Source organism: Micromonospora sp. S4605 (genome assembly GCF_003176715.1).
GTDB lineage: Bacteria > Actinomycetota > Actinomycetes > Mycobacteriales > Micromonosporaceae > Micromonospora > Micromonospora echinaurantiaca.
Window position 1 is genome coordinate 1 of record NZ_QGSW01000258.1, and the last position, 47750, is coordinate 47750.

A 47750-nucleotide genomic window follows, 5' to 3' on the forward strand; every position below is an offset into this window, starting at 1 on the left:
GGTGTACGGGGGTCGGCCCTGCCGCTGCGGCGCGCGGGGCTGCCTGGAGGCGTACGTCGGGGCCGAGGCGCTCATCGACCGGTACCGGGAGGCGCGGGGCGGCCGGGCGGTGCCGGGGGACGACGAGGAGTCCCAGCTGGCCGCCCTGGTCGAGGCGGCCGCCACGTCGGCCACCGCCCGCCAGGTGCTCGACGAGACCGCCGGCTACCTGGGCGCCGGGGTGGCCAACCTGATCAACCTGTTCAACCCGGAGCGGGTGGTGCTGGGCGGCTGGGCCGCGATGGCGTTGGGCGACCTGCTGCCGGCCGTACGCGAGGCCGCCGGCCGGCAGGCGCTGCGCCAGCCGTACGAGCAGGCGTCGATCGAGCTGTGCCGGCTCGGCGTCGACGCGGTGGCGCTGGGGGCGGCCACCCTGCCGATCGCCCGACTGCTCGCGGCCGGCGGCGTCCGGCCCTGACCGGTCATATCGAACCTTCGGGATATATAACAGCGTTATAGATCGATGTCTTGACGGCGTCGCAACCGCGCCGTAACACTTCCCCGAGAGCGCTCTCCGGTCGCGGTGCCCGTCCCGGTGGCACCACGTCCCGCACCGCGGCCGGCCTCCCGTCACCCCGTCATGCCCGGCGTCCGTACCCCCTATCGACAGGCGAAGTCATGACATCTCGCGCTACATCCGTACGCCCGGCACCGGGCCGGCGACCCCGCCGGCGTACCCTCATCGGCCTGGTGGTCGCGCTCGTCGCGGCGCTGGCGCCGACCGGCCTGACGCCCCCGGCACAGGCGGCGCCGGTGCTGCTCTCCCAGGGTCGCCCGGCCACCGCCTCCTCCACCGAGAACGCCGGCACCCCCGCCGCGGCCGCCGTCGACGGCAACACCGGCACCCGCTGGTCCAGCGCCTTCAGCGACCCGCAGTGGCTCCGGGTCGACCTCGGCGCCCGGGCCACCATCAGCCAGGTCACCCTGGTCTGGGAGGGCGCCTACGCCCGGGCCTTCCAACTCCAGACCTCCGACGACGGCAGCGCCTGGACCACCATCCACACCACCACCGCCGGCACCGGCGGTACGCAGACCCTGGCGGTCAGGGGCGCCGGCCGCTACGTCCGGATGTACGGCACCGCGCGCGCCACCGGCTACGGCTACTCGCTCTGGGAGTTCCAGGTCTACGGCGAGACCGGCGGCGGCACGCCCACCTGTGGCAGCGCCAACGCAGCCCAGGGCCGCCCCGCCACCGCCTCGTCCACCGAGAACGCCGGCCTGCCCGCCTCGGCCGCCGTGGACGGCGACACCGGGACCCGCTGGGCCAGCGCGGCCAGCGACCCCCAGTGGCTCCGGGTCGACCTGGGCAGCACCCAGACCATCTGCCGGGTGGTGCTGAACTGGGAGGCCGCGTATGCCAGGGCGTTCCAGCTCCAGACGTCCGCCGACGGCGCCGCCTGGACCACGATCTACAGCACCACCACCGGCGCCGGCGGCGTGCAGACCCTCGACGTGACCGGCAGCGGCCGCTACCTGCGGATGTACGGCACCGCGAGGGGGACCGGCTACGGCTACTCGCTCTGGGAGTTCCAGGTGAACACCACCGGAGGGACCACCGACCCGGGCATCCCGCCCACCGACCCACGCAACCCGAACTTCGGGCCGAACACGTTCGTCTTCGACCCGTCCACCCCGACCGCCACCATCCAGAGCCGGCTGAACACCCTGTTCACCCAGCAGGAGACCAACCAGTTCGGCCCGCAGCGGTACGCGGTGCTGTTCAAGCCCGGCAGCTACACCGCCGACGTCAACCTCGGCTTCTTCACCCAGGTCGCCGGCCTCGGCCTGAGCCCCGACGACGTGAACCTCAACGGCCACGTCCGGGTCGAGGCGTTCTGGATGGGCGGCAACGCCACCCAGAACTTCTGGCGGGCCGCGGAGAACCTGTCGGTGACCCTGCCGGCCGGGGTGACCGTGGAGCGGTGGGCGGTGTCCCAGGCCGCGCCGTACCGCCGGATGCACCTGCGCGGCGGGCAGAACCAGATCCAGCTCTGGAACGGCGGCGACGGCTGGTCCAGCGGCGGGCTGATGGCCGACACCCGCATCGACGGCCTGGTCGTCTCCGGCTCCCAGCAGCAGTGGTACTCGCGCAACAGCGAGTTCGGCAACGGCTGGACCGGGTCGGTGTGGAACATGGTCTTCCAGGGCGTCGTCGGGGCACCCGCCCCGCACTTCCCGAACCCGTCGCACACCGTCATCGCGCAGACCCCGCAGGTGCGGGAGAAGCCGTTCCTCTACGTCGACGGCACCGGCGAGTACCGGGTCTTCGTGCCGGCGCTGCGCACCAACTCCACCGGCACCAGCTGGTACGGCAAGGCCCCGGCCGGCTCGTCCATCTCGCTGTCGCAGTTCTACCTGGTCCAGCCGGGCACCAGCGCGGCCACCATCAACGCCGCCCTCGCCCAGGGTCGGCACCTGCTGTTCACCCCGGGCGTGCACCACGTCACCGAGCCGATCCGGGTGGACCGGCCGGACACGGTGATCCTCGGCCTCGGCCTGGCCACCATCCAGGCCGACAACGGCACCGTGGCGATGCGGGTGGCCGACGTGGACGGCGTGAAGGTGGCCGGCATCATGTTCGAGGCCGGCCAGGTCACCTCGCCGGTGCTGATGGAGGTCGGCCCGCCCGGCTCGGCGGCCAGCCACGCGGCCAACCCGACCTCGCTGCACGACGTCTTCTTCCGCATCGGCGGGCCGGGCGTCGGCCGGGCCACCACCACGCTGACCGTCAACAGCGACAACGTGATCGGCGACCACATGTGGCTGTGGCGGGCCGACCACGGCGACGGCGTCGGGTGGACGGTCAACACCGCCGACACCGGCCTGACCGTCAACGGCGACAACGTCACCATGTACGGCCTCTTCGTCGAGCACTACCAGAAGTACCAGACCGTCTGGAACGGCAACGGCGGCCGGACCTACTTCTACCAGAACGAGATGCCGTACGACCCGCCGAACCAGGCCGGCTGGATGAACGGCTCCACCCGGGGCTACGCCGCGTACAAGGTGGCCGACTCGGTGACCAGCCACCAGGCGTGGGGGCTGGGCAGCTACTGCTTCTTCAACGTCAACCCGGCGGTGGTCGCCGACCGGGCCTTCGAGGTGCCGACCAACCCGAACGTCCGGTTCACCAACATGGTGACCGTCTCGCTCGGCGGGGTCGGCACGATCAACCGGGTGATCAACAACACCGGTGACACCGCGAACGCCGCCCACCAGCAGTCCTACCTGACCAACTACCCGTAGGCGGTCCCGTGGCGGGCCCGGCCGGACGTCCGGCCGGGCCCGCGCGCTACGCCCGGCGGGCGTCGGTGTGCACGTTGCCGATGGCGTCGAGCCGGCCCCACCGCCCGGGGATGTCGAGCAGTTCCACCCGGCCGAACCGCTCGGACAGCTCCGGGTCGACCACCAGGTCCTCGCCGTACGGCTTCAATCCCAGCACCGTCCGCAGCAGCAGGAACGCGGCCCCGGTGGAGCCGGCGTACGGGCTGGAGGCGGTGGGGTACTGGACCGGGTGGCGGGTCAGCTCGCGGTCGTACCCGCCGAACGCCTCCGGCAGCCGGCCGTCGAAGAAGTCCCCGGCGTCGATGATGCCCTCGGCGATGCGGGCGGCCTCCCGGCCGTAGCCGTAGCGGCGCAGCCCCCAGGCGATGAACGAGTTGTCGGCCGGCCAGACGGTGCCCACGTGGTAGCCGAGCGGGTTGTAGCGGCCCTCGCCGGCGGCCAGCGTCCGCACACCCCAGCCGGAGAAGAGCCGGGGTCCGAGCAGGTGTTCGGCGATCTTCCCGGCCCGGGACTCGTCGACGATGCCGCTCCACAGCAGGTGGCCGATGTTCGACGACAGCGCGTCGACCTGCCGGCCGTCGGCGTCCAGGGCGAGGGCGTAGTACTCGCCGTCGGCGACCCAGAAGTCCCGGTTGAACCGCTGCTTCAGCTCGGCCGCCTCCCGCTCCAACCGGTCGGCGTACACCGGGTCGCCCCAGAACTCCCGGGCCAGTCGGGCGCCCCGGCGCTTCGCGTCGTAGGCGTAGCCCTGCAACTCGCACGTCGCCCGGGGCAGGCCCGGCAACGTGCCGTCCCGGTACGAGATCGAGTCCCACGACTCCTTCCAGCACTGGTTCTCCAGCCCGGTCCGCTCGTTGCGGCGCTGGTAGCGGACGTACCCGTCGCCCAGCAGGTCGCCGTACTCGTCGATCCAGCGCAGCGCCGCCCGCGCTTCGTCCTCGAACTCCCGCACCAGGCCCACGTCACCGGTCCAGCGCTCGTACTCGTCGAGCAGGACCACGTACAGCGGCGTCGCGTCGGCGCTACCGAAGTACGGCGATTGCGGCCGTTCCTCGAACGCGGCCCGCTCGCCGTAGCGGAACTCGCGCAGGATCTTGCCCGGCTCCTCGTCCCGGAAGTCGTCCAGCACGGAGCCCTGGTCGACGCCGAGCATGCGCAGGGTCGCGGCGGCGAGTTCCGGCGCGATGTGCAGCGACTGGAAGCTGGTGAGGATGCTGTCCCGACCGATGATGGTGGCGGCCCACGGCAGGCCGGCGGCGGGCATGGCCTGGTCCGGGAGGGTCAGCGGCGAGTACCGCAGCGCCGCGAGGTCGACCAGGCTGCGCCGGTAGATGCTGGTCAGGGCCGGCCAGTCGCAGGTCAGCTTCGGCGCCCGATCGAGCCACTGGTCGAGGTCGCGCTGGAGTTGCGGCTCGCTCCGCTGGCGGCGAGGTGGGCGGATGCGGTCCCGGACATCCGCGCCGTCGGGCCGCAGCACCGAGCCGCGGACGTGCAGGGTGGTGCTCCACGACCCGTGTGGCTCGACCCGGATCTGGTACGTCAGCCCGTGCTCGTCGATCCGGGCCGGCTGGCTGGTGATGATGGCGGTCTCGCGCCGGAACCGCTCCCGTTCGTAGCCGAGCCGCAGGCAACCGACCTCGACGCTGCGGTAGGTCCGGCCCGCCGGGTTCGGGGGTTGCGCGACCCCCAGCACCGGGATGAAGTCGCTGTCCGCCTCCAGGCGGACGGTGAAGTCGGCCGGTTCGTCGCTGTGGTTGAGGACCGTCAGCCGCTCCTGGAAGCTGCCCGCGACGGACCGCTCGCGTAGGACCGAAACCTTGGCGTCGAGGTAGTGGGTCGGCTCGCCCGGCACCAGGAAGAAGCGCACCGCGAAGTACTTCAGGTCGTCGGTGGCCAGGGCGTGCAGCCGTTCGCCGTCGACGGTCAGCACCCACTTGGAGAGGAACCGGGTGTCGAAGGAGAAGAACCCGCACGGAACGGCGGGCGACGACTCGATGTCGCCGCTGCCGTAGCTGACCACGAAGATGTTGCCGTCCAGGATCCTGACCAGGTCCGACCTCATCGCCGTCCCCCACGCTCCCGGACGAACTCGCGGGGATGGTGGGCCCCGGGCGGCTGCCGGAACAGGCGCTCGAGCAGCACGATCGGCCAGTACTCGCCCTCGGTGGTGATGTCGTTGCGCAGCCAGGCGGGCAGCGGTTTGATCTCGCCGAGAACCATCCGGTCGAAGAGGGCGTTCTCGGCGTGGATCACGCAGTCGGCGGCACGGTCCTCCCGGGACACCAGCACCTGACCGTTCCTGATGGTGACGAACCAGTGGTCGTTCCCGTGCTCGTGCGCCAGATCGAAGCGGATCGTGCCGGTGGTCTTGCGCAGCAGCCGCTCGGCGCCACGACGCGCGAGCCGGTCGAAGAACTCCTCGGTCGTGTCCGACATCAGCACCCCCCGCAGCGAGTCGGGCCGGCCGAGACAAAGCATCGCCCGCCGCCGCGGGCGGCCGCATCACCCGGCCAGGGTGAGATCGGCGCGGGACCCGCCGGCCGACGCGGTCCGGGGCCGGATCTCACCCGGTCCGGGTGATGACGGGGCGCTCGGGACCGCGCGAGGCTGACGTGTCAGTGCCGACCAGAGGGAGTCTGATGTCGGATCCTACGGCGGAGTTCTTCGACCGGCTCGACCGTCGCGGGCACGAACCCCTGTTCGAGGGAGCCTGCGGCACCCTCCGGGTCGACCTCGTGCACGAGCACGGCGTCGACCGTTGGTTCGTGACGATGACACCCGGGGACGTGCACGTCACCCGGGCCGACCGCGAGGTCGACGCCGTCCTCCGCGTCAACCGGGCGCTGTTCGACCGGTTCGTCACCGGGGAGGCGAACATCTACACGGCGTGGGTGCGCAACGAGCTGACCGCCGAGGGCGACGTGCGGCTGCCCTGGTTGCTGGAGCGGGTCATGCCGCAGCCGACGGACGCGCACCACCCGCGAGCCTTCGTGGCAGAACGGAGTCGGCCCGGATGAGCGAGGATCTCGTCCGGCTGCTGGACGGCAACACGTTCGTGGTCAGCGAGGAGAGCGGCGACGTCGACGCCTCCCCGACCATCCCGACCGGCCTGTTCTCGTTCGACACCCGGTTTCTGTCCAGGTGGATCCTGACCGTCGACGGGGTGCGGCTGAGCCCGCTCACGGTGGACGACATCGAGTACTTCGAGGCCCGCTTCTTCCTCGTGCCGGCCACCTCGACGCCGCTCACCGACCCCGCGGTGTCGGTGATCCGCCAGCGCTCGATCGACGGCGGGCTCACCGAACGGCTGATCGTGGTCAACCACCAGGCCGACCCGGTCGACCTGCGGGTCCGGGTCGATGTCGGCAGCGACTTCGCCGACCTGTTCGAGATCAAGGACGTGCGGCACAAGAAGGGGACCTACTACGCGCGGGTGGAGGACGGGTGCCTGCGGCTCGGCTACCAGCGGGCGGAGTTCCGGCGCGAGACGGTGGTCTCCAGCACGACGCCGGCGCAGGTCGACGAGAACGGGTTGAGCTACGAGGTCCACATCGGACCGCACGCCGAATGGGTCACCGAGTTGCGGGTCAGGGCGTTGGGCGTGCACGGGCGGGGCATCCGGGAAAGCCTCGAGGGCCGGCCCGTCCGCCCGCGCCGGGAACTGCGCCGGGACCTCGAACGGTGGCTCGCCGAGGCGCCCCGACTGACCTGCGACTGCGAGTCGCTCACCCGGACCTACCGGCGCAGCCTGGTGGATCTCGCCGCGCTGCGGTTCACGCCGCTGACGACGGGCGGGCGGAGCCTGCCCGCGGCCGGGTTGCCGTGGTTCATGGCGGTCTTCGGTCGGGACAGCATCCTCACCAGCCTCCAGGCGCTGCCGTTCGCCCCCGACCTCGCCGCCACCACGCTGCGCCTGCTGGCCCTGACCCAGGGCTCGGTGCTGGACGACTTTCGGGAGGAGGAGCCGGGCAAGATCCTGCACGAGCTGCGCTACGGCGAGAGCATCGGCTTCGAGGAACAGCCGCACTCGCCGTACTTCGGCAGCGCCGACGCGACGCCGCTGTACGTGGTCCTGCTCGACGAGTACGAGCGCTGGTCCGGCGACGCCGACACCGTCCGCCGCCTCGAACGGGCCGGCCGGGCGGCGCTGCGCTGGATCGACGAGTACGGCGACCTGCTCGGCGACGGGTACGTCCGCTACCAGCGCCGCAACGAGCGGACCGGGCTGGACAACCAGTGCTGGAAGGACTCCTGGGACTCGATCTCGTACCGGGACGGGCGACTGCCCGGCCTGCCCCGGGCGACGTGCGAGTTGCAGGGCAACGCCTACGACGCGAAGCGCCGCGGCGCCCGACTGGCCCGGCAGTTCTGGGGCGACCCGGTGTACGCCGACCGGTTGGAGCGGGAGGCGGCCGAGCTGAAGCAGCGGTTCAACCGGGACTTCTGGGTCGCCGACGGCGAGTACTACGCCCTCGCCCTGGACGCCGACGGCCGGCAGGTCGACGCGCTGTCGTCGAACATCGGCCACCTGCTGTGGAGCGGCATCGTCGACGAGTCCCGGGCCGGCAGGATCGCCGAACACCTGCTCGGGCCCCGGCTCTTCTCCGGTTGGGGCGTGCGCACGTTCGCCACCGGCCAGGCGCGGTACAACCCGGTCGGCTACCACGTCGGCACCGTCTGGCCGTTCGACAACTCGTTCATCGCGTGGGGCCTGCGCCGCTACGGCTACGACCGGGAGGCCGCCCGGATAGCCGAGGGCATCATCGACGCGGCCGACCTGTTCCACGGCCGGCTGCCGGAGGCCTTCGCCGGGTACGACCGGGAGCTGACCCGGTATCCGGTGCACTACCCGACGGCGTGCAGCCCGCAGGCGTGGTCCACCGGGACGCCGCTGCTGCTGCTGCGCACGATGCTCGGGATGGACCCGCGCGGCGACCACCTGGTGGCCCGGCCGGCGGTGCCGGTGAAGGTCGGGCGGATCGAACTGCTCGACATTCCCGGACGCTGGGGTAAAGCCGACGTCTTCGGGCGTGGCCGCGCGGACCGGTGACCGCTTCCGGTGACCCCGCCCGGTGACCCGCCCGGTGACCCCGCCCGCGGCCGGTGGTGCGGTTTCGGCGACGGTGCGGCACGCCGGGGGCGGTCGTGTCGTTTCCGGCCGGGGCGGTTCGTGTAGAGGATGAGAGGCCGGCGTCGAGGTACGGGGCCGTTCCGGGGCGAAGACGGAGACTGAACCGGTGCCCGATGTGGAGCAGGTCTTCCGCGCGGAGTACGGCCGCGCGGTGGCCGTCCTGGCCCGCCTGCTCGGTGACCTCGACCTCGCCGAGGAGGCGGTGCAGGAGGCCTTCACCGTCGCCGCCGCCCGCTGGCCGCAGACCGGGCCGCCGCCCAGCCCGGCCGGCTGGATCATCACCACCGCCCGGAACCGGGCCATCGACCGGCTGCGCCGGGAGTCGTCCCGGGCCGACCGGCACGCCCAGGCCGCCCTGCTGTACGCCGCCGGCGAACCCGTCGAGGAGGGACCCGTGCGCGACGACCGGCTCCGGCTGATCTTCACCTGCTGCCACCCGGCGCTGAACCCGGCCGCCCGGGTCGCGCTGACCCTGCGCCTGCTCGGCGGGCTGAGCACCGCCGAGATCGCCCGGGCCTTCCTGGTGCCGGAGAAGACCATGGCGCAGCGGTTGGTCCGGGCCAAGGCGAAGATCCGGGACGCCGGCATCCCGTACCGGGTGCCCCGGGAGGCCGACCTGCCCGACCGGCTCCGGACCGTGCTGGCGGTGGTCTACCTGATCTTCACCGAGGGGCACACGGCGACCTCCGGCGCCCGGCTGGTCCGCGACGACCTGTGCGCCGAGGCGATCCGGCTCGGCCGGCTCCTGGTCGAGCTGATGCCGGACGAGCCGGAGGCGCAGGGGCTGCTGGCCCTGATGCTGCTCACCGAGGCGCGCCGCCCCGCCCGCACCACCGCCGACGGCGCGCTGGTGCCGCTGCCCGAACAGGACCGGCGGCGCTGGGACGCCGGGCTGGTCGGACAGGGGCAGGAGCTGGTCCGCCGCTGCCTGCGCCGGGACCAGCCCGGCCCGTACCAGCTCCAGGCCGCCATCGCCGCCGTGCACAGCGCCGCGCCGGACGCGGCCGGCACCGACTGGGCCCAGATCCTGGCGCTGTACGACCAGCTCCTGGCGTACCTTCCCGGGCCGGTGGTGGCGCTCAACCGGGCGGTCGCGCTGGCCGAGGTGGCCGGCCCGGCCGCGGCGCTGGCCGAGGTGGAACGCCTCGACCTGGCCGGCTACCACGTCTTCCACGCGGTCCGCGCCGACCTGCTGGGCCGGCTCGAGCGGCCGGAAGAGGCGGCGGCGGCGTACCGGCGGGCCGCCGACCTGACCGCGAACGCGGCCGAACGCGACTTTCTGACCCGGCGGGCGGTGACGGCGCGGGCCGGCGGATAGCGGACGCGCGGCCCGGGGACGTGCCCGTGGCCGCGGACCGGGGCGCTCGGGGACGTTTGCCCGGCCCGGCTGACGGGAACGCCGGTCGCCCAGCCGTGCGGCGCGGGCCGCCCGACGAAACGGACGCCGACCACCGATGACGTACCGTCCGGCAGTTGCCACCAGCGTCCCCGGTCTGACCACCCTGACCCTCGGGGTGGAGGAGGAGTACCTGTTGCTCGACCGGGCCACCGGGGAGAGCCTGCCGGTGGCCGACCGGGTGCTCACCGCCCTGCACGGCACCGCCCGGGACCAGAGCCGCCAGGAGTTCCGGCACAGCATGGTGGAGATGGTCAGCCCGGTCTGCGCCGACCTGGGGGAGTTGCGGGACCAGCTGGTCGGGTTGCGGCGTTCCGCCGCGGCGGCGGCCGAGGCGGCCGGCGCCCGGCTGGTCGCGGTCGGTGCCACCCCGGTACACGAACCGCACCGGACGGTGCCGGACAAGCCGCGCTACCACGCCATGTCCCGCCGCTTCGGCCCGGTGGCGCACGACCCGGCGGTCTGCGGCTGCCACGTGCACGTCGGGGTTCCCGACCGGGAACTGGCCGTGCAGGTCTGCAACCACCTGCGTCCGTGGCTGCCGGTGGTGCAGGCGATCACCACCAACTCCCCGCTGCACGACGGCCGGGACACCGGGCACGCCAGCTGGCGGTCGATGCAGTTGGAGCGCTGGCCGAGCATCGGCCCGACGCCGCATTTCGACTCCGTGGCCGACTACGACCGCACCGTGAACGACCTGATCGCCGCCGGCATCATGCTCGACGCGGCGATGGTCTACTGGTACGCCCGGCCCTCGGCGGCGTACCCGACGGTGGAGGTCCGGGTCGGCGACGTGTGCCCGACCGTGGACGACACCGTGCTGGTGGCCGCCCTGGTCCGGGCGCTGGTCGCCACGGCCGTCGACGACGTCCGCTCCGGGGTGGCCGCCCCCCGGATCCGCAACTGCCTGGTCTCGGCGGCGCACTGGCGGGCCGCCCACGACGGCCTCGACGGCGATCTGATCGACCTGCACGCCGGCGGCGCCCGGCCGGCGTGGGACCTGGTCGACGAGATGTTCGCCGCGGTGACCCCGGCGCTGGCGCGGCACGGCGACCTGGACTACGCCGTCGCGCAACTGATCCGGCTACGCGGCGAGGGCACCGGTGCGACCCGTCAGCGGCGCATCATGGCCGACACCGGCGGCGACATCCGCGCCGTGCTGGACCACGTCGCCGCCCAGACCATCGCCGGCTGACCGGCGCCTGCGCCCCGATGGCTCACCGGATGTCGTGCGTCTGGAGCCAGAGTTCCAGCAGGCCGAGCTGCCACAGCTTGTTGCTGCCGGCGGCCGCCTCGGCCCGGTCCGGCTCGGCCAGCAGCTCGGCGACGTACTCGGGGCGGAACAGCCCGCGCTCCCGGGCGGCCGGCGTGTGCAGCGCCTCGGTGACCAGTTGGCGCACCGGGCCGTCGACGTTGCGCAGCGCGGGCACCGGGAAGTAGCCCTTGGGCCGGTCGACCACCTCGGCCGGCAGCACCTCGCGGGCCACCTCCTTCAGCACCGCCTTGCCGCCGTCGGCCACCTTGTGCTCGGGCGGGCAGGCCGCGGCCAGCGCGACCAGGTCCTGGTCGAGGAACGGGGTGCGCACCTCCAGCCCCCAGGCCATGCTCATGCTGTCCACCCGCTTGACCGGGTCGTCGGGCAGCATCAGGTGGGTGTCCAGCCGCAGCACCGCGTCCAGCGCGGTGTCCGCGCCGGGCGCGGCCAGCTCGGCGGCGAGCAGCTCCCGGCTGGCGTCGTGCCCGCAGGCGTACGCCGGGCTGACCACCCGGTGCAGCTCCGCGTGGTCGCGGTCGAAGAAGGCGGCGGCGAACGTCTCCGCCGCCCCGTCCCGGGGCACCCGGGCCAGCGGCTGGTGGTAGCCGTACCCGGCGAACACCTCGTCCGCGCCCTGCCCCGACTGGGCCACCTTGACGTGCCGGGCCACCTGCTCGGAGAGCAGGTGGAAGGCGACCACGTCGTGGCTGCCCATCGGCTCGGTCATCGCCAGCACGGTACGGCGTACCGCCGGGACCAGGTCGTCGTCGGCGAGCCGGATCCGGCGGTGGTCGGTGTCGAAGGTGCGGGCCACCAGGTCGGAGTAGTGGAACTCGTCGCCGGTCTCCTCGCCGCGGCTGTCGAAGCCGATGCTGAACGTCTGGAGGTGGTGCTGGCCGGCCTCGGCGAGCAGCGCCACGATCATGCTGGAGTCCAGGCCGCCGGAGAGGAGCACGCCGACCGGCACGTCGGCGACCAGCCGCCGGCGTACCGCCGTGCGCAGCGCGTCGCCGACCATGGCCCGCCAGTCCGCGGCGTCCATGCCGGCGTGCGCCGGGTCGCGCACGTACTCCGGCCGCCAGTAGACGTGGTCCCGGCTGCGCCCGTCCGCCTCGATCACCCGCAGGGTGGCCGGGGGGAGCTTGCGCACCCCGCGCAGCACGGTCCGCGGCGCCGGGACGATCGAGTGCCAGGACAGGTAGTGGTGCAGGGCCACCGGGTCGATCCCGGTGTCGACGTCACCAGCGCGCAGCAGCGCCGGCAGGGTGCTGGCGAACCGCAGCCGCCCGGGCGCCTCGGCGAGGTAGAGCGGCTTGATGCCGAGCCGGTCGCGGGCCAGCAGCAGGCGGCGCCGCCGCCGGTCGACCAGGCCGATCGCGAACATGCCGACCAGGTGGTCGACGAAGCGTTCCCCCCAGTGGGCGTACGCGACCAGGATCACCTCGGTGTCGCTGGTGGAGTGGAACGTGTACCCGGCGGCGCGCAGCTCGTCGCGCAGCTGCGGGTAGTTGTAGACGCAGCCGTTGAAGACCAGGCCGAGGCCGAGGTCCTCGCGGACCATCGGCTGGCCGCCGGCGTCGGAGAGGTCGATGATGGTCAGCCGGCGGTGCCCGAGGGTCACCCAGCCGTCGCGCCACAACCCCTCGCCGTCCGGGCCGCGCGACCGCATCGCCTCGGTCATCCGGGTGACCGCCGCGGCGTCCGGCGTCGAGCCGTCGAACCTCGCCTCGCCGCTGATTCCGCACATCCTCAGCGGCCACCGCTCGCCCGGGGCACCGGACCCACCGCCACCACTCCCGTCCTGCCCGATCCCTGTGCCGAACCGCCCGTCCGGGGTCCGGGTCCCGTCCGCAGGACGGGCGGTCCGGCTACCCGCCGCTGCCGCGATCAAACTCCGCCCGGGCCTCGCGGCGATCAACCCGGTGGCGCGGGTGCACACGTGGGCCGCGCTGGCGCCGGTGGCGCGGAATGCGTACGCCGGCCGGCGCCCGGGCGGCCGTGACCGACGCTGGTCCTCGCCCGGCGTTGGTTCACCGGCTGCCCGACGTCGCACGACCGCGACCCGCGCCCTGAACCGGCCCCGCACGACCGCCGCCCGGCGGCGTCCCGCGCGCACTGAACCGGCCCCGCACCCCCGGCCCGCCGGCGTGCGATCCGCCCGGGGGTCGTGGCGGGTCGAGGTGTGCCATGCGAGGGTGATGCCTCTGAGTCATTTTGATGACTCTGAGGCATCACCCTCGTTGTCGAGTGGCCCGCCCGGCAGACCCGCCGCGACCGTCGGCGTGGTCAAACGCCCTGCCCGGTCGCGACGGCCGCGCTGGCCGCCTGACCCGTCGTCGTGCCGGTCCGGCGTGAGCTTGCCGGCGCATGACAGCCTCGGCGGCGTGGGCACCTTGCTGGCGCAGCTCCCCGCGCTGTTGGGCGTACTGGTCGGAACCCTGGGCACGATTCTCGCCACGTCGCTGGCGGACCGGGCCCGGTGGCGGCGCAACCAGAGCATCCGGTGGGACGAACGGCGGCTCGACGCGTACGTCGAGTACGCGCACGCCGTCAAGGAGAGCCACGCCGTCGCACTGCGGATGACCGCCGACCGCCGGCCGGAGTCCCACAGCCACCCGATCGACCGGGAGGCTGGCCTGGCGAAGCTTGCCGAGACGGACGCCCGGCGCACCATCGCCTGGGAGAACATGTTGTTGCTCGGCGACGAGGCGACGGTCGCCGCGGCCAGGGTCTGGCGGGACGCGGTGTGGCAGTTGGAGCGGCTGGCCCGGGGCATCGCCGACCCGGAACCCGACATGGCCGGGGTGCTCTCCCGGGTCAACGAGGCACGGGACGGCTTCTACCGCGCTGCCCGGCGCAGTCTCGCCGTCCGGGGTGGCTCGGTGGCGCAGTCCGCGCTGCTGGAACAGGCGCTGCTCGACCGTGCGGCCGCGGCCGGCGAAGCCGTCCCACAACCGTCTCGAAACCGTCGCTAAACCGTCTCATTATTCTGCCCGGCGACCCGGCCCAGGTGCCGGTAGACGGTGGCCCGGGACACCCCCAGCGCGGCGGCGATGTCGTCCACCGAGTGGGTGCCCGCGGCGTGCATCCGACGCGCCGCCTCGACCTGCTCGTGGCCCAGCGCCCGGGGCCGGCCCGGTCGGCGCCGGCGCCCGGGCGCGCCCACCGTCCCGGCGACGGCGGCCTCGGTGCCGGGCACGGCCAGCAGCCTCCGTGCGCCGTCGAGCATGTCCGCGCGCAGCACCTCGTCCGGCACGTCGGCGAAGAAGACCACCGGGTCGCTGCACATGGCGACCGTCTGCACCGCCCGGACCCGCTCCCGGCGCCCGGCGTCCGGCCCGGCGATCAGGTCGTTGGCCCGCATGGCGATGCGCATCAGCCGGTTGAAGGTGTCGCCGCGGGTGATCAGCGCGATGTCGTGGAAGAGCATGCCGAGCGGCCGGCGGTGGGTGAGCATGATGTCCACCCAGCCCTCCAGCACGGTCCACCGGGCCCGTTCGGCCGGCAGCGCCTCGGCGGCGTCCAGCAGCCGCTCCAGGTCGGACACCAGCGGCTCGACCAGGGCCGTGAGCAGCTGCTCCTTGGTCGGGAAGTGGTAGAGGATCGCGGCCTTGGTCAGCCGCAGCCGGTCGGCGATCTGCCGCAGCGCGGTGCGCTGGTAGCCGTGCTCGGCGAACAGATCGAGCGCGGCGCGCAGGATCCGGGTGCGGGTGTCGTCCGCGGGCTCGGCGGTCATGCCGGCAAGCCTAGCCCGCGTCCTGACCGGTGGCCGGGGTCACGGTTGAGAGAACTGACCGCCGGTCAGTACAGTGGGGTTCGTCGAGGTGTCAACGGCAGGAGGGGCGATGCCCGTCATCGAGATCGGCAACCTGGTCAAGACGTTCGGCAGCGTCCGGGCGCTCGACGGGCTCGACCTGCGGGTCGAGGCGGGGGAGGTGCACGGTTTCCTCGGCCCGAACGGCTCCGGCAAGTCCACCACCATCCGCATCCTGCTGGGCCTGCTGCGGCGCGACTCGGGCCAGGTGCGGATGTTCGACGCCGACCCGTGGCGCGACGCGGTCGCCCTGCACCGCCGGCTGGCGTACGTGCCGGGTGACGTCAGTCTGTGGCCCAACCTCTCCGGCGGTGAGGCGATCGACCTGTTCGGCAAGCTGCGCGGCGGCCTGGACCGGCGGCGCCGCGACGAGCTGCTCGAGCACTTCGACCTGGATCCCACCCGCAAGTGCCGCACCTACTCCAAGGGCAACCGGCAGAAGGTCGCCATCGTCGCGGCCTTCGCATCGAACGTCGAGCTGTACGTGCTCGACGAGCCGACCTCCGGGCTCGACCCGCTGATGGAGGCGGTGTTCCAGGACGAGGTGCGGCGGATCAAGTCCGACGGCGCCACCGTGCTGCTCTCCAGCCACGTGCTCGCCGAGGTCGAGGCGCTCTGCGACCGGGTCAGCATCATCCGCGAGGGCCGCACCGTCGAGTCCGGCACCCTCACCGAGCTGCGGCACCTCACCCGCACCGCGGTGACGGTCGAGACCGCCCGGCCGCTGACCGGGCTGGACGCGCTGGCCGGCGTGCACGACGTGCGCGAGGTCGACGGGCGTACCCACCTGGAGGTGGAGCCCGCCCACCTCGACGAGCTGCTCGGGCACCTGGTCCGGTTCGGTGTCCGCGCCCTGACCAGCGCCCCGCCCACCCTGGAGGAGCTGTTCCTGCGTCACTACGGCGACGAGCGGCCGGCCGCCGAGGCGGCCGGGAAGGCCGCCCGCCTGGACGGCCGCCGGGCGGGTGCCCGATGAGCACGCTCACCGCCACCGGCGCGCTGGCCCGGCTCGTGCTGCGCCGCGACCGGGTCCGGCTCGCCATCTGGGTGCTCGGCGCGCCCCTGCTCGGCTACGCCCTCGCCGAGAGCGTCGTCGGCATCTACCCCGACGAGCCCGCCCGGGTCGGCTACGCCACCACCTCGGCGTCCAGCCTGGTCGCCCGCGCGTTCAACGGGCCGATCGCCGGCACCGACCTGGGCGCGGTGGTGGTCGCCGAAACGTACGTCACGCTGGCCCTGATCTTCGCGTTGCTGAGCACCTTCGCGGTGGTCCGGCACACCCGGCAGAACGAGGAGACCGGCCGGGCGGAGCTGCTCGGCGCCTCCGTGGTCGGCCGGTACGCGCTGCTCACCGCCGCGCTGCTGGTGGTCGTCGCGGCGAACGTGGCGGCCGCCGCCCTGCTCGCCGCCGGCCTGGCCGCCGCCGGCCTGCCGCTGGCCGGCTCGCTCGTCGCGGCCGGCGCGATCGGCGGCGTCGGGGTGGCCTTCACCGGCGTCGCCGCCGTCACGTCCCAGCTCTCGGTCACCTCCCGGGGCGCGAACGCGCTCGCCGCCGCCGTCGTCGGGGTCGCCTTCCTGCTCCGCGCCGCCGGCGACGTGCTCGGCGACCAGACCGACGGTGGCCTGCGGGTGGTCAGCGCCTGGCCGTCCTGGCTCTCGCCGCTCGGCTGGGGCAACCAGGTGCGCGCCTACGTCGACGACCGCTGGTGGGTCCTCGCGCTGCCCGTCGCGCTGCTGCTCGCCGCGGTGGTGGCCGCCTACGCGCTGGCCGAGCGGCGGGACATCGGCGCCGGCCTGGTCGCGCCCCGGCGCGGTCCGGCGAACGCCCCGTCCGGGCTGCTCAGCCCCGCCGGGCTGGCCTGGCGGCTGCAACGCGGCGCGCTGCTCGGCTGGGCGGTCGGGGTGGCCGTGCTCGGGTTCTCGATGGGCATCGCCGCCGACGAGTTCAACGCCATGATCGAGGAGAACCCGGCCGCCGCCGAGGCGATCGCCGCGATGGGCGGCGGGGCCGACCTGGTCGACGCGTACCTGGCCGCCATGCTCGGGCTGTTCGCGCTGACCATCGGGGCGTACGTGGTGCAGGCCATGCTGCGGGTGCGCGGCGACGAGTCCGACGGCGTGTTGGAGGCCGTCCTCGCCACCGGGGTGAGCCGGGGCCGCTGGCTGGGCACCCAGGTGGCCGCCGCGGCGCTCGGCGCGCTGGCCCTGGTGCTGCTCGCCGGCCTCACCACCGGCCTGGGGCACGGCCTGGTCGCCGGCGACCCGGTCGGGCGCGCCGTCGACCTGGGCGGCGCCGCGCTGCTGCGGCTGCCGGCCCTGCTCGTGGTGGTCGGCGTGGTGACCGCGCTGTTCGGCCTGCTGCCCCGCTGGTCGGTGGCGCTGTCCTGGACGGCGCTGCTGGTCTTCCTGCTGCTCGGCCAGCTCGGCGCGGTGCTCGAACTGCCGCAGGCCGCGCTGAACCTGTCCCCGTACACCCACGTCCCGTCCGTGCCGGCGGTCGAGGCGACGGCGCTGCCGCTGGTCGTGCTGACCGCCGTGGCGGTGGCCCTGCTCGCCGCCGGTACGGCCGCCTTCCGCCACCGCGACGTGCCGAGCTGACCTGTCGCGCGCAACGGGCCGCGCTGGCGCCGCTGCGCCATAGTCCTGCCGCTGCCTCACCGGCCGGCTGCGAGGTTGTGCCAAGCCACCGTTACCCGGCGCCTCGGCACCGGAGGTGGGCCGGGCGACGATTGACTCCAGCCTGCCGCACCGGGTGTCCGCCGCTCCGCCGTCGAGGAACCCAGTCTGCTGCTGCCGAACCTGGGGCGTGTGTACCACAGGCGGCGCGGAAGTCGATCACAATCATGCGGTGCAGCGTCGGATGTGGAAGTGGGGACTACTGGCCGTCGTCGCTGTCCTGGCGGCAGCCGGGACCGCTTGGGTCTGGCTGCGCTACGACTTCGAAAAGGTCAACTGGACCTGGGGTGTCATCGCCGGTGTCCTTGCCGTCTACGTCGTCCTGGACCAGGTGACGACGAATCGGCAGGCAATATCACCGGCCGCCGCGCACCGGCGTGCGGCCGCGGATGAACTCGCCGAGCTGATCCGTCGCGATCCGACCGACGAAGCGTTGCTCCGTGCCGTAGACGAGCCGTATCCGCTGCCGGTGCGGTGGCGCAACGGGCCAGAGCGGTTCTTCCCTTCCTGGCGGGCGATCGGCCGGTCCAGCGATGCGGGTCCGATGGACCTCTCTGGCCGCAACGGCAGGCTGTGGAGCCGCTACCGGGCCATTCCGTCCGGACGGCTACTCGTGCTGGGACCGCCCGGATCCGGCAAGTCGATCATCGCGCTGCGAATGGCCCGAGAGTTGCCGTTGCACCGTGAGCCGGACATGCCCGTCCCGGTGTTGGTGCCGGTCGAGTCGTGGGACCCCGGACGGGAGGCCTTCCACGACTGGCTCGTCGACCGGATTGCCCGCCGATTCCCGCAGGTCGCGGCCGATCATCCCCGCCGAGACGCGGTGTTGCGGGACCTCGTCGAGACAAACCTCGTCGTGCCGGTCCTTGACGGGCTGGACGAGGTGCCTGAGGAACGCCTCACCGCCTGCCTCGAGGAACTCAACGCGCTACCGACCCAGCGGTTCGTCCTCACCTGCCGGTCCTTTGTGTACGACCGGTACCTGTCCCAGGGAGAGAAGCTACGCGGAACCGCCGTGGTGATGCTCGAACCGCTGACGCCCGCCGAGGTTGCGGACTATCTGGTCGACGCAGCCCCGCTGCATCAAGCCGACAACTGGTCGAGCGTCGCGACGAAGATCGGTACGGACGCGGAGCTGACCACGGCGTTGTCGACGCCGCTGATGGTGGCCATGGCGCGTAGCGCCTTCGATCAACCCGGCACCGATCCCCGCGAGCTCGTCCCGCTGGCTGCGGAGAGGGGTCGCCGATCGGTGGAGGATGAACTGTTGACCCGCGCAGTCGACGCCGCGCTGCGGTCACGCCGGGGTGGTCAGGGACTGCAGCGATGGGAACCGGACAAGGCCCGCCGGTACCTGTCGTTCCTGGCCGCGCACATGGAGTCGCTTGACCTCCGTGAGTTTCGCTGGTGGCAGTTGTCCGCCGCGCTGCCACGACCCTTCTGGGCGCTCGTCGACGGCCTCCGCACCGGGCTGGCGGTGTGGCTTGCCCTGACGCTCGCCCGCGACGCCCTCACGTCGATGGCCGGCATCGTCACGGACGCCACGAGCCGCGACCTCCTCTACATGGTCGCCCGCAACGCCGGCGGCTTCGCCGTCGCGGCCTCTGTGCTGGCCGCATCCCGCGCCATGATGCGCGGTGGCGCTGCCCGGGCGTCTGGCAGCACCCCGACCCGAATGGTGTTCGTCGGCGGCCTGCGGGCCTTTCGGGACGGGCTACGCGACGGCCTGATCGGCGGCCTGTTTCTGGGCCTCCTGGCGTGGACGCTGTTGTGGCTGGTCACACCGTCCCCGGAGCTGGTCGCGCTGTTAGACCGGATCCCCGGATTGCCGCCGTGGTCCGTCCCGACGCGGAGCGCGGTCGTGCTCGGTGCTGCGTGGTGGGTCTACCAGGCCGCCCGGTCCGGTCTGCGGGTCGACTTCGCAGCTCCCGCCGCCGAACTCGACGCCATGAGCGCCGTCGAGACCGTCCGCGAGGACCGCGCGGCCATCGTTGCATCAGCGGTACCGGCCGTCGTCTTGGCAGTCGTCCGGGTGCTCGCTGGCGTGGCCGCATTGCGGCTGACCGGTGTGCTGTCTGGATCACCGTCGCTCGCGCAACTGATATCCGCCGGGACGGGCCTGGGGCTGGGTTGGTGGCTGCACCGACGCGCAGGTGGTGCCTGGGTCCAGTTCTCCGTGGCCCGGGTCGTGCTCACCGCCAGGGGACGGACGCCGTACCGCTTACTGGCGTTCCTCAGGTACATGGAGACAGTGGGCCTGCTGCGGCACGGCGTCGGAGCGTACCGGTTCCGGCACACCCGCCTGCAGAACCGGCTCGCCGCCGGCTTGGTCCTCGGGGGAAGGGGCAGCCGACTCCGCGAGGAGTTCGCGATCGAACTGGCTCGGGCCGGCTACTGGACCGAAGCGCTGGGTAACTTCGCCGCGGTCACGGAAACCCGGGCGGCGAGCGTCGGATTCGGCGACGACCTCACCGTGGCGGCCCTGCGCAAGGCCCTGCTGGCGGGCGCGGCCGCCGGAGAGTGGACCCGACTCGCGGAACTCCTGGCCCTCATGCCGGAACCCCTCACACCCGGGACCGTCACGCCGGTGCTGCACCAGCGGCAGCGGATCTCGTGGCTGATAACGGCCCGTGCGCCGATTTCCGAGCTGAGGGCCGCCGCCGAGGAACTACGTCTACGGGAGCACGGCGCCAGCCCGGCGGAATCGGGCGCCGACGAGTTCCTGGCAACCCTCTGCTACGCCGATGGCGACATCGACGCGGCGCGGGGACAGCTGAACAGGCTGCTCGCCGCCGGCAGCGCCGGCGACGGTCGCGGTCGCTCGGCGCCCATCGGGGCGGGCCTACTGGCCCGCCTGCTCCTGGATGAGGGCGATGCCGCTGCCGCCGTGACCGTCTGCCACCACGAACTGCTGCTTGCGGACCATGCCCAGGACCGAGCCGACCTGCTGGTCCTCGTGCAGACGTGGACGTGGGCGGTCGAGGTGATGCGACGGGTCACCGACGAGCAGGGCGAACTGCTTCGCCGGATCCGCGGCGCGTTGGCCGAGCAGCAGAAACGCTCACGGCAGATCGAGCTGACCCGCCGGGAACTGGCGGAGATCGGTCTCCAGGCCTGCCACACCATGATCGGCCACCCGACCTGGGGGCCCCTAGCGGTGGCCGTCACCCGGAAACTGATCGGAGTCCTCGCCGACCCGGACATCGTCCTGCGGACGATCAGCCGAAGTGCGCCAATGTGGCATGCCGGTTAGGGACGGCGAGGGACCCGATGGCCAATGGTCTTCACGCATGCCGTCGGGTCTTCGTACACCCTGCGTGCCGTGAGCCTAGATCATCGGCGGGGTCTGAAGGCTCTGAGCGGGGGGCCTAGGATCGTCGACATGCAGGAGGGCCGGTGGACGACGATCACCCCGTCGCAGTTCACGCACGAGCGGGAGGCGCTGGCGCACGTCCAGGTGCTGCTGCCGGACACCGAGCCCTACCGCGCCTGGTCGAACTTCACCTTCACCGCCCAAACCGGCCATCCCTACGAGGTTGATCTGCTGGTCGCCGCGCCCGGCGGGCTCTACCTCATCGAGGTCAAGAGCCTCACCGGGCGGCTGACCTCGAGCGGCTCCAACTGGATCCTGCACAGCCCGAACGGCACCCGCACCTTCGACAACCCGTTGCACCTGGCTGACGGCAAGGCCAAGAAGCTCAAGTCCCTGCTGCAGGTCGCCGCCGCACAGCGCAAGGGGCCGCCGATCAAGATCCCGTTCGTGCAGGCGGCGGTGTTCCTCTCCAAGCCGGGCCTGCACATCGGCCTGTCGGAGCACCACCTGCACGGGATCTTCGGCCCCGAGCCCGCCCCCGGTCACCAGCCGGGGCCGCTGCCGACGATCGGCTCGCTGCTGCAACGGCCTCCGCAGGACGAGAAGCACCGGGTCACGAAGGAACTATCGGCGGCACTCCCGGACCTGCTCGAGGCAGTGGGCATCGCGCGCAGCCGTAAGCACTACGAGATCGGCATGTGGCAGCTGGAAAGCCGTCCGTTCGACCTCGGCCCGACCTGGCAGGACCACCACGCCCGCCACAAGAAGCTGGAGCGCGAGCACCGGCGCATCCGGATCTACCTCGTCGAGCGCAACGCGGTGCAGGCCGAGCGGGCCAGCATCGAACGCGCCGCCAAGCGCGAGATGGTCGCGCTGCACAACATCAACCACCCGGGCATCGTGCGGGTCGACTCGATGGAGTCGCACGAGGCCGGGCCGGCCCTGATCTTCCGCCACGATCCCCGCTCGATGCGGCTGGACCACTACGTGGCCCAGTACGGCGCCCGCCTCGACGCCCTCAGCCGGCTGGCCATGATCCGTCAGCTCTCCGAGGCGGTCGCCTACGCGCACCGCCGGCGGCTGCATCACCGCGCGCTCTCCGCGCGCAGCGTCCTCGTCAGCCCGGGTCGCATCCGCCGGGGTGGCAGCGAGGATGAGGCGTGGCTGACGCCTCATTTGCAAATCAGTGACTGGCAGACGGCGACCCGCGCCGCGGACACCACCGGGGCCAGCAGCGCCGACCCGTTGACGCTCTCCTCGCACGCCGCCTCGCACATCGAGCGCTCCGCCGAGGCGTACCTCGCTCCGGAGCTGACCGCGCCGCGGCCGGACCCGGTCGCGATGGACGTCTTCGGTCTCGGTGCGCTCGCATACCTGATCCTCACCAACCAGCCGCCAGCCGCGAAGCGTCAGGAGTTGCTCTCCCGGATCGCCCGGGACAACGGTCTGCGCCCCTCCTCGGTCGCCGACGGCATCACCGAGTTCGCCGACGAGCTGATCCAGGCCGCCACCGCGCCGGTCCCGGTCCAGCGCCTCACCACGGTCGCCGACTTCGTCGAGATGCTGGAGGTGGTCGAGGAGGAGCTGACCAGCCCGCCGGAGAAGTCGGTGCATCCGGAGGAGCCGGAGCCGGTCGACCCGCTGGAAGCCAGGGGCGGTGACACCGTCGGCGAGTGGACCATCAAGAAGCGACTCGGCACCGGCTCCACCTGCCGGGCCTTCCTCGCCCACAACGAGCGCACCGGCAAGGACGAGGTGCTCAAGGTCGGCCTCTCCGACGAGAAGGGCGCCCGGCTGGCCCACGAGGCCAGGGTGCTCGGCCCGCTCACCGACTCCCGGGTGATCCGGCTGGCCCGCCCCGAGCCGTTGCAGATCGTCAACCGCACCGTCGTGGTACTCGAGCACGCCGGCGAGCTGACCCTGGCCCGCAAGCTGCGCGACGACGGCCGGCTCACCGTCGACGAGCTGGAGACCTACAGCGACTACCTCTTCGGCGCCCTCGACTACCTGGAGGGCGAGGGCGTCTACCACCGCGACATCAAGCCGGACAACATCGCCATCCGGATCCGCCCGAACCGCACCCGGCAGCTCGTGCTCTTCGACTTCTCGCTGGCCGCCGTCTCGGTCAAGGAGATCGCCGCCGGCACCCCGCGCTATCTGGACCCGTTCCTCGGCAGCGCCACCCGGCAGGTCTACGACAAGCACGCCGAGTGGTACGCCCTCGCGGTCACGCTGCACGAGATGGCCTCCGGCGAACTCCCCGTCTGGGGCGACGGCGGCACCGAGCCGCAGCTGACCGACGGCCCGCCCGTGCTGGCGGTCGAGGCATTCGACACAGCGATCCGCGACGGCCTGGTGGAGTTCTTCCAGCGGGCCCTGCACCGGGACCACCGGGAGCGGTTCCCGTCGCTGAAGGACATGCGCGATGGGTGGCAGCAGGTGTTCCGCCGCTCCGACGCGAGCACCCCGGTCGGCAGCGATCACCCGGAGATCTCCGCCGACGAGCCGGACGAGAACGCCGCCGAGGCTGCCCGTGACGAGGCCGCCGGCAAGGCCACCCGCGCCACCGCCCTGGAGGCGGCGGGCTTGACCCCGCGTGCGGTCTCCGCCGCCCACCGCCTGAACGCCAACACCGTCGGCGACCTGCTCGGCGTGGCGAACAAGTTCGCCACCCTCCCCGGCCTCGGCGCCAAGACCCGCAAGGAACTGCAGCGCCGGGTCAAGGAGTGGCGCACCCGGCTGGGAGAGCGGGAGACCATCCCCACCTCGGCCGCCGCCCGCAAGGCCGCCACCGCCGAGGTCGCCACGGAGACCACCGCCGGGGCGGGCGACGCCGACCTGGTACGCGTCGGCCTCGACGCGATCGCCACCCTGCTCGTGCCGGTCAAGAACGCCCGCAACGCCGCCGAGGTCGAGGCGACCCGGCTGCTGCTGAACCTGCCCGACGACTCCGGCGCCCTGCCCGCGCTGCCGCTCTGGCCGCAGCAGCCGCAGGTCGCCGCTGCCGTCGGGGTCACCCCCGGGCGGGTCGCGCAGATCCTCGGCAAGCAGCGCAAGCGCTGGCACGGCATCCCGGTCGTCGGCAGCCTGCGTACCCAGATCATCGAGCTGCTGCGCGACGGTGGCCGGGTGATGGGCGTCGCCGAACTGGCCACCGCGCTGCTCACCAGCCGCGGATCGGTGCGCACCGGCGACGCGCTGCGCCTCGCGGTCGCGGTTGCCGCCGTGCGGGCCGCGGTCGAGGTCGACGCGATCGAGGACGAGCCGCGCCTGCTGCTGCGCCGGCACGCCCGTCAGGACGTCGACGGCAAGCCGAACCCGCGCGGCGACCGGTTGCTGGTCGCCCTCGAAGCCGGCGAGGACGACGCCCCGGACACTCCGGCCGCACCGGCGCTGCTGGACTACGCCGACGCCCTCGGCAAGGCCGCCGACAGGCTCGCGGCCAGCGAAGTGCTGCCCAGCGCGGCGACCGTGCTGCGTACCCTCGCGGCGGTGACCGCGCCCGGCGGGGCCGGCGACGCGGTCGACGAGCGGCGGCGGGTGCTGCTCGCCGCGGTGGCCTCGGAGCGGGCCGCGGCGACCGCCCGGCTGGAGGTCTACCCGTACGACCTGGATCCGGTGCGGGCGCTGCGGCTGGCCCAGGCGGGCGTGGTGCCGCCGGCCAGCACGTCGGAGGGGCGGCGCGGCCTCACTCCGGAGCAGGTCAAGAAGCGGGTCGAGGCGCGGTTCCCGGATCTTGCGCCCCTGCCGGAGCATCCCGCGCTGGACCGGCTGCTCGCCGAGGCCGGCTTCGAGCTGCGCTGGGAGCGCGACCGGTACGTGCCGCCGCCGGCCCGCGCCGGCTCGTCGTCGGTGTCCATCATGCAGCGCCGCCCGTCGGCGACCAGCGCGCCGAGCCGCTGGACGGCCGAATCCCCGGAGCTGGCGGCGGCGATGCGGGCCGAGGAGCGGCTGACCGGCGCGCGGTCCGCCGGTGGGTTCCGGGCGCTGACCGTACGACTGTCCCGGTACGGGCTGGCGCGGGAGGAGCTGGTCCGGCGCTTCGAGGTGCGGCCGGTCAACGTGGCCGCCCGCTTCCTGCAGCATCTGCACGCCAAAGTGGACGCCCGTCCGAAGCCGACCTGGGAGACGGTCCTGGGCGCGGACGTCGCCGAACCGGGTTCGCGGGCGGCGATCAAGCTGGGGGAGTACGTGGAGCAGGCCTGGGACCTGGCCGTGCCCACGCTGCGTGCGGAGTTGCGTGCTGGCGACGGGCCGGTGCTGCTGTACGACGCGGCGGTGCTGGCGCGGTACCGGGCGGTGGACCGGCTCTACGAGCTGGCCGACGCCGCCCGCGGTGGGGCGGGGGACGTGTGGCTGCTCTGCCCGATGGAGGACCCGGCCCTGCTGCCCAAGCTGGACGGCGCGGTGGTGCGCGTGGGGGACAACGAGTGGATCGCTCTACCGGACGCCTGGGTCGTCAACGCCCATCGCAGCGCGCTCACCGCCTGAAACCCCTGGCCCTACTCGGCGCCCAACGGGTGGCGGCGGTGCGGAGCGTCCTCGTTTTCGGCGTGTCCCGGTTTGCGGTCGGTCCGGTCGGGTGCGCAGACTGTGCCGCGTGAGTCCAGTGAGCCGTGGTCGACGCCGCAACGGAAAGAAGCGATCAGTACGCGGCGGTGCGCCGCTCGTCGTGGTGGGCGCGCCGGAGGAGTGCGACTGCCCGAACTGCGCCGGAGCGCAGCCTACGCCGGAGCAGATCGGCGACCTGCTCCCGCAGTCGGTCGACATCGACGCCATGCAGGATCCGATGGAGGTGGAGATCGCCGCCTCGATGCTGCTGGCGATCGGGGCCGCCCTCGGCGACGACTTCGACCGGGCGTTGCAGGACCTGTTCGTTCCGACGTTCGAGGCGCAGGCCACCCCGGCGGCGCGGGCAATGCTGGCGGGAATCGCCTCGGTCGCGGACGGCGAGGTCCGCCGGGCTGGGGCGGAGGCGGCCCGGCGGCTGGCCGATGCCGGCGTCGACGCACCACCCTGGCTCGCCGAACTGGACGCCCCGGTCACGGTCGAGGAGTGCATCCGCTTCGCCGATCCGGCGGGCGAGACGTTCCTGCTGGCCGGCGGGTTCCAGCGGGCCGGTCGGTGCCACGTTGTCGCCGTCACACTGGACGACTGCGACTGTGGTGCCGCCGGTCAGATCCTGTTGATCGACGCGGACCGGTGGGGCGAGGCGCGCGAGGCGCTCATGTCGGACCTGCACGCCGGTGGTGTCGACGTGACGGAGGAGAAGCTCCGACCGGCGGACTTCCGCCGTGCGGTGGAGGACGCCCTGAACGCCCGCGCCGACCACGACCGCTCCGACCCGGAGGCGTTGGACGAACTCGTCGACGAAGACGGCCCCGGCTACCGCGTGCTTGCCCCGCTGCTCCGCAGCCGGATCCGGACGCTTCCCGTGGCCCGGCGCAGGAGGGGTCATTATCTGCAGGACGGCGAACTGGACGTCGCCTCGATCTCCGCGCTGCTTGACCTCCTGGCCTCGGGGCGGCGGGGCGGTGCCGTACCAGCCCAGCGTCGCCCCACCAACCTGCCCGCGAAGCGCAAGAAGTCCGACGGCCCGGCGCCGATATACCAGATCAAGGTGAGCCTGCGGGGCGCCCGCCCACCGATCTGGCGGCGTATCGAGGTGCCCGCCGACGTCACCCTCGCCCGGCTGCACGAGCTGATCCAGGTCGCCTTCGGCTGGAACGACAGCCACCTGCACGTCTTCGAGACGCCGTACGGCAGTTTCGGCCGTCCCGACGCCGACCTCGGCCACCGCGCCGCATCGCGGGTCACGCTGGAGCAGGTCGCCCGCGCCGTCGGGGACAAGCTGCGTTACACGTACGACTTCGGCGACAACTGGGAACACGACATCCTCGTGGAGAAGGCACTCGACCGGGACGCGTCCGTGACGTACCCGCGTTGTGTCGGCGGGCGCCGTGCCGCGCCGCCGGAGGACTGCGGCGGGGTGTGGGGGTACGCCGAACTGGTCGAGATCCTCGCTGACCCCACCCATCCCGAGCACCAGGACCGGCTGGACTGGCTGGACTTGGACGGTCCGACCGGCTTCGACCCGGCCCGTTTCGACGCGAAGGCGGTGACCGCGGCCCTGCAACGACCGCGGTAGTGCCGGTCTGCGGGCGCCGCTTCCCGTCCCGCCGTCGCATCGTTGACAGCTCAGCGACTCGACACGCCGACGACAAGCCAGCGGAGCTGCCAGCGATCAAGGCCGCTGTGGCAGATGAACACGCGGCTCACGCCGCGCCTGTGCCACCGGTCAGGTCGGGAAGTCCACCAGTCTTGAGCCAGTCCGCGAACTCGTGTCGCCTTTCCCGGTGATCGTCAACGTCGAGGGCCGTTCGAGACACGGCTGCGTGTCCCTCGGCGAACAGGGACAACAGGGCGGCCTGCTCGGACGACAGGCGCAGGGGCGCGTTCGGGTTGGTCCCGGGGAAGATCTGAGCCGCCTCGAGGTCACCCCGGCGCATGCTGGTCGCGATGCCGATCTTGACGCCCCGGCCGGTCAAGGTCTCCATCAGAATACGGGTGTCGAAGAGGTACGCCGCCGAGATCTGCCACCGATGGTGTTGCACGCCCACAGGCCGCGGCGGGCCGCTGAACACCAGGTAGAAGTCGCAGGGATGTGGGCTGATGTCGATGCCGGTGAACGCGTCGCCGTAGGTCTTGACGTTCACGGTGCGACCGGCGAGCGGACCGGATCGGAAGATGCCGTCGTAGCCGGCCTGGATCGCCGTACGGGCCAGCTCGATGTCGAACACCTGAGCGGCGATGAACTCGCCGATGTCACCCGGCCGAGCTGATCGCCCGGTGAGCGCCGCGATCCGGGCATCCAGGTCGTCGCGAGCCTGCAGCAGTGCCGCCAACTGGTGCAAATTCTCGGTCACGGGGCTGATTCTCTGCGTTGCGTACTGGCTTGACCAGTGAAGCATCGACAACTTTTCGTCATGACGACCTCCGCGCGGCAGCGTGTCGCGGCCTTCTGAGACGCCCACATCGAATCCTGGCTCAAGGGCGAGGACCCGATGCCGCCGCCACTGCCGGAGTGGTTCGCCTCGCTTGCCGGCGTCGGCCCCGGACAGGTCACCCGGGACGGCTTCCCGGAGCCCTACCAGGGCGACCTGCTCGGCTGCTCTCGAAAGCCTCGCTGAGGCGATTCCCTGCGGCAAGGAGGCGAACCACCGTGGCACCCAGCCAGGCCGCCCCCAGCGCCTCACCCGAGTGCGTGAGCGCGGCGACCTCCACCGGGTTGCAGGACGGGTACAGGCCGACCGGCAGAGTCCGCGTGAGGGCGTGCGCCCCGGTGCTCGTGCCGCCGGGTTTGTCGATGGTGCCCATCGTCTGCCGCTGCAACGCCGCCACCGAGGTGGCCGCCACTGGTGGCCCGCAGGGTTCCGCTGACCGGTACGTTGCCGGCCGTCGCGCCGATCGCGTCACCGAGCATCAGCCCGAGTACGCAGCCCGCGCCCTTGCGAGCTGCTCCGCCGTCGCCTTGGTCATTCCGCGAAGCATAGGGGTGGGTTACGCGGGGCAGCCTCGGGTCGGGGGTGCTGGGCGCGGGGCGGAGGCCGGCGAGTTGGACGTAGATCTCGCGTTTGGCGGTCGCCTCGCCACGGCGGTTGAGGACGTAGCCGGTCAGCCAGATCCAGCCGGGGTAGGTCGGCTGGTCGGAGACAGCGACGACGCGGAAGGTCAGGGCGCGGTCCCCGGCGAACTGCACCGAGGCGCGGCCGTCGACGATCAGCAGGTCGCCGGGGGAGGGGCGCGCGGTCACCAGTGACCGGAGTTGTGGTGGTACTCCTGCGGCGGCCGGCACTCCCGCGCGTGCATGGTCTGCCAGTCGCGCAGCGCCCGCTTGATCCGGTCGTTCTCCTGGCTGAGCAGCCGTACCGCCTCGTTGAGGGCGGCCAGCTCGTCGGCCACCCGGGCCTGGAACTCGCGTACCTCATCGGGGTCGAAGCCGCGCCGGCGCGCGGCGAACTCGCGGGTCCGCACCTCGTGCGGCGTCATCCGGCCCGGGTAACCGGCCGGGTAGGGCTGGCCACCTCGATACACCTGAGCCACGGCGATCCTTTCCTGAGCAGGCGGGAGCGCGGAAGGTCCCTGCGGTGGGTCTGGAAGGGCGGGCCGTCCGCGCGGGGGCCGCGGACGACCCGCCCGCTCCGCCGCCGCAGCTCAAGTCAGCGGTACGACAGCAGAGCAGTCCGGTGGGTCGGGACGGGCACCCACACCCGCCCCGACCAGGGGGATGAGCCGAACTCGTTGCCACGCGAGGAGCGGCTCGGGGACAAACATAACTAGGGAACACAGGGAAGTCAAAGAGCGTTGTTTAGACATTCGAGTTGTGATCGAATTCGGGTTGCCACGCGAGGAGTGACATGCCCGAATCAGCCGAATATTTGCGCATTGCCGACGACGTAATGGCCGACGTCAGGTCGGGGAAGCTGAAGCCCGGTGACCGGTTGCCGTCGATCACTGAGACGCGCGCCGACTACGGCGTCAGCTACGGGACCGTGCAGTTGGCCTACGTCCGCCTCGAAGCGCTGCGGGTGATCCGCCGACAGCAGGGCAAGGGCGTCTTCGTCACCGACCCGAAAACCTGGATGCGCGAACCCTGACCGAAGTTCCTGAGACTCAAATGCTCCGCAGCGCCAGTTAGGTGTGCGATTATCGCACCATGGCGGAAGACCTGAACTGGCAGCTTGTCGGTGAGCAGGTGCGACAGGCTCGCCTGTCGGTGGGCATGTCGCAGCAGGAACTCGCCAGCGTGGTGGGTCTCGAACGCACGATGCTGGCGAAGGTCGAGGCTGGCAACCGGCGCTTGGACGGCCTGGAACTCGCCCGGGTGGCACGGGCGCTGCGGGTGTCGATGGAGTACCTGATCGAGCCGCGGCCGGCCGTGCTCTCCCGGCGGGCCGCACCGTTGACCGAGGAGACGGACACAGCGGCGGCCCGATCGTCCGAGCGTCTGGAAATCGCGCTGACCGAGTGGCTACGGAACGTGCAGCAGCTCATGGCTCTCGGCCTGCTGCAGACCCGTCCGCTCCTGCGGTATCCGCAGCTGGCCACGTCCGAGGATGACGCCCGGCGCGCGGCATCCTGGGTACGGCAACAGACGGGGCTCGGCGACGGGCCGATCGGCAGCATGATGGACGTCTGTGAAGGGGCCGGCCAGTGGGTGCTGGTCACCGACCTGCCCGGCGACGGAGCGTCACTCGTCGACGGAGACATCGCCGTCGCAGTGGTAAGCACCATGGGTGACCCCGGTCGCCGCAGGGCAACCGCCGCCCACGAGCTGGGCCACCTCATCATCGGCGACGAGTATTCGAGCGACCTCGGCGTCAGTAGCTCCCGAGCCGATCGGGAAGCTGTGATCGACGCCTTCGCCGCCGAGCTGCTGCTGCCCGTGCAGGCAGTTGTCGCCGGGTGCGGGGCTGGTCCAGTGACCCGGGACCGGCTGGTGGAGTTCGCCGCGCGGTACCGGACCTCCTGGCTGTTGGCATTGCGTCAGGCCGAGCGGGCCGGCGTGATCGACGGTGCGACCCGACGATCCTGGAGTGAGCCACGGCCCACCCGGGCGGAATTCATGGAGGCGTTGGGGTGGACTCCACAGCCTGACCTTGACTCGGTGCGGGTGCCGCCGACGTACGCGCATGCCGTGATGGAGGCCTGGCGGGCAAACCGGATCACCCGGTCCCGGGCGCTGGAGCTGATGCACGGCCAGATTGTCGATGCGGACCTGCCGGTGAACGACGACCTGGAGATGGAGCCGTGAGCCTGTCGGGTCCGCCGGTGCCGCTCCTGGTCCTGGACACGATGGTGCTCAGCCACTTCACCCTCGCCGACCGGTTGGACGTCCTCCAGGATCTGCTGATCGACGCGGACTGCTGGACGACGCAGGTCGTCATCGAGGAACTGCGGGCGGGCGCCGGGTTCCCCAAGTACGCCCGGAAGTGCCACCTGCTGTAACCACAACCTGTCGCTTTTCACCCACTCGGGTAACACCGTCCCTTCGGCAGTACGACTAGAGTCGTCGCGTGATCGACCGGAAGCTGCTCCTGTCCGACCTGCAGAAGCAGGTCAAGAACCTGGAAGTGGACCTGCGGGAGCAGGCCGAGTCGGTCGAGGAGGTGCGCCTCCGCCTGCGTGGCGAGTACGACCACGCCTTCAAGGTCGGGCGCACCGCCGCCACCTGGGCGGCCTGGCGGGACGAGCGAGTGACGCAGGTCGCCGTCGCCTGGGTGCTCGGCACCGTTTTCGTACGCTTCTGCGAGGACAACGGGCTGCTACCCGACCCCTACCTGGCTGGGCCGGGGGACCGGCTGGTGCTGGCCGAGGAAGCCGAGGCGCAGTTCTTCCGGGACCAGCCCGACAAGACTCTCCGCGACTGGCTGCACCAGGGCTTCGACGCCATCGCTAGCACCCAGGCCGGCAAGTCGCTGTTCGACAAGCGGCACAACCCGCTCTACCAGATCCCGCTGTCGCATGACGCGGCCAAGGATCTGATCGGCTTCTGGCGCCGACGCGGCGAGACCGGCGGCCTGGTCCACGACTTCGCTGATTCGGAGTGGGACACCCGTTTCCTCGGCGACCTCTACCAGGACCTCTCAGAGGCGGCCCGCAAGACCTACGCGCTGCTGCAGACGCCGGAGTTCGTCGAGGAGTTCATCCTCGACCTGACCCTGACCCCGGCGATCGAAGAGTTCGGCCACGACGTGGTCAGAATGATCGACCCGACCTGCGGTTCGGGCCACTTTGTCCTCGGTGCCTTCCAGCGCCTGCTCAAGGAGTGGGAGCAGCACGCCCCCAACCGAGACCCACACGAGCGAGTACGCCTTGCCCTCGACGCCGTCCACGGCGTCGACATCAATCCCTTCGCCGTAGCCATCGCCCGCTTCCGCCTGTTGGTCGCCGCCCTCCGCGCCAGCGGCGTCAAGACCCTCGCCGACTCGGCCGGCTACGTCTTCCCGATGCACCTCGCCGTCGGCGACTCCCTGATCAAGCGGCGGCAAGCCATGCTCTTCGGCGAGGATCCGATGACGGAGTTCGCCTACGCGACCGAGGACGTGCAGGAGCACCCGGGCATCCTCAGCCCTGGCAGCTACCACATCGTCGTGGGCAACCCGCCCTACATCACCGTCAAGGACAAGGGCCTCAACGAGGCCTACCGCGAGATGTACGACGCCTGCTCCGGCAAGTACGCCCTCTCGGTGCCGTTCGCCCAGCGCTTCTTCCAGTTCGCCAAGCCCGGCGACGGAGACGGTAAGGGCGCCGGTTACGTCGGGCAGATCACCGCCAACTCGTTCATGAAGCGCGAATTCGGCAAGAAGATGATCGAGAAGCTGTTCGCCGTGGACGTCAACCTGACCCACGTCATCGACACCTCCGGTGCCTACATCCCCGGCCACGGCACCCCGACCGTCATCCTCGTCGGTCGCAACACCAACCGGAATCGGGCCGGCACGATCCGCACCGTTATGGGCATCCGGGGTGAACCGGGCGCGCCGGCTGAACCAGGGCCGTTGCGTTCTCGCTCGGCAAGCCAGTGAGCTGGGATGATGCTGGGTGATTGGCCTATGTGGAGGCGGTTGAAGCGGGTGAAGCCCTCAAGGTGATCATGGAGTTTCTCTAGGACTGCACGACACCGAGGACTCCACCCGCAGATGTCATCATCCCTGATCTCCGTACTGACTGTGACAACCCCCAGCGGTGAGACGCCATCACCGCCGATCACCGAGAGTGAACGTCGTGGGCTCCTGGACGCTGTGAGCGTGATCCCGGACCCGCGTGATCCGCACGGAGTGCGGTATCCATTGGCCGCGTTGCTGACCGTCGCGGTCTGCGCGGTCCTGGCCGGCGCCACGTCGTTCGCCGCGATCGCGGACTGGCTGTACGACCTGGACGAGGCGGACCAGCAGCGGCTCGGGTTCACCCGGGGCGTGCCGGCCGGCACCACGGTGTGGCGTCTGCTGATCCGCCTGGACGCCACTGTGATCAGCAAGGTTCTGGCCGGCTGGCTGCGCACCCGGACGCAACCGGTGACCGCTCGGCCGCGCCGCTACCGGACGGTGATCGCCGTGGACGGCAAGACCCTGCGTGGCGCACGCCTGCCTGACGGCCGGCAGACGCATCTGCTGTCGGCGCTGGACACCAGTACCGGCATCGTCTTGGCCCAGGTCACCGTCGACACGAAGAGCAACGAGATTCCCGCCTTCACCCCACTGCTCGACGCCGTTCAGGCCGTGCTCGGCAGTCTGACCGATGTCCTGTTCGTCGCCGACGCGCTGCACACCCAGACCGGCCACGCCGAGCAGATCACCGGCCGTGGAGCACATCTGCTACTGCAGGCCAAGGGCAACCAGCCCACCCTGTTCGCCCAGCTCAAAGCTGTTCCCTGGGCGCAGATCCCGGTCGGTGACCGCACCCGCGACCGCGGTCACGGGCGCAAAGAGACCCGCACCATCAAAGCCGTCACCCTGCACACCCCGGGCGGGATCGCGTTCTCGCACGCCCAGCAAGCCGTCCGGATCACCCGTACCCGAACCACCGGCGGCAAGACCAGCCGCGAGACCGCCTACCTGATCACATCCCTGCCCGCCGCCGACGCCCAACCCGCCGACCTGCAGAAATGGGCAAGAGCGGAATGGCTCATCGAAAACCAGGTCCACAACGTGCGAGATGTGACTTTCCGTGAAGATCTGCACCAGGCCCGCACCGGCACCGGACCCGCCATCATGGCCACCCTGCGTAACACCGCAATCGGCTGGCACCGCATCCACGGCGAACCCAACATCGCCCGCGCCACCCGACGCGCCGACCGTCGCTCACACGACCTCATAACCGCCGTGACCAGCACTTACCCCAGAACGCAATAGCCCTGCCGGCTGAACCGAGCCGAGGCCTCGTCTGGCAGGCAATCACCAACCAAGTCGATCGCCCTGGATCGGAGAGCGATTGGGTCACTTCCGCTGATACGCCACGTGGACAGCTTGCGACATACCCGTGGAGTCTGAGCGGCGGCGGTGCGTCTGACGTTATGGCGGCACTATCAGGCGGAGGTAGTCAGGTACTCGGCAGGAACATCGACGGGCTCATTGGGTTCGCTAGTTTTCCGGGTGCAGACGAGCCGTATTTCCTGCCCAGCCACTGGCACCGGCGAGCCAAGACGGTAGGGAGGATGGCCCGACCGCTGGCGACCGGAGAGTTCATTCGTGACTGGGCTATGGTGTCGGAGGCTATGGCGCTAGCTCCTTACGGGGACTCTGGCGATGTTATCGGGCTCGATATCGACTCCAAGTGGGGGCAGCACCTGTGGTCGATGCGGCAGATTCTCCGCCCAGATCCCCATGACGCTTTCGGCAGTTCCAAGGGAGACTCGTGGTGGGCATGGTATCGGTGGATTAAGGATCGATACGCGGCGCTTCATTTGCTGTCCTTTGCCTCTGTTGCAACGCACGGTCACTTTTTCCTAAATCGGGGCGGAAATGTTTTCAATCGGCATGCGCCCGTAATAAAGCTGCCCGAGGGGGCGTCGGAGGACGATCACCTGCGGCTGCTCGGGGTGCTGAACAGTTCGACCGCATGCTTCTGGCTCAAGCAGGTCAGCTACCCAAAGGGCGGGGACCCGCTGGGGGACGAGGGCGCACGGGTCAGTGCTGAGGGCTGGTCGGACAGGTATGAGTTCACAGGTACCAAGCTGCAGGAGTTTCCGCTGCCTTCGGCGTACCCCCTGGAACTGAGCAGAGAGGTTGACGGCCTGGCGCAGCGGCTCGCCACGGTGACCCCGGCGGCGGTCGCGGCGTCTGGCGTACCTACCCGCGAGCGGCTCTACGCCGCCGAGCGGGAGTGGTACTCGAGCCGGGCGCGGATGATTGCGTTGCAGGAGGAGTTGGACTGGCAGGTCTACGCGCTCTACGGGTTGCTGGACGACGAGTTGACCGCCCCGGCCGGCTCGGTGCCGGAGTTGAGGCTGGGGGAGCGGGCGTTCGAGATCGTGCTCGCCCGCAAGATGCGCGACGAGGGTCTGGAGACGCAGTGGTTCGCGCGGCACGGGTCGACACCGATCACCGAGCTGCCAACGCACTGGTCGGACGAGTACCGGACCGTCGTGGAGCGGCGGATCGCGGTCATCGAGGGCAACCGCAACATCGGGCTGATCGAGCGGCCGGAGTGCAAGCGGCGCTGGGCCACCGAAGGCTGGGACGCGATGCAGGCCAAGGCGCTGCGCGACTGGCTGCTGGACCGGTGCGAGGCGCGGGAGCTGTGGTACCACCACGTCGACGGGCTGGAGCAGCCGCGCCCGCTGACCACCGCCCAGCTCGCCGACGAGCTGCGCCGCGACACCGACGTGCTCACCGTCGCCGGCATCTACGCGCCCGGTCAGGATCTCGGCAAGGTGATCGCCGACCTGGTCGCCGACGAGCACGTGCCGCACCTGGCCGCGCTGCGCTACAAGGATTCCGGGCTGGCCAAGCGGGCCGACTGGGAGCACGTGTGGGACCTGCAGCGACAGGAGGACGCACTGCCCGACGAGGCGGCGAAGCGGGAGTTCCGCAAGCAGATCCCGGTGCCGCCGAAGTACACGTCGGCGGACTTCCTCAAGGGCAGCTACTGGAAGCACCGGGGCAAGCTCGACGTGCCGAAGGAGCGGTTCGTGTCGTACCCGGGTGCCAGCCGCGACGGTGACCCGTCGCTGCTGGTCGGCTGGGCCGGCTGGGACCACCGCGAGCAGGCGCAGGCCCTGGCGACCCTGATCGTCGCCCGCGAGCAGGAGGACGGCTGGGCCGCCGACCGGCTGCTGCCGCTGGTCGCGGGGCTGCGCGAGATCCTGCCCTGGGTACGCCAGTGGCACGGCGAGTTCGATCCGCTCTGGGGCGCCTCGCCGGCGGACATCTACGCCGGCTTCCTCGCCGAAACCACCAACCGCCTCCACCTCACCGACGAGGCGCTGACGTCCTGGCGCCCGCCAAGGGCGACTCGCGGCCGGAAGGCGAAAGGATAGGCGGTCGTCACTGCCGATCCCGTGCCCGATATCGGCCGGCAGCGGTCGTCCGTGGACAACGGTAGAGCTTAGTCGTGTGGTAGTACATCGTGCATGGTCGCCACCCCGCCCACGCCGCCCAGTCCGCTGACACCGCAGCAGCGGTCCGCATTCATCGAGATCTGCGCTGACGCTAAGGCAGGCTTTGAGGATGCGCTGGACTTGGTGCTGATCCACAACGAGCGGGACGTCCGTGGCAACCAGCCGCGACGTAAGCTGAACCCCCTGACCGTGTTGTTGGCTGTCGCGGCGTGGGAACGCTTCGTTGTCGATGTCGGCGCGCTGAGTCGAGGCCAGTGGAGCGAACCCGGCCGGCACAAGAAGGAGAACCGGGACGCCTACCTCGACGCTGCGCTCAAGGTGTTGGGACCAGCCAGCGGGGAGGCGCTTCCAGGTGCCTGGCGTATCCGGGCGTTCAGCAGGTGGAGGGGCAAGTGCCCCGAGGGAGCCGTGACCCTCGACTGTTCCGATCCGGAGCAGATGGCGGAACTCCAGCGGGACGTCCACGCCTGGATCAACCTCCGGAACAAGGTGGCGCACCGATGCATGGCCCAGGACCTCATCTCAGGGCCCTACTACCGATCCGACGCGGAGACGCACACGATCCAGGCAGGAGAGGCGCGCGCCGCGCTCGCCGAGATGCTTCAGTTGGTGGACCAGTCGATCCTGGCGATCGTCGCCGCCAGTGGCTTCCCGAAGCCGGACCGCTTCCGCCTTCCTGCTGCCTGGTTCCAAGAAGAACCTCCTGCCGGGTTGCGCGGAGTCGAGGAACCGGGAGCGCTCTGGGGAGGTTACTCGCTACTGAGGTAGCCTCCATCGCGTTGTCGCGCTCGCCATCTCGGGCCAATGGGCTCCCTTGCGACACAGACGAGATTTGGCAGGTCAACCGGCGCCTGACGACGACCGCCTACAGTGGATCGGTGACGAACTCCGAGCGGACGAATTGGTGGAACACTCTTTCCGGTCTGCTGACCGGCATCGCCGCGATCATCACGGCAATCGGAGCGCTCATCGGGGCGTTGCATCTCATCGGCGTATTTGACGGTCAGAGGCCCGTGGAGCCGCCAGCGGCAGCGACGGGCCTACCGACGCCAGCCAATGCGGAAGCCGCTGGCTCCGTTCTGGCCGACGCCTCCGCGATCCCGACGACCGGCTTGGCGCCCAACACGTCTGCCCTTTCGGGGTCGATGCGCCAAGGCCTGCTCACGATGGCAGACACAAAGAGCGCCGACCTGGAAAGTGGCGTGGTCGGCCCCGCCCTTGCGGGGCAAGACTTCCTCGTCGTCGGCGGTGGCTCACACTTCAGCCTGATCAGTTCGTTCATGGGTGCGTACATGAGCCCGGTCGAAAGCCAACCCGGGAAGGATGTGTGTACCGGGGCGCTCGATAGGAACCGGATCGCCGAAATCGAGATCGACATTGAGTCGGTGGGTAAGTGGTGGTGTGTGCGGACCGGAGAAGGCCATACCGGTGCCATCCAGGTGAAAAGCGTCTCTCTCGACCCACCGCGGCAACTGGTTCTCGCGTATGTGTTGTGGCGGTGAGCCGGTGAGCAACTGACGGGTAGGCGACATTATCGACCGTTCGTGCCGCAGTCCGGGTCATGACGGCCTGTTCGGTGATCGGTACGGTATGCAGCATGTCTTCGCCCACCGCCGCGCCGCTGCTTCGGGACTTCATCGAGATCCCGGAGCGCACGAGCACGAGCGACTTCGTGCTCAAGCTCGCCGACAGTGTCGCCGACGCCGACGCCACCCTCCGCGACTACGTCGTCACGGACCGGTTGCTCGGCAACTTCGACGAGGCGCTCGGGCTGATCCGCTCCGCGGTCGAGGGCCACGCCTCCAAGGCCGCCTACCTGCACGGCTCGTTCGGTTCGGGTAAGTCGCACTTCATGGCCGTGCTGCACGCCCTGCTGCGGGGCGAGTCCGCCGCGCGGGGGCGGGACGAGTTCGCGCCGCTGGTCGCCAAGCACAGCGTCTGGCTGGACGGGCGCAAGTTCCTGCTGGTGCCGTACCACCTGCTCGACGCCCGCTCGCTGGAGCAGCGGGTGCTCGGCGGCTACGTCGACCGGGTCCGCGCCCTGCACCCCGACGCGCCGATCCCGGCCGTGCACCGCACCGACGCGCTGCTGGACCAGGCCGCCTCGCTGCGCGAGAAGATCGGCGACAAGCAGTTCATCGACGGCCTGCCGGGCGGGGACGTCGAGGACGAGTGGGGCGAGAGCGAAACCTTCTGGACGACCGAGCGGCTCGACCAGGCGTTCGCCGGCGCGTACTCCGACGAGCTGCGCCGCAAGCTGGTCAACGACCTGCTGACCAGCTGGAACAAGGGCTTCTTCAGCAACGCCCGGGAGGACGCCGAAGCCTTCGTCTCCCTCGACCGGGGCCTGACCGAGATCAGCCGGCACGCCAAGGAACTCGGCTACCACGGCCTGATCCTCTTCCTCGACGAACTGATCCTCTGGCTGGCCAACTCCATCGGCGACCAGCAGTTCGTGTCCCGCGAGATCCAGAAGATCACCAACTTCGTCGAGGGCGGCGACACCCGCCGGCCGATCCCGGTGATCAGCTTCATCGCTCGGCAGCGCGACCTGCGCGAACTGGTCGGGGAAGAGGTCACCGGCGCCAACGAGCTGAGCTACCAGGACACCCTCAACCTGGCCAGCGGCCGGTTCGACGTCATCAAGCTGGAGGACCGCAACCTCCCGGAGATCGCCCGCCGCCGGCTGCTCAAACCCCGCGACACCACGGCCGCCGAGGCGATCGCCCGGGCCTTCGACGCCACCACGAAGGTACGCCGGGAAGTCTTCGACACCCTGCTCGGCACCGACGCCGGCAGCGGCGCCGACATCGACGCCTTCCGGTCGACGTACCCGTTCAGCCCGGCGTTCCTCTCGACGCTGGTGCACGTCTCCAGCGCGCTGCAGCGCTCCCGGACGGCGCTGAAGCTGATGCGGCAGCTGCTGGTCGACCGCCGCGACACCCTGCGCCTCGGCCAGCTCGTGCCGCTCGGCGACCTCTACGACGTGATCAGCAGCGGCGGCGACCAACCCTTCACCGAGAAGCTCAAGGCCGAGTTCGAGATGGCCCAGAAGCTCTACGACCTGAAGCTGCGCCCCCATCTCCTCGGCCAGTCCGGCCTCACCGAGGACGACCTGGACGCTGCCCGCCGCGGCGATCCGCTGCCCGCCGAAACGGCCGGGCGGATCCGGGCCTTCACCGGCGACGACCGGCTCATCAAGACCCTGCTGCTCGCCGCCCTGGCGCCCAGCGTGCCGGCCCTGCGGAACCTCACCGCGCGGCGGCTGTCGGCGCTCAACCACGGCAGCATCACCAGCCCGATCCCCGGCGGGGAGGTCGCCCAGGTCGCGCGCAAGCTCGCCGACTGGGCCGGGCAGTTCGCCGAGATCCGCATCGGCGAGGGCGACGACCCGGTGGTGTCGCTGGAGCTGGTCGGCGTGGATGTCGACAGCGTCCTCGCCACGGCCAAGCACTACGACAACGAGGGCGCCCGCAAGCACATGGTCCAGCGGCTGCTCTGGCAGCAGCTCGGCGTGCCGTGGAGTGACTCGTTCTTCGCCGAGGCCGGCCTGAACTGGCGGGGGAGTCGCCGAACCATCGAGCTGGTCTACGGCAACGTCCGCGACGCCAACGACATCCGCGACGACGCGTTCCACCCGAACGACCCGGCCGGCTGGCGGCTCATCATCGACTACCCGTTCGACGACGGCAGCCACGGGCCGGCCGACGACCGGCAGCGCGTGCAGGACCTGATCAGCCGTACGACGTCGCGGGCCGTCTGCTGGATCCCGGCCGCGCTGACCGTGGAGCGCCTCACCGAGCTGGGCAAGCTCGTCATCATCGACAAGCTGCTCGAGGGACAGCGCTTCGACACCCACGCGGAGCACCTCAACCCCGACGACCGGCGGCGCGCGCACGCGGCGCTGACCAACCAGCGCAGCGCGCTGCTGGCAAAGATGCAGGCCGTCCTGCGCCAGGCGTACGGGCTCGCCGCCAAGCAGGCGACCGACGTGGTGCTCGGCTTCGACGACCACCTGCAGTCGCTCACCCGGGCGCTGGAGCCGAAGCTGCCCATGGGCGCCGCGTTCAACGACGCCCTGCGCACCCTCGGCGACCAGATGCTCAGCCAGCAGTATCCGGCGCACCCGGACTTCGACCCCGACCGCAAGGGCGACCCGGTCCGTCTGCAGGACGTACGGGTCGTCCTCGATCACGTCCGCCGGGCCGTCGAATCGCCCGAGGGACGCGTCGAGGTAGAGCGCAGTCACCGGCAGACCCTGCGGCGGATCGCCAACCCGCTCGGCCTCGGCACCATGCACGAGGCGGCCTTCGTCATCGGCGGGGAGTGGGTGCAGCACTTCCAGCACAAGGCGGCGGCCGAGGGCATCACGGGCGAGCTGCGGGTGGCCGATCTGCTGCGGTGGATCGACGACCCGAAACCGCGCGGGCTCGACCCGGTCGTGGCGCAGCTGGTCGTGGCGACCTTCGCCGAGCAGACCGACCGGGCCTTCTACCTCCACGGCAGCCAGGTCATCCCGGCCCCCGAACTGGGGAAGGTCAGCGCGGACCACACGCTGCGCGAGGAGCGGCTGCCCAGTGAAGCGGACTGGGACACCGCCCGCGCCCGGGCGGTCGCCATCTTCGGCTTCCAGCCGCTCGCCTTGCGCCGCGGGCGCCTCGTGGCGATGTTCGGCCGGGAGCTGATGAACCAGGCGGACCGCCGCCGGCAGCCCGCCGCCGATCTGCTTGCCCGGCTCGAGCAGCACGCGGCATGGCTGCGGCTGGAGCAGGAGTCGGGGCGGCTCGCCACCGCACGCGCGGCCGCCGAACTGCTGGCCGGGCTGGTCGACGCGTCCTCGGCCAAGGAGGCAGTCGAGCGACTCGCCCGCGCGGAACTCGCCGGGCCCGCCGACCGGACCGGCAAGAGCATCAGCAGTGCGGCGCAGGTGTCGGCGGCCCTCGCGTCCGCCCCCTGGGACACCTTCGAGATCGTCGCCGGACTCCCGGAGCCCTACTCGGCCGAGGCGGCGGCGCTCCTCGCCGAGCTGCGGCGGGTCGCCCAGGCCGACGAGTTGACCGCTCCGCTCGCCCCGGCCCTGCGCCGCGCCCAGACCGACGCGACCGACCTGATCCGACGTGCCACGAAGGTCGTGCCGCCTCCACCCCCGCCCTTGTTGCCCCAGAAGCCGCCAGAGCCAAGGCCTGCCGGAGAGCACCTCGTCCCGGCCAGTGCCATTGACGACGCCGTGACCGAGTTGCAAAGGTTCGCGGCTGACCACCCCAACGCCACGATCGAGGTGAGCTGGAGAATCGTGCCGTGACTCAGGCAGCCGCGCCGTCCCAGGCGCTGCGGATCAGTCCGGTGGCGTTGCGGCAGAAGGTGGCGCAGCAGCTCGACCGGCACCGCAACGGTGACGCGTACCCGGTGATCATCGTGCGGGCCGAGCCGGCGTGGCCCCACGATCCGGCGATGCCGCTGCCGGGCGGACGTCAGGCCCGGGTGGTGCCGTGTGTGTCGCCGCTGGCCATCTGGGACAACCTCGTCGCCGACCGCGGCGACGAGGTGTTGGTCCTGCTCACCGACATCCCCGAGTCCAAGCTCGGGCACGGCGTGCGTAGCCGGGCGTTCCGGCAGCGGGTGATCACGGTCGAGCCCTGGGACCTGGTCGTCGAGGCGTTCGGCGCGCAGGTGCCGGACAGCGCCCTGGAACGGGAGTCCTGGGCCGGCGAAGCCCTGCTCGACGCGATGCCGCCCGCCGGTTGGCCGAAGCTCACCAGCACGGTCCTCACCCGCGACGTCGCACTACGACACCTTGCCGCCGTACGGCTGGGTCTGGAGCGCCGCGGCGAGAGCGCCGACGACCTGGACGTGGCGGCCCTGCTGCGGTGGAGCGCCGAGCCCGGTGCGATCGAGGCGTTCGGCCTGCTCCGCGAGGCCGAACGCGAGGGCCTGGCCGGCTGGCTGACCGAGCAGTTCGGCCGGCCCGCGCGGGCGCTCTTCGCGCTGGTCGAGGCCGGGCACGGCACCGACGCGCTCCCGCTCGGCCTGGTCTGCGACGCGCTCTGGAGCAGCGACACCCCCGATGCGGTACGCGCCCAGGGCCGCATCGACCAGTACTTCGGAGACCTCCACGACGACGCGACCGTACGCGGTTTCGCCGTGGCCGCCGTGCAGGTGGTGGCCGGGATGTTGGCAGCGCGGGATCGGGAGACGCGACTGCAGGCCAACGGTGTCCTGGACCGGGCTGAGGAACTGCTCGTCCAGTTCAACGCCAGGGGCAGCGCCAGCCACAGCGCCATCCTGCGGATCGGCTTCGCCCACCGGGTCGAGGAGGCGGCTCGCGCGCTCCTCGGCGGGCTGGGTAACGCCACCGACCCAGCCCTCGACGCTGCGGTCGAAGCTCTCGCGGCCCACCGTCTCGCCGACGCGGAGTCCGAACGGATCCGCCGGATCCGGATGGCGCAGCGGCTCGTCCGATGGCTGGACACGGAGGTCGAACCTCCGGCCAGCGTCGCCGACGGGGTGGACCGGCAGATTGCCGAGTGGGGGTGGGTGGACCTCGCGCTCAACCACGTCTGGGCCGGCGAGGACGTCCACCCCGAGCTGCAGCGGGCCTTCCGGGACATCCACGACCGGGTGCAGCGACGCCGTCGTGACCTTGACGCCGCCTTCGCCAGTCGTCTGGCAGCCTGGTCCGCCGCCGGCCCCGGCAACGACGGTCCTCTGCTCGCCGTCGAGAACCTGCTGCCCAAGGTCATCGACCCACTGATCCGCAAGGAGCAGTCGGTCCTGCTCGTCGTCCTCGACGGCATGAGCGCCGCCGTCGCCGTGGAGCTGGCCGATCAGCTTTCCCAGCACTGGGTCGAGTACGACCCGCTGGCCGGCTCCGACCGAGGGCGGCGCCGCGGGATGGCCGCCGCCCTACCGACCCTGACCGCCATTTCCCGGACCTCGCTCTTCGCCGGTGCGCTGCGCAGCGGCACCCAGGCCAACGAGAAGCGGATGTTCGAGGAGGGTCGCTGGGGCAAGGGGGCGCGGATCTTCCACAAGGGGCCGGCCCGGGGCGGGGCTGGTGAGGTGATCGCCGGGGACCTCGTAGCCGCCATGGCCGACCGGTCGCACCTGGTCGCCGTGGTTATCAACACCGTCGACGACTCGCTGGCCCACGGCCGGGAGGGTGACGAGCCGGGCTGGCAGCTCGACGATATCGGCTTCCTGCGTAGCCTCCTCGACCTCGCCCGCTCCTCTGGGCGGGCGGTGATCATCACGAGCGACCACGGGCACGTGCTGGAACGCGGCGGCGAACACGTGAGAGCCGGCGACGCCGCGTCCGCCCGACACCGTACGGGACCAGGCCCTGCCGGCCAGGGCGAGGTGGAGTTGAGCGGGCCGCGCGTGGTCGCCCCCGACAACCGGATCATCGCGCTCTGGGACCCGATGCTGCGCTACCGGCCGAGCAAGGCCGGCTACCACGGCGGCGCCTCGCTGGCAGAGGTGACCATCCCGCTGCTGGCCTTCCTGTTGCCGAACGTGGCCGACGTGCCGGCCGGTTGGGTGCCCGTGGAGGGAGGTCAACCGGACTGGTGGGAGGCGACGCCGGCGGCTCCTGTCGTCACGCCTGCGCCGGCTGCGGCGGCAGTCGCGCCCAAGCAGCGGCGGAAGCCGCCAGTTCAGACCGGGGAGGCGCTCTTCGACGTGCCGGAGCCGGCGCCGGTAGCGGCCGTCACGCCAGCGGCGGGCGAGCTAGACCTGGTAGATGCGCTGCTCGCCACCGAACTCTTCGAGGCGCAGCACGCGCTCACTCCGCGTCGGGTGGACCGCGGGAAGATCGAGGCGGCGATGCGGGCGCTGGTGGACGCGAAGGGCCTGCTGCCGGTGGCGGTGCTCGCCCAACGTGCCAGCGAGGCGCCGGTACGCGCCACGGGGTTCGTCAACACGCTGCAGCGCATCTTCAACGTCGACAACTATCCCGTCCTGTCGCTGATCGACGACAACCGGACGGTCCGGCTGGACCTGGCGCTGTTGCGAGAGCAGTTCGGGCTGCCCGGGGCGACAGCGTGACCACCGTCAGCCCGGCTCGCCGGCGGGAGGTCATCGACGCGCTGCGCAGGGGAGCGGTGCCCTCGGCCGGGCTCGACCTCTTCGCGGTCGGGCTGGACCGGTTCGTCACCGCCATCAGCGCGGACCTGGACACGGTCTCCGCCGGTGGATCCGTCTTCAAGGCGGTGCGGGGCGAGTACGGCTCCGGCAAGACGTTCTTCACCCGGTGGATCGCCGAGCGCGCCAAGCGGGCCAACCTCGCCACCGCCGAGGTGCAGATCTCGGAGAACGAGACACCGCTGCACAAGCTGGAGACGGTCTACCGCCGGCTCACCGAGCGGCTCACCACCTCGACGTTCCCGCCCAGCGCACTGCGCGCGATCGTCGACGGCTGGTTCTATGCCCTCGAGGAGGACGTCCTCGCGGCCGGAGACATCGCGCCCGACGACGCCGCTGCCCTGGACCGGGCTGTCGGCGTGTTGCTCGACCAGCGGCTCGCCACGGTCAGCCGCAGCGCCCCGGCCTTCGCGGCGGCGCTGCGCGGATACCGGGCCGCCAGCCTCGCCGGCGACGCGGCCACCGCTGATGCCGTCCTCGCCTGGCTCGGCGGGCAACCCCACGTGGCCGCCGCCGCCCGCCGGGTGGCTGGCGTCCGGGGCGACCTCGACCATTTCGCGGCGCTCAGTTTCCTGCAGGGCCTGCTGGCGGTGCTGCGCGACAGCGGGCACCCCGGCCTGCTGCTGGTGCTCGACGAGGTGGAGACCTTGCAACGCGTCCGGTCCGACGCCCGGGACAAGGCACTCAACGCGCTGCGGCAGCTCATCGACGAGGTGCACTCGGGACGGTTCCCCGGCCTCTACCTGATCATCACCGGCACCCCGGCCTTCTATGACGGCCCGCAGGGGGTGCAGCGGCTCGCCCCGTTGGCGCAGCGGCTCGCGGTGGACTTCACCACCGATGCCCGGTTCGACAACCCGCGTGCGGTGCAGATCCGGCTACCGGGATTCACCGTCGAGTCGCTGATCGAACTCGGCGGCCGGGTCCGCGACCTGTACGCGGACGGGTCCTCGGCGCCGGCAAGGGTTGCCGCCCTGGTTGACGACGCCTACCTGGACCAGCTGGCCCGGGCGGTGGCCGGCGGGTTGGGCGGCAAGGTCGGGGTGGCGCCACGGCTCTTCCTCAAGAAGCTGGTCGGGGAGGTGCTCGACCGGGTCGACCAGTTCCCCGAGTTCGATCCCCGGCAGCACTACGCCCTCACCCTGAGCGCCGCCGAAATGACCGACGTCGAGCGCAACGCGAGCAGCGCCGACGACATCGCGCTCGAGCTGTAGGGGCGGCCATGACGAGCGGTGCGGATCTGCTGCACCCGGTGGTGCTGCACCACGTGGTGAACTCATTGCAGTGGCCGGCTCTACGGCCTCTGCAGGACGCCGCCGTGCGGCCACTGCTGGACGGCGAGGACGCCCTGCTCCTCGCGCCCACCGCCGGCGGCAAGACCGAGGCGGCGATGTTCCCGCTGCTGTCCCGGATGGCGCAGGAGAACTGGACAGGTACCTCCATCCTCTACCTCTGCCCGCTCAAGGCGCTGCTCAACAATCTCCTGCCGCGCCTCGAGACGTACACCGGCTGGCTGGGTCGGCGGGCGGCGCTGTGGCACGGCGACGTGACGATGGGCCGGCGTCGGACCATCCTGCGCGAGCGCCCCGACGTCCTGCTCACCACGCCGGAGTCCCTAGAATCGATGCTGGTCAGCGCCGCCGTCGACCACGACGAGTTCCTCGGACACGTGCGAGCGGTGATCGTGGACGAGGTGCACGCGTTCGCCGGCGACGACCGGGGCTGGCACCTGCTGGCCGTACTGGAACGGCTCGGACGGGTGACCGGTCGGCCGGTGCAGCGGGTCGGCCTGTCCGCGACCGTCGGAAACCCGGACGAGCTGCTGGGCTGGTTGCAGGGCTCAGGCCGGGGCGAGCGACCGGCACGTGTTGTCGCGCCCGGCGTGCCGCCGGCCACGGCGGTACCGGCCGCCCGTCCGGCCGGGGACGTGGAACTCGACTACGTCGGGTCGGTGCACAACGCGGCCAAGGTCATCGCAGCGCTGCATCAGGGCCAAAAGCGTCTGGTCTTCTGCGACTCGCGGGCGCTGGTCGAGGACCTCGGCCAGCGGTTGCGGGCGTTGAACGTGACGACGTTCCTCTCTCACGCATCACTTTCGGTTGACGAGCGCCGCCGCGCCGAGGAGGCGTTCGCGCAGGAGCGGGACTGCGTCATCGTCGCGACCAGCACGCTCGAACTCGGCATCGACGTCGGTGACCTCGACCGGGTCATCCAGATCGACGCGCCGCGGACCGTCGCCGCATTCCTGCAGCGGATCGGCCGCACCGGCCGGCGGCCGGGAAGTAGCCGGAACTGTCTCTTCCTCGCCCTGGACGGCGACGGTCTGCTGCACGCCGCCGGACTGCTGCACCTCTGGGCGCAGGGCTGGGTCGAAGCCGTCGTCCCGCCGCCCGAGCCCCGGCACATCGTCGCCCAGCAGGTGCTGGCGCTCTGCCTGCAGCAGCACCGGGTCGGTGACCGACTCTGGCCGGAGGAGTGGAACAGGCTGGCGCCCTTCGACCAGAGCGCCGAGGTGATCGTGCGGCACCTCGTCGAGCACGGCTACCTCGACGCGGACTCGGGAATGTTGTTCATCGGCCCGGAGGCGGAGTTGCGGTTCGGCCGCCGCCACTTCATGGACATGCTCGCCGTGTTCACCGCCCCGCCGCAGTTCACCGTGCTGTCCGGTCGGACCGAGATCGGCCGGACCGACCCCGCGCTGCTGACGGCACGGGTGCAGGGTCCTCGACTGCTGCTGCTCGCCGGGCGGAGCTGGCGGGTCACCTACATCGACTGGAAACGCCGCCGCTGCTTCGTGGAGCCGGCCGAGGGAGGTGGCAAGGCTCTCTGGATGAGCGGCGGCGCACCGCAGGGCTTGTCGTACCGGATGGCTCGCGCGATGCGGGACGTGTTGCTTGGCGCCGACCCACCGGTCGCCCTCACCGGGCGGGCCCGGGCGCGGCTCGCCGACCTGCGTGAGGACGCCACGTCGCTCGTGCACCCGGGCGGCACCGTCGTTGCTCGCGACGGCGACGGCGAGGTGCGGTGGTGGACGTGGGCCGGCTACCGGGCTAACGCGACCCTGATCGCCACGCTGGGTGATCTGGCCGACCCGACGCAGCGCTACGACGACGCCTCGATCCGGCTGCGTCCGGACCTGGACCGGCAGACGCTGCGGTCCGCCACGGCGGGCGCGGCGGACCGGATCTGCCTTCCGGAGGTGTCGGAAAAGGCCCTCGCCGGGCTCAAGTTCAGTGCCGCCCTGCCGGAACGGCTTGCGGTCGCGACACTGGCCGCCCGGTTGGCTGACGTGCCGGCAGCTCGGGCGGTGCTCGCCGAGCCCACCCGAACGGCTTATCTGCCTGATTGACCGGGAGTTGCCGCGTGTGGGGCGGCTCCATTGTTTCCACGTTCACCGGCGCTGCTTGCGTCCGTCGCCAAGCCCTGAAGCTCGGCAAGGCCGTGGTGATGTCCGCGAAGAAGCCGGGAACTGAGGGGCTTTACAGCGATGTAGAGGTGGGGCATGATCGGCGACGCAACACAGTGGACAGTCGAGGTGCGATGGCTGGCCGCTGTCGGGCGGGACGTCCCCACCCTCGGCG

General features: G+C 71.5%; 32 protein-coding genes. 25 read left to right on the plus strand and 7 right to left on the minus strand.

What is annotated here, in order from left to right; translation table 11 throughout:
- Positions 1 to 457 (plus strand): ROK family protein (locus tag DLJ47_RS23175; protein WP_146228175.1); only part of this gene is annotated, 457 nt, incomplete at its 5' end.
- A 200-nt stretch (positions 458 to 657) separates the two neighbouring features.
- Positions 658 to 3285, plus strand: a complete 2628-nt coding sequence (locus DLJ47_RS23180) for a discoidin domain-containing protein (RefSeq protein WP_109902698.1) — start codon at positions 658 to 660, stop codon at positions 3283 to 3285.
- 46 nt (positions 3286 to 3331) lie between these two features.
- Here the strand turns inward: DLJ47_RS23180 and DLJ47_RS23185 are convergent, their stop codons facing one another.
- The gene (locus DLJ47_RS23185) at positions 3332 to 5386 is read right to left on the minus strand and encodes an amylo-alpha-1,6-glucosidase (RefSeq protein WP_109902700.1); all 2055 of its coding nucleotides are present in this window, start codon (positions 5384 to 5386) and stop codon (positions 3332 to 3334) included.
- The gene (locus DLJ47_RS23190) at positions 5383 to 5760 is read right to left on the minus strand and encodes an SCP2 sterol-binding domain-containing protein (protein WP_158289877.1); all 378 of its coding nucleotides are present in this window, start codon (positions 5758 to 5760) and stop codon (positions 5383 to 5385) included. Before DLJ47_RS23190 ends, DLJ47_RS23185 begins: the two co-directional genes overlap by 4 nt.
- A 203-nt stretch (positions 5761 to 5963) precedes the next feature.
- On the opposite strand from DLJ47_RS23190, the gene DLJ47_RS23195 reads away from it, so the two are divergent.
- From DLJ47_RS23195 to DLJ47_RS23210, 4 genes are all read left to right on the plus strand, one after another.
- Entirely contained in the window at positions 5964 to 6341 is a 378-nt protein-coding gene (locus DLJ47_RS23195) for an SCP2 sterol-binding domain-containing protein (RefSeq protein ID WP_158289878.1), read from the plus strand.
- Positions 6338 to 8374: an amylo-alpha-1,6-glucosidase gene (locus tag DLJ47_RS23200; protein ID WP_109902706.1), complete on the plus strand. Its 2037-nt coding sequence runs from the start codon at positions 6338 to 6340 to the stop codon at positions 8372 to 8374. The genes DLJ47_RS23195 and DLJ47_RS23200 overlap by 4 nt, the downstream gene beginning before the upstream one ends.
- A gap of 187 nt (positions 8375 to 8561) precedes the next feature.
- On the plus strand, positions 8562 to 9773 hold the full coding sequence (locus DLJ47_RS23205) for an RNA polymerase sigma factor (protein WP_109902708.1): 1212 nt from the start codon (positions 8562 to 8564) through the stop codon (positions 9771 to 9773).
- Positions 9774 to 9909: 136 nt separating this feature from the next.
- Positions 9910 to 11046 carry a carboxylate-amine ligase gene (locus DLJ47_RS23210; protein ID WP_109902710.1) on the plus strand — a complete coding sequence of 379 codons (1137 nt, stop codon included), beginning with the start codon at positions 9910 to 9912 and terminating at the stop codon, positions 11044 to 11046.
- A gap of 22 nt (positions 11047 to 11068) precedes the next feature.
- Here the strand turns inward: DLJ47_RS23210 and DLJ47_RS23215 are convergent, their stop codons facing one another.
- Positions 11069 to 12853 (minus strand): N-acetylglutaminylglutamine amidotransferase, encoded by a 1785-nt coding sequence (locus DLJ47_RS23215; protein WP_109902712.1) that lies wholly within the window; start codon positions 12851 to 12853, stop codon positions 11069 to 11071.
- A 637-nt stretch (positions 12854 to 13490) separates the two neighbouring features.
- Here DLJ47_RS23215 and DLJ47_RS23220 point away from each other — a divergent pair.
- Complete coding sequence (locus DLJ47_RS23220; RefSeq protein WP_109902749.1) at positions 13491 to 14081, plus strand: hypothetical protein; 591 nt, start codon at positions 13491 to 13493, stop codon at positions 14079 to 14081.
- On the opposite strand, the gene DLJ47_RS23225 is transcribed toward DLJ47_RS23220, so the two are convergent.
- Positions 14078 to 14842, minus strand: a complete 765-nt coding sequence (locus DLJ47_RS23225) for a TetR family transcriptional regulator (RefSeq protein WP_109902714.1) — start codon at positions 14840 to 14842, stop codon at positions 14078 to 14080. The two genes, DLJ47_RS23220 and DLJ47_RS23225, sit on opposite strands and share 4 nt — an antisense overlap.
- Before the next feature lie 109 nt (positions 14843 to 14951).
- On the opposite strand from DLJ47_RS23225, the gene DLJ47_RS23230 reads away from it, so the two are divergent.
- The 5 genes from DLJ47_RS23230 to DLJ47_RS23250 all read left to right on the plus strand — a co-directional run bounded on the left by DLJ47_RS23230 (position 14952) and on the right by DLJ47_RS23250 (position 27057).
- Positions 14952 to 15896 (plus strand): ABC transporter ATP-binding protein, encoded by a 945-nt coding sequence (locus tag DLJ47_RS23230; RefSeq protein WP_109902716.1) that lies wholly within the window; start codon positions 14952 to 14954, stop codon positions 15894 to 15896.
- Complete coding sequence (locus DLJ47_RS23235; protein WP_109902718.1) at positions 15893 to 17518, plus strand: ABC transporter permease; 1626 nt, start codon at positions 15893 to 15895, stop codon at positions 17516 to 17518. Before DLJ47_RS23230 ends, DLJ47_RS23235 begins: the two co-directional genes overlap by 4 nt.
- A 250-nt stretch (positions 17519 to 17768) precedes the next feature.
- Positions 17769 to 20849: an NACHT domain-containing protein gene (locus DLJ47_RS23240; protein ID WP_146228176.1), complete on the plus strand. Its 3081-nt coding sequence runs from the start codon at positions 17769 to 17771 to the stop codon at positions 20847 to 20849.
- 129 nt (positions 20850 to 20978) lie between these two features.
- Complete coding sequence (gene pglW / locus DLJ47_RS23245) at positions 20979 to 25400, plus strand: BREX system serine/threonine kinase PglW (protein ID WP_109902722.1); 4422 nt, start codon at positions 20979 to 20981, stop codon at positions 25398 to 25400.
- A gap of 109 nt (positions 25401 to 25509) precedes the next feature.
- Positions 25510 to 27057: a plasmid pRiA4b ORF-3 family protein gene (locus DLJ47_RS23250; RefSeq protein ID WP_199235978.1), complete on the plus strand. Its 1548-nt coding sequence runs from the start codon at positions 25510 to 25512 to the stop codon at positions 27055 to 27057.
- Between the two features lie 127 nt (positions 27058 to 27184).
- Here DLJ47_RS23250 and DLJ47_RS23255 read toward each other — a convergent pair whose 3' ends face one another.
- Complete coding sequence (locus tag DLJ47_RS23255; RefSeq protein WP_146228177.1) at positions 27185 to 27943, minus strand: hypothetical protein; 759 nt, start codon at positions 27941 to 27943, stop codon at positions 27185 to 27187.
- 30 nt (positions 27944 to 27973) lie between these two features.
- Between DLJ47_RS23255 and DLJ47_RS37530 the strand changes: the two genes are divergently transcribed.
- On the plus strand, positions 27974 to 28099 hold the full coding sequence (locus DLJ47_RS37530) for a hypothetical protein (RefSeq protein ID WP_255562326.1): 126 nt from the start codon (positions 27974 to 27976) through the stop codon (positions 28097 to 28099).
- A gap of 62 nt (positions 28100 to 28161) precedes the next feature.
- Here DLJ47_RS37530 and DLJ47_RS37070 read toward each other — a convergent pair whose 3' ends face one another.
- Together DLJ47_RS37070 and DLJ47_RS23265 are read right to left on the minus strand one after the other, a co-directional pair.
- The gene (locus DLJ47_RS37070; protein WP_233257969.1) at positions 28162 to 28722 is read right to left on the minus strand and encodes a hypothetical protein; all 561 of its coding nucleotides are present in this window, start codon (positions 28720 to 28722) and stop codon (positions 28162 to 28164) included.
- Positions 28719 to 28958, minus strand: coding sequence for a DivIVA domain-containing protein (locus DLJ47_RS23265; RefSeq protein ID WP_109902726.1), 240 nt, complete (start codon positions 28956 to 28958; stop codon positions 28719 to 28721). Before DLJ47_RS23265 ends, DLJ47_RS37070 begins: the two co-directional genes overlap by 4 nt.
- 368 nt (positions 28959 to 29326) lie before the next feature.
- On the opposite strand from DLJ47_RS23265, the gene DLJ47_RS23270 reads away from it, so the two are divergent.
- The 12 genes from DLJ47_RS23270 (at position 29327) to DLJ47_RS23325 (ending at position 47518) form a co-directional block, all read left to right on the plus strand.
- The gene (locus tag DLJ47_RS23270) at positions 29327 to 29566 is read left to right on the plus strand and encodes a winged helix-turn-helix domain-containing protein (RefSeq protein ID WP_091558877.1); all 240 of its coding nucleotides are present in this window, start codon (positions 29327 to 29329) and stop codon (positions 29564 to 29566) included.
- Between the two features lie 59 nt (positions 29567 to 29625).
- Positions 29626 to 30723 (plus strand): helix-turn-helix domain-containing protein, encoded by a 1098-nt coding sequence (locus DLJ47_RS23275; protein WP_109902727.1) that lies wholly within the window; start codon positions 29626 to 29628, stop codon positions 30721 to 30723.
- 17 nt (positions 30724 to 30740) lie between these two features.
- Complete coding sequence (locus DLJ47_RS35900; protein WP_158289879.1) at positions 30741 to 30917, plus strand: hypothetical protein; 177 nt, start codon at positions 30741 to 30743, stop codon at positions 30915 to 30917.
- Between the two features lie 68 nt (positions 30918 to 30985).
- Complete coding sequence (gene pglX / locus DLJ47_RS23285) at positions 30986 to 32497, plus strand: BREX-2 system adenine-specific DNA-methyltransferase PglX (RefSeq protein WP_109902731.1); 1512 nt, start codon at positions 30986 to 30988, stop codon at positions 32495 to 32497.
- A gap of 216 nt (positions 32498 to 32713) precedes the next feature.
- Positions 32714 to 33823, plus strand: coding sequence for an ISAs1 family transposase (locus DLJ47_RS23290; RefSeq protein ID WP_109902733.1), 1110 nt, complete (start codon positions 32714 to 32716; stop codon positions 33821 to 33823).
- Positions 33824 to 33825: 2 nt separating this feature from the next.
- The gene (gene pglX, locus DLJ47_RS23295; protein WP_255562327.1) at positions 33826 to 35949 is read left to right on the plus strand and encodes a BREX-2 system adenine-specific DNA-methyltransferase PglX; all 2124 of its coding nucleotides are present in this window, start codon (positions 33826 to 33828) and stop codon (positions 35947 to 35949) included.
- Between the two features lie 93 nt (positions 35950 to 36042).
- Entirely contained in the window at positions 36043 to 36798 is a 756-nt protein-coding gene (locus DLJ47_RS23300) for a hypothetical protein (protein ID WP_109902737.1), read from the plus strand.
- Positions 36799 to 36908: 110 nt separating this feature from the next.
- On the plus strand, positions 36909 to 37532 hold the full coding sequence (locus tag DLJ47_RS23305) for a hypothetical protein (protein WP_109902739.1): 624 nt from the start codon (positions 36909 to 36911) through the stop codon (positions 37530 to 37532).
- A gap of 95 nt (positions 37533 to 37627) precedes the next feature.
- Positions 37628 to 41332 (plus strand): BREX-2 system ATPase PglY, encoded by a 3705-nt coding sequence (gene pglY, locus DLJ47_RS23310; protein ID WP_109902741.1) that lies wholly within the window; start codon positions 37628 to 37630, stop codon positions 41330 to 41332.
- Positions 41329 to 44073 carry a BREX-2 system phosphatase PglZ gene (pglZ, locus tag DLJ47_RS23315; protein ID WP_158289880.1) on the plus strand — a complete coding sequence of 915 codons (2745 nt, stop codon included), beginning with the start codon at positions 41329 to 41331 and terminating at the stop codon, positions 44071 to 44073. The genes pglY and pglZ overlap by 4 nt, the downstream gene beginning before the upstream one ends.
- Positions 44070 to 45383, plus strand: a complete 1314-nt coding sequence (gene brxD, locus DLJ47_RS23320) for a BREX system ATP-binding protein BrxD (RefSeq protein WP_109902745.1) — start codon at positions 44070 to 44072, stop codon at positions 45381 to 45383. The genes pglZ and brxD overlap by 4 nt, the downstream gene beginning before the upstream one ends.
- An 8-nt stretch (positions 45384 to 45391) precedes the next feature.
- Positions 45392 to 47518, plus strand: a complete 2127-nt coding sequence (locus DLJ47_RS23325; protein ID WP_109902747.1) for a DEAD/DEAH box helicase — start codon at positions 45392 to 45394, stop codon at positions 47516 to 47518.
- The last annotated feature ends 232 nt before the right edge of the window (positions 47519 to 47750 follow it).

What these genes read in the sequence shown, in the direction of transcription:
- DLJ47_RS23300 (WP_109902737.1), top strand. Translation starts at nt 36,043, where the DNA reads ATGGTCGCCACCCCGCCCACGCCGCCCAGTCCGCTGACACCGCAGCAG.
- DLJ47_RS23195 (WP_158289878.1), top strand. Translation starts at nt 5,964, where the DNA reads ATGTCGGATCCTACGGCGGAGTTCTTCGACCGGCTCGACCGTCGCGGG.
- DLJ47_RS23190 (WP_158289877.1), bottom strand. Translation starts at nt 5,760, where the DNA reads ATGTCGGACACGACCGAGGAGTTCTTCGACCGGCTCGCGCGTCGTGGC.
- DLJ47_RS23275 (WP_109902727.1), top strand. Translation starts at nt 29,626, where the DNA reads ATGGCGGAAGACCTGAACTGGCAGCTTGTCGGTGAGCAGGTGCGACAG.
- DLJ47_RS23230 (WP_109902716.1), top strand. Translation starts at nt 14,952, where the DNA reads ATGCCCGTCATCGAGATCGGCAACCTGGTCAAGACGTTCGGCAGCGTC.
- DLJ47_RS23265 (WP_109902726.1), bottom strand. Translation starts at nt 28,958, where the DNA reads ATGACGCCGCACGAGGTGCGGACCCGCGAGTTCGCCGCGCGCCGGCGC.
- DLJ47_RS23210 (WP_109902710.1), top strand. Translation starts at nt 9,910, where the DNA reads ATGACGTACCGTCCGGCAGTTGCCACCAGCGTCCCCGGTCTGACCACC.
- DLJ47_RS23215 (WP_109902712.1), bottom strand. Translation starts at nt 12,853, where the DNA reads ATGTGCGGAATCAGCGGCGAGGCGAGGTTCGACGGCTCGACGCCGGAC.
- DLJ47_RS23180 (WP_109902698.1), top strand. Translation starts at nt 658, where the DNA reads ATGACATCTCGCGCTACATCCGTACGCCCGGCACCGGGCCGGCGACCC.
- DLJ47_RS23235 (WP_109902718.1), top strand. Translation starts at nt 15,893, where the DNA reads ATGAGCACGCTCACCGCCACCGGCGCGCTGGCCCGGCTCGTGCTGCGC.
- DLJ47_RS23185 (WP_109902700.1), bottom strand. Translation starts at nt 5,386, where the DNA reads ATGAGGTCGGACCTGGTCAGGATCCTGGACGGCAACATCTTCGTGGTC.
- DLJ47_RS37530 (WP_255562326.1), top strand. Translation starts at nt 27,974, where the DNA reads ATGCCGCCGCCACTGCCGGAGTGGTTCGCCTCGCTTGCCGGCGTCGGC.
- DLJ47_RS23325 (WP_109902747.1), top strand. Translation starts at nt 45,392, where the DNA reads ATGACGAGCGGTGCGGATCTGCTGCACCCGGTGGTGCTGCACCACGTG.
- pglW (WP_109902722.1), top strand. Translation starts at nt 20,979, where the DNA reads ATGCAGGAGGGCCGGTGGACGACGATCACCCCGTCGCAGTTCACGCAC.
- pglY (WP_109902741.1), top strand. Translation starts at nt 37,628, where the DNA reads ATGTCTTCGCCCACCGCCGCGCCGCTGCTTCGGGACTTCATCGAGATC.
- DLJ47_RS23200 (WP_109902706.1), top strand. Translation starts at nt 6,338, where the DNA reads ATGAGCGAGGATCTCGTCCGGCTGCTGGACGGCAACACGTTCGTGGTC.
- DLJ47_RS23270 (WP_091558877.1), top strand. Translation starts at nt 29,327, where the DNA reads ATGCCCGAATCAGCCGAATATTTGCGCATTGCCGACGACGTAATGGCC.
- DLJ47_RS23225 (WP_109902714.1), bottom strand. Translation starts at nt 14,842, where the DNA reads ATGACCGCCGAGCCCGCGGACGACACCCGCACCCGGATCCTGCGCGCC.